This window comes from Pseudomonas sp. LB3P58, assembly GCF_054897895.1.
Genome location: NZ_JBUBVE010000001.1, coordinates 3,292,288 through 3,348,401 on the forward strand (window position 1 = coordinate 3,292,288; position 56,114 = coordinate 3,348,401).

The 56,114-nt window shown below is 61.4% G+C and carries 55 protein-coding genes and 1 pseudogene (2 of these 56 only partly in view); 42 read left to right on the forward strand and 14 right to left on the reverse strand.

The features are described 5' to 3' along the window. Both kdpD and kdpE read left to right on the forward strand, forming a co-directional pair. A protein-coding gene (gene kdpD, locus ACYZTZ_RS15205; RefSeq protein ID WP_461998808.1) for a two-component system sensor histidine kinase KdpD crosses the window boundary here: on the forward strand, positions 1-719 show its 3' end. Its footprint begins 1,981 nt before the window's first position; only the last 719 of its 2,700 coding nucleotides appear in the window; its start codon lies off the left edge, out of view; it ends in the stop codon at positions 717-719. Beyond that, positions 716-1,405: a two-component system response regulator KdpE gene (gene kdpE, locus ACYZTZ_RS15210; protein WP_461998809.1), complete on the forward strand. Its 690-nt coding sequence runs from the start codon at positions 716-718 to the stop codon at positions 1,403-1,405. Before kdpD ends, kdpE begins: the two co-directional genes overlap by 4 nt. A gap of 35 nt (positions 1,406-1,440) precedes the next feature. On the opposite strand, the gene ACYZTZ_RS15215 is transcribed toward kdpE, so the two are convergent. Further along, entirely contained in the window at positions 1,441-3,342 is a 1,902-nt protein-coding gene (locus ACYZTZ_RS15215) for a potassium transporter Kup (protein WP_461998811.1), read from the reverse strand. Positions 3,343-3,751: 409 nt separating this feature from the next. On the opposite strand from ACYZTZ_RS15215, the gene ACYZTZ_RS15220 reads away from it, so the two are divergent. Further along, positions 3,752-5,089, forward strand: a complete 1,338-nt coding sequence (locus ACYZTZ_RS15220; RefSeq protein WP_461998812.1) for a M15 family metallopeptidase — start codon at positions 3,752-3,754, stop codon at positions 5,087-5,089. A gap of 217 nt (positions 5,090-5,306) precedes the next feature. After that, positions 5,307-6,050 carry a hypothetical protein gene (locus ACYZTZ_RS15225; protein ID WP_461998813.1) on the forward strand — a complete coding sequence of 248 codons (744 nt, stop codon included), beginning with the start codon at positions 5,307-5,309 and terminating at the stop codon, positions 6,048-6,050. Between the two features lie 41 nt (positions 6,051-6,091). On the opposite strand, the gene ACYZTZ_RS15230 is transcribed toward ACYZTZ_RS15225, so the two are convergent. Then, positions 6,092-6,895, reverse strand: a complete 804-nt coding sequence (locus tag ACYZTZ_RS15230) for a hypothetical protein (protein ID WP_462000679.1) — start codon at positions 6,893-6,895, stop codon at positions 6,092-6,094. A 200-nt stretch (positions 6,896-7,095) separates the two neighbouring features. Here ACYZTZ_RS15230 and ACYZTZ_RS15235 point away from each other — a divergent pair, with 200 nt between their 5' ends. The 15 genes from ACYZTZ_RS15235 to ACYZTZ_RS15305 all read left to right on the forward strand — a co-directional run bounded on the left by ACYZTZ_RS15235 (position 7,096) and on the right by ACYZTZ_RS15305 (position 22,553). After that, positions 7,096-7,767, forward strand: a complete 672-nt coding sequence (locus ACYZTZ_RS15235) for a GntR family transcriptional regulator (RefSeq protein WP_461998814.1) — start codon at positions 7,096-7,098, stop codon at positions 7,765-7,767. Positions 7,768-7,881: 114 nt separating this feature from the next. Then, complete coding sequence (locus ACYZTZ_RS15240; protein ID WP_461998815.1) at positions 7,882-8,814, forward strand: 4-hydroxyproline epimerase; 933 nt, start codon at positions 7,882-7,884, stop codon at positions 8,812-8,814. Continuing rightward, complete coding sequence (locus ACYZTZ_RS15245) at positions 8,811-9,926, forward strand: NAD(P)/FAD-dependent oxidoreductase (protein ID WP_461998816.1); 1,116 nt, start codon at positions 8,811-8,813, stop codon at positions 9,924-9,926. Before ACYZTZ_RS15240 ends, ACYZTZ_RS15245 begins: the two co-directional genes overlap by 4 nt. Continuing rightward, positions 9,919-10,155 (forward strand): (2Fe-2S)-binding protein, encoded by a 237-nt coding sequence (locus ACYZTZ_RS15250; RefSeq protein ID WP_056745267.1) that lies wholly within the window; start codon positions 9,919-9,921, stop codon positions 10,153-10,155. Before ACYZTZ_RS15245 ends, ACYZTZ_RS15250 begins: the two co-directional genes overlap by 8 nt. Next, positions 10,152-11,408 (forward strand): FAD-dependent oxidoreductase, encoded by a 1,257-nt coding sequence (locus tag ACYZTZ_RS15255; RefSeq protein WP_461998817.1) that lies wholly within the window; start codon positions 10,152-10,154, stop codon positions 11,406-11,408. The genes ACYZTZ_RS15250 and ACYZTZ_RS15255 overlap by 4 nt, the downstream gene beginning before the upstream one ends. A 74-nt stretch (positions 11,409-11,482) precedes the next feature. Next, positions 11,483-12,232 carry an AraC family transcriptional regulator gene (locus ACYZTZ_RS15260; RefSeq protein ID WP_461998818.1) on the forward strand — a complete coding sequence of 250 codons (750 nt, stop codon included), beginning with the start codon at positions 11,483-11,485 and terminating at the stop codon, positions 12,230-12,232. Positions 12,233-12,482: 250 nt separating this feature from the next. After that, positions 12,483-13,301, forward strand: a complete 819-nt coding sequence (locus ACYZTZ_RS15265; protein ID WP_008157204.1) for an ABC transporter substrate-binding protein — start codon at positions 12,483-12,485, stop codon at positions 13,299-13,301. A 10-nt stretch (positions 13,302-13,311) separates the two neighbouring features. Next, on the forward strand, positions 13,312-15,090 hold the full coding sequence (gene lhpI, locus ACYZTZ_RS15270) for a cis-3-hydroxy-L-proline dehydratase (protein WP_461998819.1): 1,779 nt from the start codon (positions 13,312-13,314) through the stop codon (positions 15,088-15,090). Further along, entirely contained in the window at positions 15,083-15,748 is a 666-nt protein-coding gene (locus ACYZTZ_RS15275; RefSeq protein WP_008157202.1) for an amino acid ABC transporter permease, read from the forward strand. The genes lhpI and ACYZTZ_RS15275 overlap by 8 nt, the downstream gene beginning before the upstream one ends. A gap of 10 nt (positions 15,749-15,758) precedes the next feature. Next, positions 15,759-16,409 (forward strand): amino acid ABC transporter permease, encoded by a 651-nt coding sequence (locus ACYZTZ_RS15280; protein WP_008157201.1) that lies wholly within the window; start codon positions 15,759-15,761, stop codon positions 16,407-16,409. Continuing rightward, positions 16,402-17,124, forward strand: a complete 723-nt coding sequence (locus ACYZTZ_RS15285; protein WP_008157200.1) for an amino acid ABC transporter ATP-binding protein — start codon at positions 16,402-16,404, stop codon at positions 17,122-17,124. Before ACYZTZ_RS15280 ends, ACYZTZ_RS15285 begins: the two co-directional genes overlap by 8 nt. A 126-nt stretch (positions 17,125-17,250) precedes the next feature. Continuing rightward, entirely contained in the window at positions 17,251-18,279 is a 1,029-nt protein-coding gene (locus tag ACYZTZ_RS15290; RefSeq protein WP_461998820.1) for a trans-3-hydroxy-L-proline dehydratase, read from the forward strand. Between the two features lie 138 nt (positions 18,280-18,417). Then, positions 18,418-19,335 (forward strand): dihydrodipicolinate synthase family protein, encoded by a 918-nt coding sequence (locus ACYZTZ_RS15295; RefSeq protein ID WP_056745283.1) that lies wholly within the window; start codon positions 18,418-18,420, stop codon positions 19,333-19,335. 73 nt (positions 19,336-19,408) lie between these two features. Then, on the forward strand, positions 19,409-20,806 hold the full coding sequence (abaF, locus tag ACYZTZ_RS15300) for a fosfomycin efflux MFS transporter AbaF (protein ID WP_461998821.1): 1,398 nt from the start codon (positions 19,409-19,411) through the stop codon (positions 20,804-20,806). Positions 20,807-20,972: 166 nt separating this feature from the next. Beyond that, positions 20,973-22,553 carry an aldehyde dehydrogenase (NADP(+)) gene (locus ACYZTZ_RS15305; RefSeq protein ID WP_461998822.1) on the forward strand — a complete coding sequence of 527 codons (1,581 nt, stop codon included), beginning with the start codon at positions 20,973-20,975 and terminating at the stop codon, positions 22,551-22,553. 138 nt (positions 22,554-22,691) lie between these two features. On the opposite strand, the gene ACYZTZ_RS15310 is transcribed toward ACYZTZ_RS15305, so the two are convergent. After that, positions 22,692-23,699 carry an Ldh family oxidoreductase gene (locus tag ACYZTZ_RS15310; RefSeq protein WP_461998823.1) on the reverse strand — a complete coding sequence of 336 codons (1,008 nt, stop codon included), beginning with the start codon at positions 23,697-23,699 and terminating at the stop codon, positions 22,692-22,694. Positions 23,700-23,934: 235 nt separating this feature from the next. Here ACYZTZ_RS15310 and ACYZTZ_RS15315 point away from each other — a divergent pair, with 235 nt between their 5' ends. The 4 genes and pseudogenes from ACYZTZ_RS15315 to ACYZTZ_RS15330 all read left to right on the forward strand — a co-directional run bounded on the left by ACYZTZ_RS15315 (position 23,935) and on the right by ACYZTZ_RS15330 (position 26,039). After that, the gene (locus ACYZTZ_RS15315; RefSeq protein ID WP_056745300.1) at positions 23,935-24,375 is read left to right on the forward strand and encodes an Ohr family peroxiredoxin; all 441 of its coding nucleotides are present in this window, start codon (positions 23,935-23,937) and stop codon (positions 24,373-24,375) included. Between the two features lie 76 nt (positions 24,376-24,451). Continuing rightward, a pseudogene (locus ACYZTZ_RS15320) lies at positions 24,452-24,894 on the forward strand (Ohr family peroxiredoxin). Positions 24,895-25,003: 109 nt separating this feature from the next. Next, complete coding sequence (locus tag ACYZTZ_RS15325) at positions 25,004-25,444, forward strand: Ohr family peroxiredoxin (protein ID WP_461998824.1); 441 nt, start codon at positions 25,004-25,006, stop codon at positions 25,442-25,444. A 133-nt stretch (positions 25,445-25,577) separates the two neighbouring features. Continuing rightward, a complete protein-coding gene (locus tag ACYZTZ_RS15330) occupies positions 25,578-26,039 on the forward strand; it encodes a MarR family winged helix-turn-helix transcriptional regulator (RefSeq protein ID WP_461998825.1) in 462 nt (153 codons plus the stop codon). 37 nt (positions 26,040-26,076) lie between these two features. Here the strand turns inward: ACYZTZ_RS15330 and ptrR are convergent, their stop codons facing one another. Further along, on the reverse strand, positions 26,077-26,961 hold the full coding sequence (ptrR, locus tag ACYZTZ_RS15335) for a putrescine utilization regulator PtrR (RefSeq protein WP_461998826.1): 885 nt from the start codon (positions 26,959-26,961) through the stop codon (positions 26,077-26,079). 100 nt (positions 26,962-27,061) lie between these two features. Between ptrR and ACYZTZ_RS15340 the strand changes: the two genes are divergently transcribed. After that, positions 27,062-28,453, forward strand: coding sequence for an aldehyde dehydrogenase family protein (locus ACYZTZ_RS15340; RefSeq protein ID WP_461998827.1), 1,392 nt, complete (start codon positions 27,062-27,064; stop codon positions 28,451-28,453). A gap of 44 nt (positions 28,454-28,497) precedes the next feature. Here the strand turns inward: ACYZTZ_RS15340 and ACYZTZ_RS15345 are convergent, their stop codons facing one another. Beyond that, complete coding sequence (locus ACYZTZ_RS15345; protein ID WP_056745311.1) at positions 28,498-28,869, reverse strand: nuclear transport factor 2 family protein; 372 nt, start codon at positions 28,867-28,869, stop codon at positions 28,498-28,500. Between the two features lie 148 nt (positions 28,870-29,017). Here ACYZTZ_RS15345 and ACYZTZ_RS15350 point away from each other — a divergent pair, with 148 nt between their 5' ends. Further along, positions 29,018-29,698, forward strand: a complete 681-nt coding sequence (locus ACYZTZ_RS15350; protein ID WP_461998828.1) for a glutathione S-transferase family protein — start codon at positions 29,018-29,020, stop codon at positions 29,696-29,698. A gap of 18 nt (positions 29,699-29,716) precedes the next feature. Here the strand turns inward: ACYZTZ_RS15350 and ACYZTZ_RS15355 are convergent, their stop codons facing one another. Beyond that, positions 29,717-30,661, reverse strand: coding sequence for an aldo/keto reductase (locus ACYZTZ_RS15355; RefSeq protein WP_461998829.1), 945 nt, complete (start codon positions 30,659-30,661; stop codon positions 29,717-29,719). 202 nt (positions 30,662-30,863) lie between these two features. On the opposite strand from ACYZTZ_RS15355, the gene ACYZTZ_RS15360 reads away from it, so the two are divergent. Further along, positions 30,864-31,652 (forward strand): alpha/beta hydrolase, encoded by a 789-nt coding sequence (locus tag ACYZTZ_RS15360; protein WP_461998830.1) that lies wholly within the window; start codon positions 30,864-30,866, stop codon positions 31,650-31,652. A gap of 14 nt (positions 31,653-31,666) precedes the next feature. Here the strand turns inward: ACYZTZ_RS15360 and ACYZTZ_RS15365 are convergent, their stop codons facing one another. From ACYZTZ_RS15365 to ACYZTZ_RS15375, 3 genes are all read right to left on the reverse strand, one after another. Then, complete coding sequence (locus ACYZTZ_RS15365) at positions 31,667-32,938, reverse strand: epoxide hydrolase family protein (RefSeq protein ID WP_461998831.1); 1,272 nt, start codon at positions 32,936-32,938, stop codon at positions 31,667-31,669. A gap of 1,043 nt (positions 32,939-33,981) precedes the next feature. Further along, positions 33,982-34,398: an organic hydroperoxide resistance protein gene (locus ACYZTZ_RS15370; protein ID WP_461998832.1), complete on the reverse strand. Its 417-nt coding sequence runs from the start codon at positions 34,396-34,398 to the stop codon at positions 33,982-33,984. A gap of 150 nt (positions 34,399-34,548) precedes the next feature. Continuing rightward, positions 34,549-35,880 (reverse strand): aminotransferase-like domain-containing protein, encoded by a 1,332-nt coding sequence (locus ACYZTZ_RS15375; RefSeq protein WP_461998833.1) that lies wholly within the window; start codon positions 35,878-35,880, stop codon positions 34,549-34,551. Positions 35,881-35,963: 83 nt separating this feature from the next. Here ACYZTZ_RS15375 and ACYZTZ_RS15380 point away from each other — a divergent pair, with 83 nt between their 5' ends. Then, positions 35,964-36,863: a DMT family transporter gene (locus ACYZTZ_RS15380; RefSeq protein WP_461998834.1), complete on the forward strand. Its 900-nt coding sequence runs from the start codon at positions 35,964-35,966 to the stop codon at positions 36,861-36,863. Here ACYZTZ_RS15380 and ACYZTZ_RS15385 read toward each other — a convergent pair. Beyond that, positions 36,811-37,218 (reverse strand): hypothetical protein, encoded by a 408-nt coding sequence (locus ACYZTZ_RS15385; protein ID WP_461998835.1) that lies wholly within the window; start codon positions 37,216-37,218, stop codon positions 36,811-36,813. The two genes, ACYZTZ_RS15380 and ACYZTZ_RS15385, sit on opposite strands and share 53 nt — an antisense overlap. Before the next feature lie 172 nt (positions 37,219-37,390). On the opposite strand from ACYZTZ_RS15385, the gene ACYZTZ_RS15390 reads away from it, so the two are divergent. After that, positions 37,391-38,251 carry a CAP domain-containing protein gene (locus tag ACYZTZ_RS15390; protein WP_461998836.1) on the forward strand — a complete coding sequence of 287 codons (861 nt, stop codon included), beginning with the start codon at positions 37,391-37,393 and terminating at the stop codon, positions 38,249-38,251. A gap of 16 nt (positions 38,252-38,267) precedes the next feature. On the opposite strand, the gene ACYZTZ_RS15395 is transcribed toward ACYZTZ_RS15390, so the two are convergent. The 4 genes from ACYZTZ_RS15395 to ACYZTZ_RS15410 all read right to left on the reverse strand — a co-directional run bounded on the left by ACYZTZ_RS15395 (position 38,268) and on the right by ACYZTZ_RS15410 (position 41,923). Next, positions 38,268-38,897, reverse strand: coding sequence for a Vgb family protein (locus ACYZTZ_RS15395; RefSeq protein WP_461998837.1), 630 nt, complete (start codon positions 38,895-38,897; stop codon positions 38,268-38,270). A 36-nt stretch (positions 38,898-38,933) separates the two neighbouring features. Then, positions 38,934-40,154, reverse strand: coding sequence for a helix-turn-helix domain-containing protein (locus ACYZTZ_RS15400; protein ID WP_461998838.1), 1,221 nt, complete (start codon positions 40,152-40,154; stop codon positions 38,934-38,936). 69 nt (positions 40,155-40,223) lie between these two features. Further along, on the reverse strand, positions 40,224-40,895 hold the full coding sequence (locus tag ACYZTZ_RS15405; RefSeq protein ID WP_461998839.1) for a DUF2238 domain-containing protein: 672 nt from the start codon (positions 40,893-40,895) through the stop codon (positions 40,224-40,226). A 110-nt stretch (positions 40,896-41,005) separates the two neighbouring features. Further along, a complete protein-coding gene (locus tag ACYZTZ_RS15410) occupies positions 41,006-41,923 on the reverse strand; it encodes a LysR substrate-binding domain-containing protein (RefSeq protein ID WP_461998840.1) in 918 nt (305 codons plus the stop codon). A 199-nt stretch (positions 41,924-42,122) separates the two neighbouring features. Here ACYZTZ_RS15410 and ACYZTZ_RS15415 point away from each other — a divergent pair, with 199 nt between their 5' ends. From ACYZTZ_RS15415 to ACYZTZ_RS15480, 14 genes are all read left to right on the forward strand, one after another. Then, entirely contained in the window at positions 42,123-43,415 is a 1,293-nt protein-coding gene (locus tag ACYZTZ_RS15415) for an MFS transporter (RefSeq protein WP_236713347.1), read from the forward strand. Between the two features lie 30 nt (positions 43,416-43,445). Next, entirely contained in the window at positions 43,446-44,672 is a 1,227-nt protein-coding gene (locus ACYZTZ_RS15420) for a CaiB/BaiF CoA transferase family protein (protein ID WP_461998841.1), read from the forward strand. Continuing rightward, positions 44,669-45,463, forward strand: coding sequence for a methylmalonyl-CoA decarboxylase (scpB, locus tag ACYZTZ_RS15425; RefSeq protein ID WP_461998842.1), 795 nt, complete (start codon positions 44,669-44,671; stop codon positions 45,461-45,463). Before ACYZTZ_RS15420 ends, scpB begins: the two co-directional genes overlap by 4 nt. A gap of 475 nt (positions 45,464-45,938) precedes the next feature. Then, the gene (locus ACYZTZ_RS15430) at positions 45,939-46,775 is read left to right on the forward strand and encodes an ABC transporter ATP-binding protein (RefSeq protein WP_056745453.1); all 837 of its coding nucleotides are present in this window, start codon (positions 45,939-45,941) and stop codon (positions 46,773-46,775) included. A 39-nt stretch (positions 46,776-46,814) separates the two neighbouring features. Next, a complete protein-coding gene (locus tag ACYZTZ_RS15435; RefSeq protein ID WP_461998843.1) occupies positions 46,815-47,816 on the forward strand; it encodes an ABC transporter substrate-binding protein in 1,002 nt (333 codons plus the stop codon). A gap of 28 nt (positions 47,817-47,844) precedes the next feature. Continuing rightward, positions 47,845-48,621: an ABC transporter permease gene (locus ACYZTZ_RS15440; RefSeq protein ID WP_056745353.1), complete on the forward strand. Its 777-nt coding sequence runs from the start codon at positions 47,845-47,847 to the stop codon at positions 48,619-48,621. Next, entirely contained in the window at positions 48,618-49,385 is a 768-nt protein-coding gene (locus ACYZTZ_RS15445) for an SDR family oxidoreductase (RefSeq protein WP_461998844.1), read from the forward strand. The genes ACYZTZ_RS15440 and ACYZTZ_RS15445 overlap by 4 nt, the downstream gene beginning before the upstream one ends. A gap of 14 nt (positions 49,386-49,399) precedes the next feature. Beyond that, the gene (locus ACYZTZ_RS15450) at positions 49,400-49,939 is read left to right on the forward strand and encodes a cupin domain-containing protein (RefSeq protein ID WP_461998845.1); all 540 of its coding nucleotides are present in this window, start codon (positions 49,400-49,402) and stop codon (positions 49,937-49,939) included. Positions 49,940-49,943: 4 nt separating this feature from the next. Then, the gene (locus tag ACYZTZ_RS15455) at positions 49,944-50,828 is read left to right on the forward strand and encodes an alpha/beta fold hydrolase (RefSeq protein WP_461998846.1); all 885 of its coding nucleotides are present in this window, start codon (positions 49,944-49,946) and stop codon (positions 50,826-50,828) included. Then, positions 50,825-51,661 (forward strand): IclR family transcriptional regulator, encoded by an 837-nt coding sequence (locus ACYZTZ_RS15460; RefSeq protein WP_080932644.1) that lies wholly within the window; start codon positions 50,825-50,827, stop codon positions 51,659-51,661. Before ACYZTZ_RS15455 ends, ACYZTZ_RS15460 begins: the two co-directional genes overlap by 4 nt. Before the next feature lies 1 nt (position 51,662). Further along, positions 51,663-52,460 (forward strand): SDR family oxidoreductase, encoded by a 798-nt coding sequence (locus tag ACYZTZ_RS15465; RefSeq protein ID WP_461998847.1) that lies wholly within the window; start codon positions 51,663-51,665, stop codon positions 52,458-52,460. Further along, positions 52,453-54,135 carry a thiamine pyrophosphate-binding protein gene (locus ACYZTZ_RS15470; protein ID WP_461998848.1) on the forward strand — a complete coding sequence of 561 codons (1,683 nt, stop codon included), beginning with the start codon at positions 52,453-52,455 and terminating at the stop codon, positions 54,133-54,135. Before ACYZTZ_RS15465 ends, ACYZTZ_RS15470 begins: the two co-directional genes overlap by 8 nt. A 10-nt stretch (positions 54,136-54,145) precedes the next feature. Beyond that, positions 54,146-54,949 (forward strand): aspartate dehydrogenase, encoded by an 804-nt coding sequence (locus ACYZTZ_RS15475; protein WP_123368849.1) that lies wholly within the window; start codon positions 54,146-54,148, stop codon positions 54,947-54,949. A gap of 10 nt (positions 54,950-54,959) precedes the next feature. Beyond that, positions 54,960-56,114, forward strand: the 5' portion of a protein-coding gene (locus tag ACYZTZ_RS15480) for an aldehyde dehydrogenase (protein ID WP_461998849.1). The gene runs 342 nt beyond the window's last position; only the first 1,155 of its 1,497 coding nucleotides appear in the window; the start codon lies at positions 54,960-54,962; its stop codon lies beyond the right edge, outside the window.

A 56,114-nucleotide genomic window follows, 5' to 3' on the forward strand; every position in this document is an offset into this window, starting at 1 on the left:
GGTTGCGCAACTCGTTGCTGTCGGCGATCTCCCACGACCTGCGAACCCCGCTTTCGGTCATGGTCGGGCTCGCCGAAGCGCTCAAACTGACCAGGCCTGCCCTGACCGGCGAAGCCGCCGAAATCGCCACGGCGATCGGTGAATCGGCGTTGCGCATGAATACGCTGGTCAACAATCTGCTGGACATGGCACGCCTCGAATCCGGGAAAGTGGTATTGAACCGGCAGTGGCAACCCATCGAAGACGTAGTGGGCAGCGCTCTGCGAGCGATCCAGCCGATTCTCGACAGGCGTTCGGTGCAAGTCACCCTAGAGGATGATTTGCCCCCCGTACGCATTGACGCGGTGCTGATCGAGCGCGTCCTCATCAACCTGATCGAGAACGCCGTCAAGTACACGCCGCAAGGCACGACCATCGGCGTGGGTGCCAGGACGGCGGCTGACAATATAGAACTGTGGGTCGCCGACGAAGGACCGGGATTGCCACAGGGTCACGAAGAGGCGCTCTTCAGCAAATTCATGCGTGGCAAGAAAGAAAGCTCGATACCTGGCGTCGGGCTGGGCCTCGCCATCTGCCGGGCCATCGCCCAGGCTCATGGAGGGACCATTCTGGGGTTCACCCGGTCAGAAGGCGGTGCTTGCTTCACCTTGCGCCTGCCCCGTGAAGCGCCTCCCATCATCGAACCTTTTGCCTCGCAGGCTGACGAGGAACAACCATGACCGACTCAGTACCGCATGTTCTGATCATTGAAGATGAGAAGGAAATACGCCGCTTCGTGCGGATGGCTTTGCAAGCTGAAGGCCTGGAAGTTCACGAAGCCGACACCTTTCACCGGGGCCTCATCGACGCGGGCACACGCCGGCCCGATCTGATCGTGCTCGACCTGGGACTTCCCGACGGCGACGGCATCGACCTGATCCGGGATGTCAGGAGCTGGTCGCCGGTGCCCATTATTGTGTTGTCTGCACGTGGCGCAGAGTCAGACAAAATCCTGGCACTGGACACCGGTGCCGACGACTATCTGGTGAAGCCCTTTGGCACCGGTGAACTGCTCGCCCGTGTGCGCGCGCTGTTACGCAGGCAGGCGAAAGAGGCCGAAAACAACTCGGTACTGTGCTTCGGTGACGTGCAAATCGATGTAGAACGGCGCGTCGTGGAACGTGCTGGCGCCCCCTTGCATTTGACGCCGCTGGAATACCGTTTGCTGGTTCATCTTTGCTCCAATCCAAATCGGGTCCTGACGCACTTGCAACTGCTCAAGGCCGTATGGGGGCCGGCGCACACCACCGATACCCCTTACCTTCGAGTTTTCATGGGCGGTTTGCGCAAGAAAGTAGAAACGGACCCGTCCCAGCCACGTCATCTGGTGACTGAAACGGGGGTTGGCTACCGTTTTATTCCTTGAGCCTATGGTGCTGGAGTCAGCAGCTTTGTTTACCGCTACATCTCGACCTGTGTGCCCAGCTCTATCACCCTGTTCAGTGGCAATTTGAAGTACTTCAGATTGCTGTTGGCGTTCTTGAGTAAAAAGGCAAATAGACTCTCTCGCCAACGAGCCATACCCATGCGTTTGGTCGCAATGACCGTTTCTCGGCTGAGGAAATAGGTCGTGCGCATCGGACTGAAATCCAGCTCAGCCAAGTGACAGAGACTCAACGCCAGGGGGACATCCGGCTCCTCGATAAAACCGAAGTGCAGACTGACCCGGAAGAAGCCTTCACCATAGGCTTCGACCTCAAATCGTCTGTCAGCACTTACGCGAGGGCTGTCTTCAGACACTACCGTGAGCAACACGACTTGTTCATGCAAAACCTGGTTATGCAACAGGTTGTGCAGCAACGCATGAGGGACGGCATCGGCCCTGGCCGTCAGAAACACCGCCGTGCCTTGTACGCGATGGGGAGGCTGCGTACGGATGCTGCCGATGAAGAGCGGTAGAGGAAGCGCCGTTTCATCCAGCCGCTCAACAACAATCTTCCTGCCCCGCTTCCAGGTCGTCATCAAAATGAACAGGCCGATGCCGGCAATCACCGGGAACGCACCGCCCTGAAAAATCTTCGGCGCGTTGGCCGCGAAATACAGACCGTCTACCAGCAAAAATCCGAGCAGCATCGGGATGGCCAACCAGCGCGGCGTTTTCCATAGGAGCAGGACGACAGCCGAAGACAAGATTGTTGTGATCAGCATGGTCCCCGTCACAGCGACGCCATAAGCTGCGGCCAAAGCACTGGACGACTCGAAACCAATCACCAACAACACGACACCGACCATCAACGCCCAGTTAACCGTACCGATGTAGATCTGCCCCTGCTCCTGGCTGGAGGTGTGCTGGATAAACATGCGAGGGACGTAACCCAGCTGGATGGCCTGGCGAGTCAGGGAGAAAGCACCGGAGATCACGGCTTGAGAAGCGATGATGGTAGCCAGTGTGGAGAGCGCGACCATCGGTAACAGTGCCCATTCAGGCGCCAGCAAATAGAACGGGTTGCGCACAGTCTCCGGGTTTCCCAGGATCAAGGCGCCTTGGCCAAAGTAGTTGAGCACCAAACCGGGCAACACGAGAATGAACCAGGCACGAGAAATCGGTTTGCGACCAAAGTGGCCCATGTCCGCATACAGTGCTTCAGCACCGGTCAATGACAATACGACGGCACCCAGGATGGCCACACCGATTCCCGGATGAGCGATAAAAAAATGCGCTCCCCAGTATGGATTGAGCGCTTGCAGTACTTCCGGGCGCTGCAAAATCCCATAGATCCCCAGCGCACCTAACACTACAAACCACAGCACCATCACTGGGCCGAACAGGATACCGATGCGAGCCGTGCCGTGCTTTTGGATCAGGAACAGCGCCACCAGCACGATCACTGACAAGGGCACAACCCAGTGCTCTATTCCGTCAAACGCCAGCTGAAGTCCTTCAACCGCAGAGAGCACCGAAATAGCCGGGGTGATCATGCTGTCCCCGTAAAAAAGTGCCGCACCGAACAGGCCGAGCAGGACCAGTACCTTGCTCATGCGCGGATAAGGTGCTGCCGCGCGGCGGGCTAAAGCCGTCAACGCCATAATGCCGCCTTCGCCCTGGTTGTTGGCGCGAAGGATGAACAGCACGTACTTGATTGAGACCACCCAGATCAGTGACCAGAAGATCAACGACAGAATGCCTAGCACTCCGTCGTGATTTACCTGAACTCCGTAGTGACCGGAAAATACTTCTTTCAACGTGTAGAGGGGGCTGGTGCCAATGTCCCCGTAAACCACGCCGACAGCGGCGACGAGCAAGCCTGCAGCTGACGTTTTGGCTTGAGAATTTTCATGTGCAACGGTCGTTGTTTCGCTCACGGTAGACTCTCTGAATGAAGGGGGAGAAAGTGCATGCCATCCTTGAGCGAGACGGCTCCCCGAGGCCGTTTGAGATAGGCGGCCGTAAAGAGGCATTGATTCAAACGGTTATTAATGACATTGGTCCACACGTCGCTAAGCCAAGAGGTGAAGTGCTATACGTATCGACGTTAAAAAACGCGGCCAGTATCGTGTCGGACGAAAATGACCACTGTAAAGAAAGCGTAAAAAATCATACGAGAGGCGAGCCTTGGACATTCGATCGTCTAAAACCCTGACGGGCAGATCAAACCACCATCGTTGCGCAATGGATCAGCAAAACAGGCTCACGCGAACCTGTCTGCGATGGATCCTGTGCCTGAGCATTGTCGCGCCCGGCATGGCCGGTGCAGAGACACGACCCGAGAACATGGTTTATCTGCGTACGATTGATCCGGGCATCGAGCAAGACATTCGCTATGCCAGCGCTCACAACTTCACCGGGCACCCACTCGACGGTTACGCCGCTGCACAGTGCCTGTTATCGCTGGACGCCGCCAAGGCCCTCGCTCGGGTACAAACAGCATTGCGGGCGCAGGGCTACGGTTTGAAGGTGTTTGACTGTTATCGACCCAGCCGTGCCGTTGCCGATATGGGGCGTTTCGCGACGGAACCAGGCGACCCACGCAAGGCCGAGTTCTATCCGCGTGTGGACAAGCAGGACTTCTGGCGCCTGGGTTACGTGGCCCGGGTGTCGAACCACTCCAAAGGCTCAACCGTGGACCTGACACTGACCGGGCCCGATGCCCTGCCCGCCGATAGCTGGACGCCTTCAGCCGGGCAAGTCGATTGCACGGCCCCTTATGGCCAGCGTTGGCGCGACGGCGCACTCGACATGGGCACCGGTTTCGATTGCTTCGATGAGCGCGCGCATACCGACAACCCGACGATCAGCGCTGCCGCCAGGGACAATCGCCAGAAGCTCAGCAGGGCCATGGAGAAAGAAGGGTTTACCGGGTACTCGAAGGAATGGTGGCACTTCACCTATAGCGGCGAAGGTTCGCCGAAGAACATCATGGACTTCCCCATCACGCCGCTGGGTACACGCGACGCTCTCGACACCGCCAATCAGCTGATTGTGGTCACCACAAAAAACTGGACTGACATCCAGGGCACGGCCCAGCGCTATGAACGCCAAGGGAACACCTTTCGAAAATACGAAGGGTCATTTCCGGTGGTGGTCGGCAGGAGCGGGCTGGCGTGGGGCAAGGGCCTGAGCAGCGTTGAGCAACGCGAAGGTCCGGTCAAACGTGAAGGCGATGGCAAAGCACCTGCCGGGGTATTCAAACTGGGAACGACGTTTGGCTACGACCGCACTTCCGAGACAAAACTGCCTTACCTGGCGCTGACCCCGACCATCGAATGCGTGGATGACAGCCACTCCGCCCGCTACAACGAGCTTGTCGACGGAGCGACAATTTCGAAAGACTGGAATAGCTCCGAACGTATGCGTCGCGATGACGACATGTATAGAAAAGGCATTTTCATCGAGCACAATACGCCGGCGTCCCCCGCCTCGGGCTCGTGCATTTTCTTCCATATCTGGCGCGGCCCCACCTCGCCGACGCTGGGCTGCACCGCCATGGACCCAGCGGATATTTCTCATTTGTTCGATTGGCTGGATCCTCGCCAGTCCCCTCTGCTGGTTCAAATGCCCGAGGCGGAATATGAGCAAATCCGCGAAAGCTGGAACCTCCCCGAACGTTGATACAACTCCGTTACGCCGGCTGTTACTTCCTGATCTGCACCGGCGCCAATGACCCTTCTGACTGTAACGCCAAGACACTTCGCCGCACTGCACGACCCGCCTACCGTAAAGCCGTCAATGTGCTTACAGGGTCGTGACACATCATCGGCACCGTCCGCCGGATTCGAAGCCCGCTGCCCATTGATTGCCCAACACTCAACCAAGGAAGAGGGAAACCATGAGTCAGTCAAACGCAGTCAGCAAACAAAGCCAGCAACTGCACAAAGACGTGCAAGAGGCTTTCAAGTCGTTCCAGAGCGTCGCCCCAACGGCCCTGAAAACCACCGACTACAGCAAGGTACTGACGTCGACCCTGGCGGCCACCCAAAAGTCGGTCAAGATCCAGATCGCCGCCGCTGATCTGACCCTGCTCAAACAATCAGGCTACAAGCTGTGCTTTGCCAAGAAGGTCGGCAATGAAGCCTACAACGTGGTCTGGCAGTCTTACGTCCAGTACCTGAGCAACAGCACTTTCAGCTGGACGCCCCAGTATCAGTTGTTCGGCGCCAACTCTTTCCAGGCCAACGTGCAGGTAGATGTGTCGACCAACCTCGTCAATATCGGCCTGGGCCAACAGTCGATACTCGACAATGCCGGCCTGCTGGGTTCGGCGACGAGCGGTGGCCCCGACACCTCCATCACCCTGGTGAACAACTACGGTGCGATCCACCCCGGCCTCAGTCAACTGTCCACGGGCATCGATGGCAGGCAGATCAGCACGCCCATCTACGTGGCCTCGGCACAAGTAGTCACCGGCCAGACCGTGCTAACCCCCGTCGAGACCATTCTGGTGTGGTTCGAACAGAACGTGCAGACCAGCACCATGTTCAGCACCTCACGCTCGCAATCCATCGAAATCGATTTGACCTTCGATAACAGTGCGACCCGCCTCTACTCTGGCGGTAGCTGGACTGTCGTGTAACGCAGCATCCAGGGGCAACCTTGTGGTTGCCCCTCTGTTCATCAATCGTCACTGCCACCCCGGGCGAAATAGCCCGTCAACGACCGACAAATGGACTCGGCCAGATCTTCCTGAGTGGCAATGCCATAGGGATGATCGCGATCGAACTGCTCTGACCAGCGAATACGCCCCTGAGCGACATCAATCAAACGTACCGAGGTCCGGACGCGGGCCGGTTCCACCCGCACGCTGCCCTCCAGCGAATAGCTGCCGCGCCTGACCCGCCCCAGGTCCGGTGCTTTTACGCTACTTCGTGGCACCTTCATCAGCACATGGTTCGCCGGCGTTTGCGTCTGTTCAAACGACTCGAACAGCCTGCAACTCAACTCTTCGCACAAACCCTGGGTAAAGTCGTCGCCGTCGCGGGTGATGCAGGTAAACGGCTGGAGTTGCAGGACAGGATGGCGAATAGCGATGCCTTTGAGCCTGAGTCGCTGATACGCCAGCCGATAACAACCGGCCGGAATGCTCAGACGCACCGGATCCTGTTGGCCAAACGTGGCGTAATGACTGGCGAGCTTGCGCCGCAACCGGCCTACCTGAACCCGCACCACGGGATCATCGCCGGTGCAGTAGACCGCCGGATCACGGCGAAACACCGCGATGCCGATGGCGTGCTCGGTAAGGGGAGTGTCCGAAAACTGGAGGTCGTGCTCGACCAGAAAGCGCAACAGGCTGCCCATCCGCCGTGACTTGGCGAACAACGGGCTGGCCAATAACAGCGCGAGCACCCGCTCCACCTCTTCCCGAGCGAGAGGCTCGGGAACGATGTCTGCACTTGCATTGCCAATGGGCTTGATCACCACAGCCTGCCTCCTTGCAGGTAACCGCCTGTCGCCCGCCACCTCGATGGCCATGAACGACTCGAGCGCTGCCAGAACGTAGCGTAGCAGTTGCATTCGGATCGGGAAGATATTGCAGTGGCGGAGGTCCTGGTCATCGACGCAGGAACACCCAGAGAAAATTCGTATACCATATCTGCAATTCCATCCTAACGATCACGACCGTGGCCCTGACAAAACTCAACGCTCCCGACCTTGGCAATTCGCCTTCGACGTCGGAAATCATCACCCGTCATCTGCGTGACGCCATCGTCGCCGGGCATTTCGCCGAGGACGAGCCGATTCGCCAGGACGATATCGCCCGCCAGTTCAACGTCAGCAAGATTCCGGTGCGCGAAGCCCTCAAGCGCCTGGAGGCCGAAGGCCTGGTGATGTTCCAGCGTAATCGCGGGGCGATGGTCACCCGGGTTTCCGATGCAGAACTGGCGCAGATGTTCGAAGTGCGCATGCTGCTCGAAGACAAGGTGCTGCGCCTGGCCATTCCCAACATGACCGAAGACACCTTCGCCCGCGCCGAACGCATCTGCCAGGAGTTCATCGGCGAAGATGACGTCGGGCGCTGGGCCGAGCTCAACTGGGAACTTCACGCTTGCCTTTACGAACCGGCGCAACGACCGTTTCTGGTCGGCCTGATCCGCTCGGTCAACGACAAACTGGAGCGCTACCTGCGCATGCAGATGAGCCTGTCGGCCGGCAAGGAGCGCGCCGATCACGAACACCGGGAAATCCTTGCGGCCTGCCGCGCCGGTGACGTTGACCTGGCGGTGAAGTTGCTCGACGAGCACATTGCCGGGGTCTGCAAAACCCTGTTCGAGCACCTGCCTCACAGCCACTAACCCTTCGCCGCACTGTGCCGATTTCGTCATCGGCTCTGGATAAAACCATCAAGCCGGCAAGCCCCCGCACAGGCCACTCTTTCGTTCACTCATCTGAACGGACGTGGCCATCCCATGAAACGCATTACCGTGATCGACTCCCACACCGGCGGCGAACCGACCCGCCTGGTGACCGCCGGTTTTCCTGACCTGGGCAACGGCAGCATGGCCGAACGTCGACAGCGGCTGGCCGAACAGCATGATCAATGGCGCGCCGCTTGCGTGCTCGAACCACGGGGCAGTGACGTGCTGGTCGGCGCCCTGTTCTGTGAGCCGGTGGACCCGAGCGCGTGTGCCGGTGTGATTTTCTTCAACAACAGCGGTTACCTCGGAATGTGCGGCCACGGCACCATCGGCCTGGTGGCCTCGCTGGCGCATCTGGGCAAGATCGGCCCCGGGGTGCACAGCATCGAAACCCCGGTGGGCACGGTGCAGGCAACGCTGCACGAAGACCATTCGGTGAGCGTGCGCAACGTGCCTGCCTACCGTTACCGCAAAGCGCTGTCGCTGCAGGTGCCGGGGATCGGCCAAGTGACCGGCGATGTTGCCTGGGGTGGAAACTGGTTTTTCCTGATTGCCGAGCATGGTCTGCGCATTGCCGGCGATAACCTCGACACGTTGACCGCCTACACCTACGCCGTGCAGCAAGCACTGGAGGTTCAAGGCATTCGCGGCGAAGACGGCGGCTTGATCGACCATGTCGAGCTGTTCGCCGATGACGAGCAGGCCGACAGCCGCAACTTCGTCCTGTGCCCTGGCAAAGCCTACGACCGCTCGCCCTGCGGCACCGGCACCAGCGCCAAACTGGCGTGCCTGGCGGCCGACGACAAATTGCAGCCGGGACAAATCTGGCGTCAGGCCAGCGTCATCGGCAGCGAATTCGAGGGTTCCTACGAACTTCAGGGCGAGCGCATCGTGCCGACCATTCGCGGTCGCGCCTTTATCAGCGCCGAAGCCAGCCTGATCATCGAACAGGACGACCCGTTCGCCTGGGGCATTCGCCCGTGAACGAGGGCCTGGTGGCCGATGTGATCGTGATCGGCGCCGGCATCATCGGCGCCGCTTGTGCCCAGGCGCTGGCGGGTCGCGGCTTGCGCGTGCTGGTGCTGGACGCCGGCCTGCCCGGCGCTACGGCGGCGGGCATGGGCCACTTGCTGGTCCTCGACGACAACCCGGCCGAACTGGCCCTCAGTCAATATTCCCTGCAACGCTGGCGCGAACTGGCGCCAGCCCTGCCCGACGGCTGCGCCTACCGTTGCAATGGCACGCTCTGGCTGGCGGCCAATGCTGAAGAGATGGCCGTCGCCCACAGCAAATACCTGAACTTGCAGGCCCAAGGCGTGGCTTGCGAATTGATCTCCCGCGGTGCCTTGCACCAACGCGAACCGGAACTGCGCGAGGGCCTGGAAGGCGGCCTGCTGATCAATGGCGACGGCATTCTCTATGCGCCGGCGACGGCTAATTGGATGCTGGACACACCGAACATCAGCCAACGCCGGGCGCGGGTTAGCGAAGTCGACGGCAACCGTGTGCGACTCGACAACGGCCAATGGCTAAGCGCCGAAGCGGTGATTCTGGCCAACGGCGTCCAGGCCAACGAGCTCTGCCCGGAGTTGCCGATCGAGCCGAAGAAAGGCCACTTGCTGATCACTGACCGCTACCCCGGCAAGGTCACCCACACCCTGGTGGAACTCGGTTACGTCACCAGTGCCCACAACGCCACTGGCCCATCGACGGCGTGCAATATTCAACCGCGGCCAACCGGACAATTGTTCATCGGTGCCTCGCGACAATTCGGCACCACCGACCCGCAAGTCGAGGGTTGGATGCTGGCGAAAATGCTCCGGCGTGCCACCGACTACATGCCGGGTCTGGCTCAGCTCAACGGCATCCGCGCCTGGACCGGTTTTCGCGCTGCCAGCCCCGACGGCTTGCCGCTGGTGGGTCAGCACCCGCAACGCAAAGGTTTATGGCTGGCGGTCGGTCACGAGGGCCTCGGCGTGACGACCGCCCCCGGCACCGCCGACCTGTTGGTCGCGCAGCTGTTCGACGAAACACCGCCACTGGTCGCGCAACCGTATCTGCCGCAACGTTTTCTCGGAGAGCCCGTTTATGCCTGAATTGATGCTGGACGGACGTGCCCTGCGGGTTGCCGAGGGCACCAGTGTCGCCGCTGCACTGGCGCTGAGCGGCGATGGCTGCACGCGCACATCGGTCAGTGGCCAACGTCGCGCACCGCTGTGCGGCATGGGCATTTGCCAGGAATGCCGGGTGACCATCGACGGTCGCCGGCGCCTGGCCTGCCAGACGCTGTGCTGTGACGGCATGCACGTGGAGACTCAAGCATGAACGAATACGCCGACCTGCTGATCATCGGTGCCGGTCCCGCCGGCATGGCAGCCGCGCTCGCTGCGGCGCCAAGCGCTGCGCGCATCGTCCTGCTCGATGACAATCCACTGCCGGGCGGACAAATCTGGCGCGACGGGCCTCAAGCCAAACTGCCGAACCCGGCGCGTCAGATGCGCCAGCGACTGGAGGCGTGCAGCAACATCCGCCGCCACTCCGGCACTCGGGTGATCGCCTGCGCCGGGCCAAAACAACTGCTGGTCGAAGACGCCGATCGAGGCTGGCTGATCGGTTACGACAAACTTATTCTGTGTACCGGCGCCCGCGAGTTGCTTCTGCCCTTCCCCGGCTGGACGCTGCCTGGAGTGACTGGCGCGGGTGGCCTTCAGGCATTGATCAAAAGCGGCCTGCCGGTGCAGGACCAACGCGTTGTGATTGCCGGTAGCGGACCGTTATTGCTGGCCAGCGCCGCCACCGCGAAACACAACGGCGCCCAGGTCCTACGTATCGCCGAGCAAGCCCGCGCGGCCGCCATCGCCAGTTTCGCCTCGCAACTGCCACGCTGGCCCAACAAGCTGATGCAGTCAGTCACGTTGTTCGACCGCCACTACCGCACCGGGACCCATGTACTGGCGGCCCTGGGCAATGAGCGGCTGGAAGGTGTGCGCCTGCAACAGCAAGGGAAAGTCGTCGAACTGGAATGTGATCGCCTGGCCTGTGGCTTCGGTCTGATACCCAACACCCAACTCGGCCAGGCCCTCGGCTGCGAACTTGAAGATCAGGCTATTGCCGTCGATGCCTGGCAGGCCACTCGCCGCGCCGATCACTACGCGGCAGGTGAATGCACCGGTTTCGGTGGCAGTGAACTGGCGTTGGTCGAAGGCGCAATCGCCGGTCACGCAGCCGTCGGTGACCTTGATTCGGCCCGAGCATTGTGGGCGCGTCGTGCGCGCTGGCAGGGCTTCGCCAACGCCCTCAACAAAGCATTCACCCTCGATCCGCAACTCAAGTCGCTGGCACAACCCGACACCCTGGTGTGCCGTTGCGAAGACGTGCCTTACATAGCGCTTGCCAGGCACACTGACTGGCGCGAGGCCAAACTGGCCAGTCGCTGCGGCATGGGCGCCTGCCAGGGCCGGGTGTGTGGCGGCGCGTTGCAGCACCTGTTCGGTTGGCAACCGTCGGCGCCACGCCCGCCCTTCGGTCCGGCGCGGATCGAGACCTTGCTGTGCCTGGACGACACCCCGCCCGCCTGAATACCGGCCCGGGGCTTTCGGGTCCGTCGCCGAGTCTTTATGATCCCGGGCATTGCCTCTAGACGCCCAGCGCCATGTATGCCTCGCTCACTACCTTCAAACCCTGCGACCTGCCCACTCTGCTGAGCAGTCTGCAGCCGATCGCGGCGTTGCTCGACACCCTGTCGGACGTGGTGTTTTTCATCAAGGACAGCGAGGCCCGCTACGCCTTCGTCAACCAGACCCTAGCCCGACGCTGTGGCTTCAAACACAGTGACGAGCTGCTCGGGCGCACCGCTGACATGGTCTTTCCCGAGCGCTTCGGCCCGCTGTACACCGAGCAGGATCGGCGGGTGCTGTCCACCGGCCGCGAACTGGCCGACCAACTCGAACTGCACCTGTATTACGGTAACCAACCGGTCTGGTGCCTGACCCACAAACTCGCACTGCGCGACCTGCAAGGTCAGATCGTCGGCCTGGCCGGCATCTCCCGCGACCTGCAAACGCCACAGTCCAGCCACCCGGCGTTCCAGAAACTCGCGGCGGTGGACGCGCATATCCGCAACCATTTCGCCCGCCCTATCAGCCTTGCCGAACTGACCGCGATCGCCGGGTTTTCCGTGGCGCAACTGGAGCGCCATTGCAAACGGGTGTTCCAGCTCACTCCACGGCAGATGATTCACAAGGCGCGCCTGGAAGAAGGCTCCCGACTGTTGCTGCACACCGACCTGCCCATCACCGAGATCGCCCTGCGCTGCGGTTACACCGATCACAGCGCCTTCAGCCGGCAGTTCCGTGCCTTGACCAGTCTGGCGCCGAGTCAGTATCGCGAAAGCCGTCGCTGAACCCGGGCGAGTGTTCCTTTAAGGGGCGCCCGGCGTTCCCACTGCTCCCTTCTGTAACACCGCCTGATACGGCCCGCCGAGGCGTTCTTCTCCTACGCCCTGCTCCCACAATCTTGTAAGACCTTTAACTCAAGGCTTGGCGATTAATTCTCGCCTCTGCTCGGAAACAGGCACGCTCATTGCTAATCACATATCGTATACGAAATTCACAATACGATATCCAACAACACTTTCCGACAACGAGGCCTCTATGAAAAACCCCGCATTTGCCGTAGCCCTCAGCGCTGTTCTCAGTACATCCTTTATCGCCACCGCCCAGGCCGACAAGCTCGACGACATTATTGGTTCGGGCAAGCTGCGCTGCGCCGTGACCCTGGACTTCCCACCCATGGGTTTTCGCGATGAAGGTAACAACCCGGCCGGTTTCGACGTGGACTACTGCCGCGACCTGGCGAAGATCCTCGGGGTCGACGCCGAAGTGGTTGAAACGCCCTTCCCGGATCGAATTCCGGCACTGGTCTCCGGGCGCGCAGACGTGATCGTCGCGTCCACGTCCGACACCCTCGAACGGGCCAAGACCGTCGGCCTCACCGTGCCGTACTTCGCCTTCCAGATGGTGGTGCTGACCCGCGATAACACCGGCATCAATAGCTTCGCCGATATCAAAGGCAAAGCCTTGGGCAACACCAGCGGCACCTATGAAGCCATCGCTCTGGAAAAAGATGTGAAGAACTGGGGCACCGGCACCTTCCGCGCCTATCAGTCGCAGAACGACACGCTGCTGGCGGTTGCTCAGGGCCACATCGACGCCACCGTAGTCACCAACACCGTGGCCGCCGCCACGATCAAGTCGGGCAAATACAAGAACCTGAAAATCGCCGGTAACGCGCCGTACACCATCGACTACGTGTCCCTGGGCGCCAAGCGCAACGAGTATGGCTTGCTCAACTACCTCAACCTGTTCGTCAATCAGCAGGTGCGCAGCGGCCGCTACAACGAGCTGTTCACCAAATGGGTCGGTACCGAGATTTCACCCACCGACCTGACCGTGCCCAAGGTCTATTACTGAGGTGTCCGGCATGCCTAGGTCAACCTCTCTGACCGGTCGCAGCCTGGTCGCCGGCGCCGCACAAGGCGCCCTGCTGTTTGCCGATGTCGGGCTGAGTTTCTGGGGTGGGGTCGATCCGTACAGCAGCGAGGTCATCGACCGTCACCACCCGCTCAGCGGCGAACATCTGGCCGGCCGGGTGCTGGCGATTCCCAGCGGCCGCGGTTCGTGCACCGGCAGCAGTGTTCTGATGGAACTGATCAGCAACGGTCATGCACCGGCCGCACTGGTGCTGGCCGAACCCGATGAGATCCTGACCCTGGGCGTGCTTGTGGCACAGACCATTTTCGAGCGTTCCCTGCCGGTGCTGTGCATCGGTCGGGAGGCCTTCGCCGCCTTGCGCGGCAAGGCCTTTGCTCGGGTCGAAGCATCAACGGTGACCGTGTTCGAACACCTGCCGGGCGATGCCTGGCAGGCACCCGACAGTCCGTTGCAGACAGCAGAAAAAAGCACCGCTATCGAACTCACCGAACACGATCAGGCGCTACTCGACGGCGAGCATGGCAAAGCCACGCAAGTGGCGATGCAGATCGTCCTGCGCATGGCTGAACTGCAAGGCGCCCGCAACCTGGTAGACGTCACCCAGGCACACATCGACGGCTGCATTTATACCGGACCTGCGAGCCTGCGATTTGCTGAACAACTGGTGCAGTGGGGAGCAAACGTACGGGTGCCGACCACCCTCAATTCGATTTCCGTCGACCAGCGCCGTTGGCGCGAGTTGGGCATTGATCCGGCACTCGGTGTGCCGGCCAGTGCTTTGGGCGATGCCTACATGGCGATGGGTGCACAGCTGAGTTTCACCTGCGCACCTTACCTGCTCGACAGCGCGCCGAAGGCCGGCGAGCAAATCGTCTGGGCCGAATCCAACGCCGTGGTCTATGCCAACAGCGTGCTCGGCGCACGCACCCTGAAATACCCGGACTACCTGGATATCTGCATCGCCCTGACCGGCCGCGCGCCCCTAATCGGCTGCCATCTGGACGCGCAGCGTAAAGCGAAACTGCAAATCGAATTACCGGTTTTGCGCGAGTTGGACGATGCCTTCTACCCGTTGCTCGGTTACCACATCGGTGCCCTGGCCGGCAGCCGGATTCCGCTGGTGCTGGGACTGGAACAGAGCAAGCCGAGCCTGAATGACCTGAAAGCCTTCGGCGCCGCTTTCGCCACCACCTCCGCCGCGCCGCTGTTCCATATCGCCGGGGTGACCCCGGAAGCACTCGACCCGACGCAGGTGCTGGAGGCGGATGCCGATGTGCCGGCGGAAAAAATCCGCCTGAAGGATTTGCTGCTCAGCTGGCGCAAGCTCAACAGCGCCCGCGACAACCGGGTGGATGTGGTCTCGCTGGGCAACCCGCATTTCTCTCTTAGCGAATTCGCGCATCTGGCGCGGCTGTGTCGGGGTCGGCACAAACACCCCGAGGTGGTGCTCGCCATCACCTGCGGTCGTGCGGTGCTGGAGCAGGCCCGCGAGGCCGGACATATCGCCGTGATCGAAGCCTTCGGCGCGACCCTGGTCACCGACACCTGCTGGTGCATGCTCGGCGAGCCGGTGATCCCGCTGGCCGCCAAAACCTTGATGACCAATTCGGGCAAGTACGCCCATTACGCACCCGGCCTGGTGGGCCGCAAGGTGCACTTCGCCAACCTCGCCGAATGTGTCGACGCCGCCTGCAGCGCCACGGCCAGTGGTCGTTTGCCGGCCTGGCTGCAATCGGCCGCCTCTCTGGAGAGCCACGCGCATGTTTGATTACACCTTCCAATGGCGCGCGACCCTGCGCGCCCTGCCGGACATGCTCGCCGGTGCCTGGGTCACCTTCGAGACCGCCGCGCTGTCGATGATCTTCGGCGTGCTGATCGCCCTGGCCCTGACGGTGATGCGTGAAACCAAACAACCGTTGTTGCGCGGCATCGGCAACGGCTGGGTGTCGATCGCCCGCAACACCCCGTCGCTGTTCCAGATCTACGTCCTCTACTTCGGCCTCGGCTCGCTGGATTTGCATGTCAGCTCATGGTTCGCACTGCTGGCCGGGATCACCTTCAACAACGCCGGCTACCTGGCGGAAAACTTTCGCGGTGGCCTCAAGGCTGTGCCGGGCACGCAAGTTCGCGCCGCGCGCTCGCTGGGCATGAGTGCCTTTCAGGCTTATCGGATGATCATCGTCCCGCAGCTGCTGCGGATCGTGTTCTACCCGTTGAGTAACCAGATGGTCTGGGCGGTCTTGATGACGTCGCTGGGGGTGATCGTCGGGCTGAACAATGACCTCACTGGCGTGACCCAGGACTACAACGTCAAGACGTTCCGCACCTTCGAATACTTCGCCATCGCAGCGGCGTTGTATTACCTGATTGCCAAGGCGATCGTCGCCGTCGCCCGGCTGATGGCCTGGCGGCTGTTCCGCTACTGAGGAGGTGACCATGTTGACTACCAGCTTTTCCTGGAATGACCTGTTGTTCTTGCTTGATGGCGCCTGGGTCACTCTGAAACTCACGTTCTGGTCGATCATCCTCGGCTCTTTCGCCGGGCTGTTGTTCGGCTTGCTGCGGGCGCTGTTGCCGCGTGCGAGCCTGCCGCTGGCGTGGGTGCTGGACGTGTTTCGCAGCGTGCCGTTGCTGATCCAGTTTGTGTTGTTCAACTCGCTGAAAAGCATCGTTGGTTTGAACATCAGCGCCTTCAGCGTTGGTTGCATTGTGCTCGGGGTCTACGCCGCCGCGTACTTCACCGAAATCGTGCGCAGCGGCGTGCTGTCGGTGCCGTTCACTGTGCGCCGGGCCAGTCGCTCGCTGGGCCTGAGTTTCCTGCAGGACCTGCGCTGGATCGTCCTGCCGATGGCCACGCGGGTAGCCTTTCCCGGCTGGCTGAACCTGGTGCTCAGCGTGATGAAAGACACCGCGCTGGTGATGTGGATCGGCATCGTCGAACTGCTGCGCGCCTCGCAAACCATCGTGACCCGCATTCAGGAACCGCTGCTGGTGCTGTGCATCGCGGGCCTCATCTACTACGTCATGAGCCTGGTGGTCGCTCGCCTCGGCGCTCGTCTGGAAAGAAGGTGGCAAGAAAATGATTGAGATCGACAACGTACACAAATCCTTCGGCAACCTCGAAGTGGTCAAGGGCGTCAACCTGACGGTGAACAAGGGCGAGGTGGTGTCGATCATCGGCGGCTCCGGCTCGGGCAAATCGACCCTGCTGATGTGCATCAACGGCCTGGAGCCGATCCAGAAAGGCAACATTCGGGTCGACGGTGTCGAGGTCCATCACAGCGCCACTGACCTCAACCGTCTGCGACAGAAGATCGGCATCGTCTTCCAGCAATGGAACGCGTTCCCGCACCTGACCGTGCTGGAAAACGTGATGCTGGCGCCGCGCAAAGTGCTGGGCAAGAGCAAGGCCGAAGCCGAGGAACTGGCGGTCAAGCAACTGACTCACGTCGGCCTGGGCGACAAGCTCAAGGCCTTTCCCGGCAAGCTCTCCGGCGGCCAGCAACAGCGCATGGCGATCGCCCGCGCCCTGGCCATGTCGCCGGACTACATGCTGTTCGACGAAGCCACTTCGGCCCTCGATCCGCAGTTGGTAGGCGAGGTGCTGGACACCATGCGCATGCTCGCTGAAGACGGCATGACCATGGTTCTGGTGACTCATGAAATCCGCTTTGCCCGCGATGTGTCCGACCGTGTGGCGTTCTTTCGCAATGGTTTGGTGCATGAGATTGGTTCGCCCGACCAAGTCATTGGCAACCCGGTGCATGCGGAAACTGCGGCCTTTCTGAAATCGGTGAAATAACTAATGGCCCCATCGCGAGCAGGCTCACTCCCACATTTGACCGAGTTCTTCCAGAAGAAATGCAATTGAATGTGGGAGTGAGCCTGCTCGCGATGAGGCCCTAACAGACTACACAAGGAGCAGACAATGCGTTCATCGAAAGTGATTCATGTAGTCAGCTGCCACGCCGAAGGCGAAGTCGGCGATGTGATCGTCGGCGGCGTCGCGCCACCGCCCGGGGCCACCGTGTGGGAACAGTCGCGCTGGATTGCCAAGGATCAGACCCTGCGCAACTTCGTGCTCAACGAGCCGCGCGGCGGCGTGTTCCGCCACGTCAACCTGCTGGTGCCGGCCAAGGATCCTCGGGCGCAGATGGCCTGGATCATCATGGAACCGGCCGACACACCGCCGATGTCCGGCTCCAACTCGCTGTGCGTGGCCACCGTGTTGCTCGACAGCGGCATCCTGCCGATGACCGAACCGCAAACCCGACTGGTGCTCGAAGCGCCGGGCGGGCTGATCGAGGCGGTGGCCGACTGCCGTGACGGCAAGGTCGAACGGGTGGAAATCAAGAACGTGCCCTCCTTCGCTGACCGCCTCGACGCCTGGATCGAAGTCGAAGGCGTCGGCTCATTGCAGGTCGACACCGCGTACGGCGGCGACAGTTTTGTGATCGCCGACGCCAAACGCCTGGGCTTTTCCATTCGTCCTGATGAAGCGGTGGAGCTGGTCGAGGTCGGGCTGAAAATCACCCGCGCGGCCAATGAGCAACTGGGATTTGTCCATCCGCTGAACCCCGAGTGGTCGCACATTTCCTTCTGCCAGATCGCGGCTCCCCTCGTCTATGAAAATGGCATCGCCACCGGCGCCAACGCGGTGGTGATTCAACCCGGCAAGATTGATCGTTCACCGACCGGCACCGGCTGCTCGGCGCGCATGGCCGTGTTGCAGGCCAAGGGATTGATGCAGGTCGGTGAGCGATTTATCGGCCGTTCGATCATCGGTTCCGAGTTCCACTGCCGCATCGATTCGCTGACGGAAGTGGCCGGACGCCCGGCAATTTACCCGTGCATTTCCGGCCGGGCCTGGATCACCGGCACTCATCAATTGCTGCTCGATCCAAGCGATCCGTGGCCACAAGGCTATCGACTGTCTGACACCTGGCCTGGGGCCTGAACACAGCCTTACAAACCCTCACCAAAAAACTCTGACAAACGGCTAGTAAAAAACCCCTCGTAACTGAAAAAAGCACTGGCCGAGTCTTTTCACATGCAATATCGTATACGAAATACAATAACTGAACCGGAGGCAACAATGAGCAAGCGCATTAACTGGAGTGGCGTCTTCCCCGCGGTGACCACTCAATTCAACGACGACTTCACCATCAACCTGGAAAAAACCCACCAGGTGATTTCCAACGTGATCCGTGACGGCGTGTCGGGCCTGGTGGTGTGCGGTTCGGTGGGGGAAAACACCTCGCTGACCGCCGAAGAAAAAATCGCCGTGACCGAAGTCGCGGTCGACGCTTCCCGCGGCCGCGTGCCGGTGATCTGCGGTGTGGCCGAATTCACCAGCATTCAAGCGGCCAAAGTCGCCAACGCCGTGCGCCGGGTGGGTGTCGACGGGGTCATGCTGATGCCGGCGCTGGTCTACGGCTCCAAGCCGTTCGAGACCGCCGAGCACTACCGCTACGTGGCCAAGAACGCCGACGTACCGTTGATGGTTTACAACAACCCACCGATCTACAAAAACGACGTCACCCCGGACATCCTGATTTCCCTGGCCGACTGCGACAACGTGGTGTGCTTCAAGGATTCCTCCGGCGACACCCGTCGTTTCATCGACGTGCGCAATGAAGTCGGCGACCGTTTTGTGCTGTTCGCCGGCCTCGATGACGTGGTGCTGGAAAGCATCGCCGTGGGTGCCGAAGGCTGGGTCTCGGGCATGTCCAACGTGTTCCCGAAAGAAGGCGAAACCATCTTCCGCCTGGCCAAGGCCGGTCGCTTCGCCGAAGCCATGCCGATCTACGAATGGCTGATGCCGATCCTGCACCTCGACGCCCGTGCCGACCTGGTGCAGTGCATCAAGCTGTGCGAAGCCATCGCCGGTCGCGGCAGCGCCCTGACCCGTCCGCCACGCCTGGCCCTGCCGGAAGCCGATCGGGTTTTCGTCGAGCAGATCATGGCCAAGGCCCTGGCCAACCGTCCGGAACTGCCAGACGTCGGTCTCTGAGTGATTGCCGGGCGGGTCCCTTGCGGCCCCGGCCCGGCTGCCTGCTTTTTGCGCCTCTACAGGAAACGTCAGCATGCCCAATCCTCACAGCACCGCCCGCGCGACCTCACCTTCGGGACTCAAGCGTGTCGTGGCCGCCGCCATGGCCGGCACCGTCGCCGAATGGTATGAATTTTTCCTCTACGGCACCGCTTCGGCACTGGTCTTCGGCCAGCTGTTTTTTCGCCAGACCGACAGCCCGATCGATGGCATCCTCGCCGCCTTCGCCCTGTATGCCGTCGGCTTCCTCGCCCGCCCATTGGGTGGTTTGGTGTTCGGTCACTACGGTGACAAGTTCGGCCGCAAACGCCTGCTGCAATTGAGCCTGGTGGTGGTCGGTATCACCACGTTCCTGATGGGTTGCCTGCCCGGTTTCGACCAGATCGGCTACGCCGCGCCCGTGTTACTGGTGCTGCTGCGGCTGATCCAGGGTTTCGCCTTCGGTGGTGAATGGGGCGGTGCGATTCTGCTGGTGTCCGAACACTGCCCGGACAATCGCCGAGGCTTCTGGGCCAGTTGGCCGCAAGCCGGCGTGCCGGCCGGTAACCTGGTGGCGACCGTCGCGTTGCTGCTGTTGTCGTCGAACCTGTCGGAGGAGCAATTTCTCGCGTGGGGCTGGCGTGTGGCGTTCTGGTTCTCGGCGGTGGTGGTGCTGATCGGCTACTGGATTCGCACCAGCGTCGATGACGCGCCGATCTTCAAGGAAGCCCAGGCCCGTCAGGCGCAAAACAAGCAACAACAGCTGGGCGTGGTCGAAGTGCTGCGTCATCACTGGCGTGCAGTGCTGGTCGGTATCGGCGCGCGGTTTGCCGAGAACATTCTCTACTACACCGTCGTAACCTTTTCGATTACCTACCTGAAACTGGTGGTGCACAAGGACACTTCAGAGATTCTGTTTCTGATGTTTGGCGCACACTTGCTGCATTTCTTCATGATCCCGCTGATGGGGTATCTGTCCGACCTGGTCGGGCGCAAACCGGTGTACCTGACGGGCGCAATCCTCACCGCGTTCTGGGGCTTCATCGGCTTCCCGATGATGGACACCGGCAACAACTGGCTGATCATCGGGGCAATCACCCTGGGCCTGGCGATCGAGTCGATGACCTACGCGCCTTACTCGGCGCTGATGGCCGAAATGTTCCCGACCCACGTGCGTTACACCGCGTTGTCCCTGTGCTACCAGGTGGCACCGATCTTCGCCGGCTCGTTGGCGCCGCTGATTGCCCTCACCCTGCTCAACAAGTACCACAGCTCGACACCGATCGCCTGGTACCTGGTCGGCGCTGCGCTGATCTCTATTGTCGCCGTCGGCCTGACTCGAGAAACCCGTGGTAAGTCGCTGCATATGGTGGACGCCGAATCCGCTGCGCGGATCGCTGCCTTGGGCACTGCCGAACCCGCCATCCCTCGCCGGAGCGATTCGTTGGCTTGAAGCCGCCAAAAGATCGCAGCCTGCGGCAGCTCCTACAGGGATCGCGCATATCCACGAATTATTGGGTGTACGCAGCTTGTGTAGGAGCTGCCGCAGGCTGCGATCTTGGCGATCCGGCAAACAGAAAAAGACTTGCCTGAGCCCCCTTTTCCGACAGGAGTTTTTCATGCCCCACATCATCGGCCACAACTACATCGGCGGTGCGCGCAGTGCCGCTGGCAACATCACCGTGCAAAGCCATGACGCCAGCACCGGTGAAGCGCTGCCCTACGAGTTCACGCAAGCCACTATTGAGGAAGTCGACGCCGCCGCCCAGGCAGCGGCTGCCGCCTACCCGACCTTTCGCAATCTGCCGGCGAGCCGTCGCGCGGAGTTTCTCGAGGCCATCGCCACGCAACTGGATGCGCTAGGCGATGAGTTCGTTGCCCTGGTCACCCGCGAGACGGCACTGCCGACCGGGCGTATTCAAGGTGAGCGCGGCCGTACCAGCGGCCAGATGCGCCTGTTCGCGCAGGTCCTGCGCCGTGGCGATTTCTATGGCGCGCGCATCGATCGCGCCTTGCCCGAGCGTCAGCCGCTGCCACGGGTGGATCTGCGTCAGTACCGGATTGGCGTCGGCCCGGTCGCGGTGTTCGGCGCGAGCAATTTCCCGTTGGCGTTCTCCACCGCCGGTGGCGACACCGCTGCCGCCCTGGCCGCCGGTTGCCCGGTGGTGTTCAAGGCCCACAGTGGGCATATGGCAACTGCCGAACTCGTGGCCGATGCAGTCCTCCGCGCCGCTGAGCAAACCGGCATGCCCAAAGGCGTGTTCAACATGATCTACGGCGCGGGTGTCGGCGAAGCACTGGTCAAGCATCCGGCGATCCAGGCGGTCGGCTTCACCGGTTCGCTCAAGGGTGGTCGCGCCCTCTGCGACATGGCTGCCGCACGGCCTCAGCCGATTCCGGTGTTCGCCGAAATGAGCAGCATCAATCCGGTACTGGTGTTGCCCGAAGCCCTGCAACTGCGCGGCGATAAAATCGCCAGCGAACTCGCCGCGTCAGTGGTGCTCGGCTGCGGCCAGTTCTGCACCAACCCGGGATTGGTGATAGGTATTCACTCCCCCGAGTTCAGCGCATTTGTTGAATCGCTCAGTGCGATCATGGCCGACCAGCCGGGGCAGACCATGCTCAACGCCGGCACGTTAGCCAGCTACGCCAAGGGCGTGCAGGCGCTGCACGCGCATCCGCACATCAGCCACTTGGCTGGCCGCGAACAACAGGGCAAGCAGGCCCAGCCGCAGCTGTTCAAGGCCGACGTCAGCCTGCTGCTCAACGGCGATCCTCTGTTGCAGGAAGAAGTTTTCGGCCCGACTACCGTGTTGGTGGAAGTGGCCGACAAGGCCGAACTGCAACGGGCGTTGCAGAGTTTGCACGGTCAACTCACGGCCACCCTGATTGCCGAAGCCGGTGATCTGCAAACCCATAGCGAACTGCTGCCGCTGCTCGAACAGAAAGTCGGCCGGGTACTGTTCAACGGTTACCCGACCGGCGTGGAAGTCTGTGATGCGATGGTGCATGGCGGTCCCTACCCGGCCACCTCCGATGCCCGTGGGACCTCGGTCGGCAGCCTGGCCATCGAGCGTTTCCTGCGCCCGGTGTGCTACCAGAACTGCCCGGATGCGCTCTTGCCCGAGGCGCTGAAAAACGCCAATCCGCTGGGCATCGCCCGTCTGGTCGATGGCAACAGCCACCGCGAACCGGTTTAAGAACACTCAATTGAGCAACGACCTCCTGTGGGAGCGGGCTTGCTCGCGAAAGCGGTGTAACAGTCGACAGAAATGTTGAATGTTATGGCCCCTTCGCGAGCAAGCCCGCTCCCACAGGGTTGGGCGCCCCCCGTTTCTTCAGCCCAGAAGTGCCTTCAAGTCGTTGTACAACGCTTCGGGAATCTGCACGCCCTCCACCAGACTGCGCGCTCGCGCCTCGTAACGCCGTTGCGACGGCAAGCGTGCGCCCTGCCCTTGTATGCTCTGGAACATGACTTCGGCACGGGCCAGGTGCTGCTCGGTGGCCTCGCCGAGAAAGCGCCGCGGATCGAGGGCGATGATCAACTCGCCGTGGTACGGCGACGACTTGCTGCCCGCGTCGTAGGCCAGCGATTCGGCACTGGTCAGGTCACCAATCAACGGCCCGGCGATTAACTCCACCATAGCGGCCAGCGCCGAGCCCTTGTGCCCGCCGAACGTCAGCATCGCGCCGGCATCGAGCACCACGTTCGCATCGGTACTCGGCTGCCCGTCTGCATCGACGCCCCAGCCTTCGGGAATCGCTTTTCCGGCGCGTCGATGCAACTCGATCTCGCCACGGGCAATCGCACTGGTGGCGAAGTCGAACACAAACGGATCCTTGCCCGAACGCGGCCAGCCGAATGCGATGGGATTGGTGCCGAACACTGGTTGACTGCCTCCCGCCGGTGCGACCCAGGCATGGCTGGGATTACAGGCCAGCGCCACCAGGCCGGCAGCGGTCAGTTGCTCGATCTCGACCCACAGGGCGGAAAAATGCACACAGCGATTGATCGCCAGAGCCGCAATCCCGTTTGCCCGGGTTTTCTCCTCCAGTAATGGCAGACCCGCCTGAAACGCCAACTGTGAAAAACCACCCGCCGCATCGACCCGCACGATCGAAGGTGCCTGGTCGATTACCCGTGGCCCGGCATCGGCTACCACCTTGCCGGCCCTAAGCGAATTTACGCACCCCAATACCCGATACAAACCGTGGGAGGCACAGCCATCGCGCTCGCCGGCAATCACCGTGGCGGCCACCGCCTGAGCGTGGGCAAGGTTGAAACCGTTGTGCAACAAGATCGATTCGGCCAGCTCGCGAGCTTCGGCCAGGGACAGTCGTTTCATCATCAACTCCTTGGACAGACTGCCCAGACTGGCCCATTCCCGAAGCCACGGCTTGATCGCTTTAGGCCCGGTCGACGACGAATTCGGCATATCCCGGCAGCCCGACCATTCGTCAGCTGGACGCCACACCACCCCTTGACACCGATTGAGCTCTGCGCGAGTATTATTTCAATCGCATACGATACAAACGTATACGATAGACAAGCCACCTATTGAAACGTTGAGGATTCATTCCATGAGCAAGATCGAAAAAGTACTGGTCACAGGCAAAACCCACACCACGTTCAGCGATGCGACCCGTGCCCACGGCAACCTCGACATCGAGCTGTCGTCGCCAGGTGACGCAAAACCGGCCCACGTGTTCGCCGCCACACAAGCGCACCCGACCGCCGAGCAACTGTTCGCCGGTGCATGGTCGGCCTGCTACATCTCCGCCATCGAACACATCGCCAAAGCGAAAAAAGTGGTGCTGCCGGCCGATGTGTCCGTCGACATCGAGGTCGATCTGGGCCAGACCGGTCAGGCTTACTTCCTTCAGGCTCGATTCTTTGTCCGCTTGCCGGGCGTGGCACACGACGTCGCAACGGCACTGGCGCACGCCGCACACGAACTCTGCCCGTACTCGAAAGCGACGCTGGGCAACATCGACGTGGCGGTGAACGTCCTGACGGCGTGAAGATCGCTTTAATCCATTAAATATGTCGTATGCGATATAAGCGCATACGAAAACAGTAGAAACTCAGGAAATCATCATGAGCAAGATCGAAAAAGTACTGGCCACCGGCAAAACCCACACCACCGTCAGCAACGCTGGCACTACCTCGCGCGGCCATGACGGCAGCCTCGACATCACCCTGGCAACGCCAAGCCAGCCCACGTATTTGCCGCCACCCAGCCGCACCCGACGGCCGAGCAACTGTTCGCCGGTGCATGGTCGGCCTGCTACACCGCCGCCGTCGGGCTGGTGGCCGGAGAAATGAACGTGGTGCTGCCGTCGGATCTGTCCGTCGACATCGAAGTGGATCTGGGTCAGACCGGTCCGGCCTACTTCCTTCAGGCTCGATTGACCCTGCGCGTGCCGGGTTTGTCCCACGACATCGCGACGACACTGGCGCACACCGCCGATCAAATCTGCCCGTACTCGAAAGCGACGCGGGGTAACATTGACGTGGCCCTGAACGTCCTCACGGCTTGACGCACCGCGCGGCGTTGCTATCGATCGGCATGGTCGATACGCCACATATATCGTATGCGCTTTAAGCGCATACGAATCACAAACCCAACAAAACGTTGAGGACTCAACCATGAACAAGATCGAAAAAGTCCTGGCCACAGGCAAAACCCACACGACGTTCAGCGACGGTGACAACTCTTCCCGCGGCCTCTCCATCCAGCTCTCGTCGCCTGGAAACCCTAGACTGGCACACGAGTTCGCAGCCATTGTGCCGCACCCAACGGCAGAGCAGTTTTTCGCCGGCGCATGGTCGGCCTGCTACACCGCTGCCGTCGAGCTGGCGGCGAAAAATATGAAGGTGACGCTGCCGCCCAATCTGGCCATTGATATTGAGGTCGATCTGGGCCAGACCGGTCCGGCCTACTTCCTCCAGGCCCGGCTGACTCTTCGCGTGCCAGGCTTGACGCAAGACGTCGCGAAGGAGCTGGCGCACGCCGCCGACCAAATCTGCCCGTACTCGAAGGCAACGCGCGGCAATATCGATGTGGTCATCAACGCCCTGACAGCGTGATGCACCGTACGACCGGTTCGACTTTCGCCGTCGAACCGGTCGCCACCGTCAGTTAGAGTCGTTCCGATACAATCGCATACGAGGTATATTTCGTTTTTTGCGAGCCATCCGTCTTTGGCCAACGAGGATGCACATGAAACCCACCGACAACGCCGTCCCCGCCGACCTGAAGCTCTCCGACTTTCTGTGTTTTGCGGTCTATTCCACCAACCTGGCCTTCGGCAAGGCTTACAAGCCGATACTCGAGCAGCTTGGGCTGACCTATACGCAATACATCACCATCGTTGCGCTGTGGGAGGAAGACAATCAGACCGTCGGCAGCCTGGGCGAGAAGCTGTTTCTGGAATCGAACACACTGACCCCGATCCTGAAGAAACTGGAAGCGATGGGCTTTTTGCAAAGGCAGCGCGATCCCGAGGACGAGCGCCAAGTGCGGATCTGCCTGACGAAGAACGGTCGACAGCTGCGCGAAAGCCAACCGGAAATGGGCCTCGCTGACGCAACGGGCCTGACGCTCGACGAGTTCACGATCCTGCAAAAAGCGGTCGTGAAACTGCGCAACAATCTCATCAAGTCGACGAAAGCCGGGGAATGAGCCGGCACACCGATCTGGACATTCTCAAGCGCGCGAACTAGCGCGCCACTTCATCCCGCACCACCCCGCGCTCCTCAAGCAAGCGCACAAACATGGTCAGACTTTGCGACACCGTTCCCCGGCGCCACACCAGCCAGGTGCGCAAATAGCGGAACGATTCCGATAACGGCCAGACGCTCACGGTGGTGCATCCGGGCATGCTGTTGAGCATGCTGCGGGGCATCAGCGCCAGGCCTGCACCGGCGCTGACACACGCCAGCATGCCGTGATAGGACTCCATTTCGAAAATCTTGCCGGGCACCGCCGCGTCCTTGGCGAACCAGCTTTCGAAGTGGTGGCGGTAGGAGCAATTGGAGCGGAAGGCATAGATGTTTTCGCCATTAACATCCCGCGCACGATGAATGGGGGAATGGTTGAGCGGTGCGATCACCACCATTTCTTCCTCAAACGCCGGCACGCCCTCCAATGCCGGGTGCAGCACCGGTCCATCGACAAACGCTGCCGCCAGTCGGCCAGACAACACCCCGTCGATCATGGTCCCCGAAGGTCCGGTGGACAGGTCCAGCTCGACCTTGGCGTGCTTCTGGTTATACGCGGCCAACAGCTCAGGGATGCGCACCGCAGCGGTGCTCTCCAGTGACCCAAGGGGAAACGATCCCTGCGGTTCTTCGCCCGCCACGGTGGCGCGAGCCTCCTGGACCAGGTCGAGGATGCGCCGGGCATAGTCGAGGAAACTCCAGCCGGCTGGCGACAGGCGCAGGCGGCTCTTCTCGCGGATAAACAGGTCCACGCCCAGATCCAGCTCCAGCTGCTTGATCCGCGTCGTCAGGTTCGACGGCACCCGGTGGATGTGCTGAGCCGCCGCGCTGATGCTGCCGTGTTCGGCGACGGCTTTGAAAATTTCCAGCTGAACCAGATCCAAGGCATTCTCCAAACGTGAACGATATGCTCAGTATTATTCAGTTTCCAGAAAACAAACGCCACCGTAACCTGAGCGCATCCCCACCTAGCAGGACGGTGCCATGACTCAAGTTTCCAGCCTCACCCATGCCATTTCGATCAACCCTGCCAATGGCGAGCAGATCGGCCACTACCCTTTCGAATCCGCATCGGCACTGGACGCCGCCCTTTCCCGTGCCGCTGCCGGGTTCCGCGCCTGGCGCAGCAAACCGGTTGATCAACGCTCGCAGTTGTTGATCGCCCTGGCGCAGGCATTGCGCAACAACGCCGCCGCGATGGCGAACATGATCACCCTGGAAATGGGCAAGCCTATCACTCAGGCGCGCGGCGAAATCGAAAAGTGCGCGCAGCTCTGCGAGTGGTACGCCGAACACGGCCCGGCGATGCTGAGCGCTGAGCCGACGCTGGTTGAAGGTGGAAAAGCGCGCATTGAATACCGCCCGATTGGCCCGATTCTCGCGGTAATGCCGTGGAACTTCCCGATCTGGCAGGTCCTGCGCGGCGCGGTCCCAACATTGATCGCCGGCAACACCTACGTCCTCAAACATGCGCCCAACGTGATGGGCAGCGCTTATCTGTTGCGGGAGGCCTTCAAGCAAGCCGACTTCCCCGAAGGTGTCTTCGAGGTCATCAACGTCACGCCGGACGGCGTCTCCACCGCAATCGCCGATCCCCGCATCGCGGCAGTCACCCTCACCGGCAGCGTGCGAGCCGGCATGGCCATCGGCGCTCAAGCCGGCGCGGCGCTGAAGAAGTGTGTACTGGAACTGGGCGGCTCCGACCCGTTCATCGTGCTCAACGATGCCGACCTCGACGAAGCGGTCAAAGCTGCCGTGATTGGCCGCTACCAGAACACCGGGCAAGTCTGCGCGGCGGCAAAACGCTTGATCGTCGAGCAAGGCATCGTCGAGGAATTCACGCGTAAGTTCGTCGAAGCCACGCAAAAACTGGTGGTCGGCGATCCACTGGCCGCCGACACTTACATCGGTCCGATGGCCCGCTTTGATCTGCGTGATGAACTGGATCAACAGGTGCGCGACACCCTGGAAGAAGGCGCGACGTTGCTGATGGGCGGCAAGAAGGCTGAAGGCGCCGGCAATTTTTACGAGCCCACGGTCTTCGGTGATGTCACCGACCAGATGACCTCGTTCAAACAGGAACTGTTTGGCCCGGTAGCCTCGATCATCACCGCGCGCGATGCAGCGCATGCTCTGGCACTGGCGAATGACAGTGAGTTTGGCCTCGCCTCCACCATTTACACACGCAACGTCGAGCTTGCCGAGCAGATGGCCGACGAACTGGAAACCGGTGGTGTGTTTATCAATGGCTATTGCGCCTCCGATCCGCGCGTCACCTTCGGCGGCGTGAAGAAAAGCGGGTTTGGCCGTGAGCTCTCGCATTTCGGCGTGCGCGAATTCTGCAATGCCCAGACGGTGTGGCTGGATCGGCACTGATCGAAGCACGATGCCTGGGAGCCGTTGGCTCCCAGGCTCACGCGCTATTCGTTCAGGTAATACAGCTTGTTCACAATCATCCAGCGGTAATTGATGTTCAGTAGCGACAGATAATCGGTAAATCGCATGCCGAGATAGTCATCAGTGACTTTTACCGCGGCGGCATCGCCCGTGACATCGATGCTGAGCACTTCCCAAAACGGTTTGACCTCTTTGGCTGCCGGCCCCTCGGCCTTGATCGCGCTGATAAATTCCTCCAGGGATGCCCATTCAAGCTTTTCTTCGTAATGGCCTATGATGCGGCAAGAAGGATGAAAGGCCTGTCGCAGCAAGGCTTCATCAGCGAACACCATGCCTTCTACATAATTGCGGACCACCACGTTGATGTGTTCTTTAGCCAGCAGTTGAGTCGTCATGTCATACCTCCAGCGTTCTCACCATCGCACCGCCGGATCAGGTTGTTCGATCATCCATCCCACCCTGAAAGTCTAGCACCGCGCGCTTAACAGTCCCGGACGGGCGACTATGATGATGGGGGTCACCTGCCTTTCGAGGAGCTGAGAGATGTCGCTGACTCTTTACTACCATCCACTGTCGTCGTTCTGCCACAAAGTGCTTATCGCGCTCTACGAAAACGCTGTCGAATTCGAGAAGCGGATCATCGATCTTTCGAACGATGCAGACAGAGCGGAGCTGCAAGCGCTATGGCCGCTCGGCAAGTTCCCGGTCATCCGCGACCACGCTCGCCAGCGCAACGTGGCGGAAACCACGATCATCATCGAATACCTGGACCGATTTTATCCGGGTGAACATCCGCTCGTTCCCAGCGATTGGGACACCGCGCTGGAAGTCCGTCTGTGGGACCGTGTCTGCGACCACTATCTACAGACGCCGCTGCAACAGATTGTGTTGGATCGCCTGCGCGACGCTCACGGCGATTTGACCCGAGAACGTTCCACACTGCAGACGGCGTACGGCATGCTCGACCGCCAGTTGGCCTCCAGAATCTGGTTGGCCAGTGCAGATTTCAGCCTGGCCGATTGCGCCGCGGCCCCGGCACTTTTCTATGCCAGCACGCTTGAGCCGTTCCCCGACGACTACGGTCACTTGAAAGCCTATTTCGACAGGCTGATGAACAGACCGTCCGTCCAGCGGGTCATTGACGAAGCCAGGCCCTGGTTTTCGTTTTATCCATTTGCGGAAGCCATCCCGGAGCGGTTTCGCCAGACGCCGGACAACACCTGACAGGCCTCGAACATTCGCCTACCCGACCACGTCGATCAACTGCTCGCGCTGCGCCCCCGTCAGCATCGGACCGAAACCGGCACCGGCATTTTCCGCCATGTAACGAGGGTTGCCGGTGCCGGGGATGACGCAGGTCACCGCCGAATGCGTCAGCAGGAACTTCAGCGCCAATTGCGCCCAGCTATTGACCCTCACATCCGCGGCCCAGCGCGGTAACGGTTTGTCCTTCAAGCGGGTGAGCAAATCACCGCCGCCGAAGGGCCGATTGCAGATCACCGCCACGCCCCGCTCGCGACACAGCGGCAGGATGCGTTTCTCGACGCCGCGATCGTCCAGGGCATAGTTGATCTGCAAAAAGTCCAACGGCTCAGCCTTGAGCACCGCTTCCACTTCGTCATACGCCGACGCCGTGTAATGGGTGATGCCGATGTAACGAATGCGCCCTTCTTCCTTCCATTTGCGCAGCGTAGGCAAATGGGTTTTCCAGTCCAGCAGGTTGTGAATCTGCATCAGGTCGATCCGGTCGGTCTGCAGCAGTTTGAAAGACTGTTCCATCTGCGCGATGCCTTCTTCGCGGCCACGGGTCCACACCTTGGTGGCCAGAAAGGCCGGCGAGCGCGGTTCATGAATCGACAGCAATTCACCGGTCGTCTGTTCGGCGCGACCGTACATCGGCGAACTGTCGATCACCTTCCCGCCCTTCTCGAACAACGCGCGCAATACAGTAGGCAGCTGCTTGTAGGCGGGGCTTGAAGGCTCGACATCAAAACCGCGATACGTGCCCAGCCCAACGATCGGTAGTAGTTCGGCGCTGGATGGAATGGCCCGGGTCAGCATGTTCTTGCCTCCTGTTTCGCTCGACGGCGTGGATGCTGCAAAAGCCGGATCGAAGGTGAAAACCGCCGAAGCACCGGCAGCCAGCGTGAGTATTTTTCGACGCGTGTACCCATCAGTGTGGCTCATGGAATTGCCCTTCCACATTTTTGCTGTCAGCCACGGTCCACCGCACTTCTCGCGTCGGACGCACGAGGCTGGCCACATCAGCATAGCTACCGGCGACCATTCGCCCCTGTTCCACCTACAACAAGCACCGCAGCGTCGCGCCATCGGTCTACTACACTCTGACAGCGATCAAGCGATAGCCGTCTTCAGGCCAGAACCGTCAATGCCGCCCACTAAAGCTAGCCGAATGCCACGCATCCTGGGGTCAATCGTCGTCATCATCGCCGTTGTGTATCTGGCGCTCTGCGCTGCGCTGTTCGTGTTTCAGCGCGCCCTCATCTACTTCCCGCAACCCCGCGCTGTCGGTACATCGGCAACACTGATCACGCTGTCGGTCGACGACGCACAGGTGCTGGTATCCGTCAGACCGCACGAGGGGCCGAATGCGTTGATCTATTTCGGTGGAAATGCCGAGGACGTCTCCCGGAGCCTGCCTTCGTTTTCCGAAGCCTTTGCCGATCACGCCCTCTACTTGATGCACTACAGAGGCTACGGTGGCAGTTCCGGATCGCCTTCCGAGGAGATGATTTCGCGCGACGCCATGACTTTGTTTGACCTGGTCTACGCCACACATCCACACATTACCGTGGTCGGTCGCAGCCTGGGCTCGGGCGTCGCCGTGCGCCTCGCCAGCCAACGTCCGGCGGCGCGTCTGGTGCTGATCACGCCCTACAACAGTGTTGAAGAACTCGCCGCCCGGCAGTTCCCCATCTTCCCGGTGAAGTGGTTACTCAAGGACACCTTTGAATCCTGGAAGTACGCCGCCCACATCACGGTGCCGACGCTGTTGATCGCCGCTGAGCACGACGAAGTGATACCGCGTTCCAGCACCGAGCGGCTCTTCACGCATTTCGCCGACGGGGTGGCGTCGCTGAAGGTCATACCGGGTACAGGGCACAACTCGATATCCGAGAGTCCCGAGTACCTCAAGGTGTTGGGCGATGGTTTGTAAGTGGCAGTGTTCGACTAGCGCAGCGACCGGAACGCCGTGCGAAGCTCCTCGGTAAAAAGCTGCGGCTGTTCCCAGGCCGCGAAGTGGCCGCCCTTGTCGGCCTGGTGGAAGTAGATCAGGTTGCTATAAGCGCGCCTTGCCCATGTTTCTGGCGGGCAGTAGACATCCTCTGGAAACACCGTGACGGCCACCGGCAGCGAAATCTCGGTGGTCTTCTGTGCCGCCGAAGAAAGAGGGCTTCGCCCCATGTTCTCCCAATAGAGCCTTGCTGCCGAAGCGGCGCTATTCGTCAGCCAGTAGAGGGTGATGTCGTCCAGCACTTCATCCTTGGTCGGCGACTGTTGGGGGTCGGCGCCGTATGTCCACCGGGCAAAGCCTGGATGCACGAGCATGAGCGCGGCGAGGAAGGCCGGTGAATCCGTCGCGCCGTAACCGATCATCTGCGGTCGCGCGGCCATCATCGTGCTGTACGCCAGGTTCCCCTGTTTGACGAGCGTGGCGACGGCGTCATAGGTCGCGCGTTCCTTCTCGGAAAATCCCGCTGGCGCCGGTCCGCCGACAGCAAGCGCCGCGCTCGCTTCCGCCGGTATCGTGGCGGGCAGGTTAAGGTGAATACCGCGCAACCCGGCCGGCGCCTGACGCGCCATCGCGCTGGTAATGGGGGCGCCCCAGTCGCCACCCTGGGCGACGTAGTGAGTGTATTCAAGGCGCTGCATCAGCTGCGCCCAGACCCGCGCGATGTGGTCCGGATCCCAACCGATACCACTCGGCTTGCCGGAGAAGCCGTAGCCAGGAATGGACGGAATCACCACATCGAAAGCATCTGCCGCATTGCCCCCGTGTGCAGGCGGATCGGTGAGCGGACCGACGACCTTGATGAACTCGAACACGGAACCTGGCCAACCGTGGGTCATGATCATCGGCAAAGCGTTCGGGTGGGGGGAGCGCACCCAGATAAAGTGGATATTGACCCCGTCGAGGGTGGTCACGTACTGCGCCAGAGTATTGAGCTGCGCTTCGGCCTTGCGCCAGTCGTAGCTCGTGCCCCAGTAGCGAACCAGTTCCTGTAATTGTTCCAGCTGTGCGCCCTGTGATTGATCGGAAACGGTCTCTTTGTCCGGCCAGCGGGTCGCTGCTATACGGTTGCGCAGATCGGTGAGGTCCTTGTCCGCAACATTGACGTGGAAGGGTCGAATGTCCTTGGGATCGGCGGCGGGAGCGGCGCTGGCGAGGGCCGAGACGCAAAGCGCGAGGGCCGCTATAGCGACCGCGAATGTGTGCTTCATCTTCATACCTCAGCTGAGGGATACGATGAGTCCGTCCATGGTGAGAATAGCGTGGGCGGAGGTCGGGCGGTGCAAGGCGCCCTTTACGATCTCGACGTCAGAAGGTTAGTCAATCCCGGACGTTTTCACACAACCTGACACCGGTCATTCATGTTTGAACGCTGAACGCTTGCCGCGTTCCAGACAGCAAAACGCCCTTCCGGCTGGGCGCAGGGAGGGCGATCGGTGACGATGTCGACTCAGGCGCGGGCTTTGCTGAGGCGCGTGAACAGTTCCTTGGGTGCTTCCTTGCCATTGGCTGCGTAACAGGTCCGGCTCAGACCATTATGCTGTTCACTTAAGGTTGGGGTACATATCCGTTTCTGCGGTAACGGCGGCTAGCGGTTTCGCTTTTACAGCGAGTCACTTTCGAAAAGCGCGAAAGTAACCAAAGCGCTCATGCCCCTGTCGTTCGGTGCCTCGCCTAGGCTCGGCATGCCCTCGCTCCGGTCCTGCTCCGTGGGCCCGCCGCCATCGGCCATCCATGGCCGGGGGCGGCTAACCCGGCATCCATGCCGGGTTGCCCACTGCGCAGAACCTCCGCTCGGCCTCTCGAGGGCGCGGTGCATCAAGATCAAAAGCTGCAGGCGAGCTAACGCTCGGCCTGTTGATTGGTGAGGAGCGTGCGTACACCCTTCCCCCCGGTAGGAGCTGTCGAGTGAAACGAGGCTGCGATCTTTTGATCTCGCTGTGGCTGTGGTCGTGGCTTTTGATTTTGATCTGTTGCCCCTTTCCCAGAGGCCGAACGCAGGCGTTGCGCAGGGGGCACCGCGGCAAGGATGCCGCGGTAGCCGCCCCCGGCCATGGATGGCCGATGGCGGCGGGCCCCCGGAGCAATGCCGGAGTGTGGGTATGCCGAGCCTAGGCGAGGCACCGAATGGCGGGGCAAGAGCCCTTGGTTACTTGGGGCTTTTCCAAGTGACTCGCTGTAAAAGCGAAACCGTAATCAGCCATCACCGCAGAAACGGATATGTACCCCACCCCAAAGTGAACAGCATTACGGCTCACACCAGATTGATTTCGACGTTGATGTTGCCCCGCGTAGCTTTTGAGTAAGGACACAGTTTGTGCCCTTCATCCACCAGCCCCCGGGCGGTTTCGCGGTCCATTCCCGGCAGGCTGATGTTGAGGCGAGCCTGCAGGAGATAACCACCTGCGTTGGTGCCCAAATCAACTTCGGCGTCAATGGCCAGGTCAGGCGGGAGCGTGATCTTCATTTTGCCGGCAGCGACCTGCATCGCACCGATGAAGCAGGCTGACCACCCCGTGGCGAACAACTGTTCCGGATTGGTGCCATCGCCCTTGGTGCCGGGGGACGAAAGCTTGACTTCGAGACGTCCATCATCACTGCGTGATGCGCCGTCCCGCCCACCCGTGGTGTGGACTTTGGCGGTGTACAGTACTTTTTCGATCTGGGTCATGATGAGCTCCTGATTGAAAATGCTGGATGGAAAAGATTGCCCTCTGTGGACCAGTCCTTCTTGCTTGATGGATTCGCCACTCGTCAGGGCGCTTGCATCACCTGTAGCGGACTGGACCTTTCAATATAGATGGCGGTGGGCGACTTCAAGCTATGAATAAGCACCAATCACCCACTTAACTTTTTCCAGCGCCTCACGCAGTGCACCCATCTCCGCAGACCCCAGCGCCAAGCGAATCGCATGCGGTACATGAGCAGAAGTCGCAAAAGGCTCAGCGGTTGAAACCGCCACTTTTTCACGCAGCAGCGCCGCGGCGATCTGGTCTGCCCTCGCATCTTCAGACAAGGGCAGCCAAAGAAAATAGGACGACGGGTGGCGAATGCACGGAAGGCCCGCCAGCACTTCGGCGGCCATGGTCTGCCTGGCCTGCGCATCCCGACGTTTGTCAGCTTCCAGTTGCATGACGGTGCCATCGTCGAGCCACGTGCTCGCGATTGCCGTCAGCACGCCCGGGGTATTCCAGGTGGTCGCCCTGATCGTTCGCTCCAGCGCGGGCACTTTTTCGGTCGGAGCAGCGACGAAACCTACGCGCAATCCGGTGGCCACACTCTTGGAGAGCCCTGAAACGTAAACGGTCCGCTCGGGGGCGAGTTGCGCTATCGGTGCCGGTGGGTTCTCGGCAAGGAAGGCATACGCGGCATCCTCGATGATGAGCAAGTCATGCCTGCGCGCAATGGTCACCAGCGAATCGCGCTGATCGGCACTCATCACCCACCCCAGCGGATTGTGCAGCGTCGGCATCGAGTACACCGCCCGCACGCGGCGACTCCGGCACAGACGGTCAAGCGTCTCCAGATCAGGTCCGTGTTCGGTCACGGGAATGGGCACGATTTCAAGGTGCAAGGCTTCGGCCAGCACGATGAATCCTGAATAGGTCAGCGCATCCGCTGCAATCACATCACCGGGTTGTAGCAGCGCCATCATCGTCACCGCTAGCCCATGCTGGGCACCACTGACCATCAGCACTTGCTCGGCATCCACTGTCAGCCCTCGGGCGAGCAAATGACGCGCCACCGAGGCGCGCTCATGCAGACGCCCGGCGTGTGGCTGATAGCGCAACAGGGATTCCAGATCACCGCCCGAGGCGAGTTGGCGCAGCGCATTTCGCAACAGTTCTGCCTGCCCTGGCAGCGAGGGATAGTTGAAGTTGAGGTCGGTCATTCCCACGGCAACGTTTTTCTGGTCGATACCCAAGCCCGGCGGCAACGACGTCTCCCGCACGAACGTGCCTCGCCCCGTCTCGCCGCTGACCAGGCCCATGGCTTCGAGCTCTGCATAGACCCGACTGGCGGTCACCAGCGCCAGCCCTTCTGTTGCCGCCAGTTGGCGATGTGTCGGCAAGCGCGTGCCCGGCAGCAATCGGCCTGACCGGATGTCAGCCGCCAAAGCATCCACTAATGACTTGTACCGTGAACGAGGCATGTCGAGATGTATCCATGACAATTTTTTGATTGTAGTGATCGTCGATCATACGATGGAACTCTGCAAATTGAGAGTGCCCTCAGATGGAACGGACCCTGCAAAACCCAACGACGGAAAAGACCGCGAGCGGCTGGCTCAACGGATTTATCGGTGTGCTGATTTTCAGCGGCTCGCTTCCAGCCACACGGTTGGCCGTGCTGGAATTCGACCCGGTGTTCCTGACCGTTGCCCGAGCGGCGATTGCCGGGCTCCTGGCGCTGTGCATGCTGGTGCTGTTTAAAGAAAAACGTCCCGCCAAGCATCAGCTTATGCCTTTGGCGATCGTGGCAATGGGCGTTGTAGTAGGGTTTCCGCTGCTGACGGCGCTGGCGCTGCAGTACGTAACGTCGGCGCATTCCATCGTCTTCGTTGGCCTGTTGCCACTCGCCACCGCGGTGTTCGGCGTGTTGCGCGGCGGGGAGCGTCCCCGGCCGGTGTTCTGGTTCTTCTCGGTGCTGGGCAGCGCGTTGGTCGTGGGGTTTGCCGTCTCGCAAGGCCTGACCGCTTCGCCGACCGGCGACATTCTCATGCTGCTGGCCATCCTCGCCTGCGGGCTGGGTTACGCAGAAGGCGCAAAGCTTTCAAGAACACTGGGTGGCTGGCAGGTGATCTCTTGGGCGTTGCTGCTGTCGCTGCTGTCGCTGCCCGTCATGGTCCCGTTGACCTGGTTCATGGCCCCGGCTTCGTTCTCGGGAATCACCTCATCCGCGTGGATCAGCCTGGCCTACGTGTCGATCTTCAGCATGCTGATCGGTTTCGTATTCTGGTACCGCGGGCTGGCCCAAGGGGGGATTGCCGCCGTCGGCCAGTTGCAACTGCTGCAGCCGTTTTTTGGCTTGGCGCTGGCGGCCACGCTGCTTCACGAGCAGGTCAGCATCGGCATGCTGGGGGTTACCGTCGCGGTGATCCTTTGCGTGGCCGGGGCGCGAAAGTTTTCGAAGTGAGTGGGCGTGACAAGCGCTGCTGCCAGTTTCCGCCATCGGCGCGCTGACATTCTTCTTCAGAATCGAACTGCACATGGGCCGATACCGGGCTGACGAGAACATCCGCTTCGCCTAACGCAATGGCCGTCAACTCAAGCATGCGCTCGCCCTGCCCACCGGCCAGCGCCTGATCCTTGTTGGCCTGCGTATCGAAGACCCAGATGACCCGCAGACTGGAGGGGAACAGGTCGTAATCGATCTCGTGGGTCAGCCAACAGAACCCGACGACTTCCGCTTTGGCCGTCTCACACGCCTCAGTCAGGGTGGCCACCAGGCGTCGCTCAATGTTCGCCTGATCGCGTTTGCTTAACGGCATGGTTGGGTCCTTGTGACGGGTAAAAAAAGCCATCATACGACACCTCCCTATCCTCTTTGGCGGACGCACTGCACCCAGCGCAAATATGTCTCTTTCGCCCGTGAACCTTGTGTTGAAGCGCCAGTCATAGCCGAGCCGTGAATTCCACTTGCCCGCTCAGAGCTATTCATCCATGCGCCAAACCCTCCTGTCCGTTCGCGTAGCCTCGCTCTGTTTCATTCCTCTGTTTTCCCTGTTCGCCAACCCCGCCCACGCCGGTGCCGAAAGGCAGTTGGTGGAAGCCATCAACGACTACCGCGCTCACCCCAATCGCTGCTCGGGGCGCGCGGGTCAAGCGTTATCGCCGCTGGCGTTGAAGTCGAACCTGGCCTTGCCGATCGGCTATGGCGGCGGTTTGCGCGATCGATTGAAAGCGTCCGGCTATCAAGCGGTGAGCGTGCGCACGATTCGCGTGGTCGGTGCGCAGGATGCCGATGAGGCCTTCGACATGCTCCAGAGCGATTACTGCGGGGCGTTGCTTGATACCCAATATGCCGACATTGGCGTCAGTCGCGCCCGGAGTGAGTGGCAGGTGGTGCTGGCGCAGCCCGTGCTGGACGGTCGGGTGGGTGATACGCGAGCTGTCAGCAAAGCGTTGCTGGCACAGGTCAATGCGGCACGCTCGAAGCCGCGCCTCTGCGGTCGTCAGCGCTTCGCCGCCGCACGGCCATTGGCCTGGAACGCAGCCCTGGGCGCTGCGGCGCAAGGGCACAGCAAAGCGATGGCCTACGGCAACTACTTCGCACACCAGGACCCCGACGGTGACATGCCCGCGGACCGGGCCAGAGCCGCTGGTTTCCGTGGCCGGCAGATCGGCGAGAACATCGCTGCCGGCCAGGGCTCACCTAACAAGGCCATGTCGGGCTGGCTGGCCAGCCCGGGGCATTGCGCCAACCTGATGAACCCGATGTTTACTCAGGTGGGTGCGGCCTATGCGGCGGACGCACGTAGTGATGAAGGCGTTTATTGGACGATGTTGTTTGGCGCGCCGTGAGTGATTGAGCGGCGCCTTATTTGGGGCGCCGCACCGCCCTCACCTTTCCACTGCCACCGCCGCCGCAGAAAAACTGATCGCCACCGTCCGATTCAAGCCCCGACACCCCGACGCCGGCCGGCAGCTTCACGCTCTCCAGCACCTCGCCGGTGGTCGAATCGATATGGCGTAACTCACTCTCGTTTTCTTCCCAAGTTCCATGCCACAGCTGTCCCTCGACCCAGGTCACCCCGGTGACAAAGCGGTTGGATTCAAGGGTGCGCAGAATCGCGCCGGTCTCGGGGTCGATCTGATGAATCTTACGATCCCGATACTCACCGACCCACAGCGTCCCTTCCGCCCACGTCAGCCCTGAGTCACTGCCGCCAGGCGCTGGAATAGTCGCGAGTACACGGCCGGTCTGCGGGTCAATTTTCTGGATGCGGTCCTCGGCGATCTGGAACAGGTGCTGGCCATCGAAGGCGGTGCCAGCATGGGCGGCGACATCGATTGAACGCAGTGTCTTGCCACTTTCAGGGTCCAGGGCGTTGAGTTTGTCACCGGTGGCAAACCACACGTGCTGACCGTCCCAGGTGACGCCATGCACTTTGTCGACACCGGCAAAGGGTCCATATTCACGAAGGATTTTAGCTGCTGACTGTTTCATGTTGGCATTCCTCGTTACGGGTGGGTGACGTTCATCCTAGTCACCCGGCAGTGGCACCGGGAGTAACAAGGTCGTCGCGAAACCCGGCACCGGCGGGGTCATCCAGCGACGTGCCCGACCGCGACCGAACGACTGCACCTTGCCCGCGCGGGCCAGTTCATCGAGTGCCCGTTGCACCGTGCGTTGGCTGGCACCGAGGGCCAGTGCCAGGGCCGAGCTCGACCACGACTCACCGTCGACGAGAAAAGCGAACACCGACCCGTGCTTCTCTTCGACGTGCTGCGCCAGCACCACAACGTCAGAGGCAACCAGCGCCACCAGCGCAAAACCACGTGGGGTTGCAGTGACGCCGGCCAAGGGTTTCAGCGCCGCGCGCAGTCGCCCGATTTCGACTCGTAACCGCGCGCGAAGGGACTCATCGGCGTGCTTCAAACGAAAGGCCCGGGCAATCAGCGTTTCCCTCGACACGTCGGCCGGCCACGCTTCGGCCAGTGCCCGTGCGAGGGCGAACAAGACCGGGCGTGTAGCGAGGGGAACCGACATGCCGGCGCCACGCACCACGTAGCGACACGCGTCCACGACCAGCGACGTGGACGCGAGCAACGCTTCAACCTCATCCAGCAACAGAGGCCGTTCTTCGCCATAGGCAATCAAACGCGCGACGGGCGTGTCCAGGACAAGGGCAGCGTTTTCCACCTCGGCCGTCAGCGCAGGAATATCGGCGTCGTGCGCGGCGTGCTCGGCTCTTGTGAGTGCAGACCGCGCCTTGTTCGTCTCGAGTCGTCGCATCGCGATTCCCGCCACGACCAGTTCGTGGGCGGCGCGCAATGCCGGCGGTAAGGGCGCGGGGTCAAGCTCGGCGAGCAGCACGTCGGCCTCTTCGAGATGCCCGATCAGCAGCAAACGCCGAATCTGCAGGTACCGCGCATGAGCAGCGTTCACTCGATCGCCGTGCGCCTCAAGCGTTACCCGCGCCGACTCGAGTGCCTTCACCGGCCAGCCCAACTCCCGGGAAGCCAGCGCGATCTCGGCCTCGGCGACCACACACCGCGCCCGAGCCAAGGCCTCCTTCGGCCCGAAGGCCCGCGCCGCCCTCTGCACCAGCGCCTTGGCTCGCACCAGATCGCCGAGTTGCGCCATCGCAATCCCGCGCAATGCCAGCGCCGGCGCATCGTCGCGCAACGCGACCCGGTTCAGCGCGCCGAGCGGATCACCCGCCGCCAGCGCCTGCGCTGCGGCCGTGATCAGCGAGTCCATCGCAATCCCGCCACTGTTGTCACTCCCACCGTTGGATGTTCGCAGTTGAGTCTATCTCACGACGACCCATCACGAAGGAGGCCGCCCGACATTCGAATGTTGGGCCTGAGGAACGGCGCGCTTTTGCTTGCACAGCAAAGCCACACACTCGCTGACGAAGGCGCCGGCCACCGCCAACGCCATGTCTTTCTGTGAATCCCAGGGATCGTTCTGCGCGCCGACGAAGGCACGCGAGGTGTCGTCGCCCAGGTAGGCGCCACCAATCCATTCCACCAGTTCGTAAATGGCCGACGTCGACAGAATGATATTCAACGCCATAAACACCAGCCAGAAACCCCGCAACGGTGTGAGTCGCACCAGCACTTCTCGAATGGGGTAAGCCATCAGCAGCCCGTAACTCAAATGGACCAGCCGATCAAAATGATTGCGATGCAGCCCCAGCGCTTTATCGAGGCTGACCCCGGTCAAGGCTGAACACCATTGGTCGTATGGCACCTTGGCATAGGTGTAGTGAGAACCCAGTTCGTGAATGCACAGGAAAACGAATACCAGGCTGATGGAAACAGCCGACAGGCGAAACCGGCCGGAGACAGCCACCAGCGCGCCCACCAGTAACAACACCAGCAGATTTTCCAGTGCCCAATCCACTCGGCTGCGGGGTGAATAACCCGACACCACGACGATCAACACAAACAGCATCAGCAGCGTCAGGTCGTATCGCAGGTGTGCCTTGGGCTGCATGGTTTGAGTTCCTCAATCGGAGAATGACGACAGCTCCTGAGTCCTTCTACATGGATCAACCGATTGCGAGTCCGGTTCAGGCACACCGACAAAAGGCGGCCCTCACAACGTCATCGCCCAGCCGCCCACCCCGGCTGCCGCCCGAAGTCTTTGAACAGTTCAAAAATGGTCGCTTTGACCTTTTGCACCGCGTTGCTCTCGACGACCGTGTCATGCCAGCACAGCGAAAGATCACGGGTGAACAGTCGATGATCGATCCTGGCCAGCTTGAGCCTGTGCTGCTCAAGTTCAACATGGGCGGCCGCCCACGGCAGGATCGTCACGCCCAGTTTGGCCAGGACCGCCGAGAACAGCAGGTCCGTGGAGTTGGCCTCGAACTCAACCTCGCAATGCAGACCCGCCTCTTGGAAGGCCGACTCGACCCGGCTGCGAATCGTGTTCGGCGCACAGGGCAGCACCAGCGGCATCTTCGCCAATGCCTCGATCGACAGCGGTCCATCCGGTAACGAAAACTCGGGCCACGCCACCAGGTACAGCGTTTCGGTGAACAGCCGCTGCATGGCCATGCCACGGGTTTCGACCGCATCGACATTCACCGCCAGCGCCACCCGCCCCACCGTGATCAGGCGTCCAAGGTCGGCGCTCGGGGCATCGATCAACTCCAGCTTGATGCCCGGATAGCGACTGCGAATCGTGCGTGCAAGCGGAATCGCCAACATGCGTGCGGTACTCGACGGCATGCCGACCGACACTTTGCCTTGCGGGAATTCGGCGTCCTGACGCAGCAGTTCCTGGGTGCCGTCAGCCTGGCGCAGTAGCTCGATGGCATGCCGATACAGCGTTTGCCCGGCCGCCGTAGGCACCACGCCATGCACGCTGCGCTCGAGCAGTTGCATGTCCATGTCCAGTTCCAGATTGCGCATCTGCTGGCTGATCGCGGGCTGCGCGATGTGCAGCGCTTCGCTGGCCCGAGTGATGTTGCCGCACTCGACCACTTTGATGAAATACCGCAACTGCCGCAGGTCCATGCATCCCTCCAAAGCCATATAACTTTCCGATGGAAGCAGAGGAATATCATATTTGAAGCTTATGAGATACGACGCCTAGACTCGTCTCACAACAAACGAAGCGCCAACGGCCGCCACCGGCCAGCAGCGCTTCTATAGGCCTGATAAGGGTCAATGGGAGATCTCAATGTCTAGAGTGTTAACAGCATCAGCAACGAGCGTGAAACCCATCAAGACGCCCCTGACCCGCGAGCAGATTCGCGGCTTCTGGACGGTCTACGTGGGATGGGTTCTGGATGGCGTGGATTCGGTGATCTTCGCACTGGTTCTGATTCCCGCCCTGACCGAGCTGCTGCCCGCCTCGGGCATTGAGCCCACCGCCACCAACATCGCCATGTACGGGTCGATCACGTTCGGGTTGTTTCTGATCGGCTGGGGGATGTCGTTCATCTGGGGGCCGCTCGCCGACCGCTTTGGCCGGGTGAAGATGCTGGCCGCCAGCATCCTGGTCTATTCACTGTTTACCGGCGCGGCGGCGTTCTCGGAGAACATCTGGCAGTTGGCGGCATTCCGGCTGATCGCCGGGATTGGCGTCGGCGGTGAGTGGGCACTCGCCGGCACCTACGTGGCCGAGAGCTGGCCGGAAGACCGGCGCAAGATGGGCGCGGGTTATCTGCAAACCGGCTACTACTTCGGCTTCTTCATTGCCGCGTTGCTGAACTACACCGTCGGCGCCACTTACGGCTGGCGCGTGATGTTTCTCTGCGGCCTGTTCCCGGCGTTCATTGCGATCTATACCGCGTTGAAAGTGAAAGAGCCGGGCCAGGTGCGCAACGCTGCGCTCAACCTCAAAACGCCCGCGTTGAAGCCTGCAACCCGCGCGTCGTGGTGGGAAATCTTTGCCCCGGCCTTTCGGCGCCGCACGCTGACCAGCTCTTTATTGGTCGGGGTCGCCATCGTCGGCTTGTGGGCCGGTTCGGTGTATGAAGCGACGGCCGTCGTCACGCTGGCCACCCAAGCGGGTATCGATCACGTCGGCGCGGTGCACCTCGCCTCCATCGGTGCGGCGGTGCTGTCGCTCAGCACGATTCTCGGTTGCCTCGTGGCGCCCTGGCTGGCCGAACGACTGGGCCGGCGGGTAGCGCTGGGCATCTATTTCGCCGGCATGGCGGCATCGATCATCGTCGCGTTCGGCTGGGTGTTCTACATGGACGATGGCCTTCATCTGTTCATGGTGTCGCTGGTGTTCCTCGGCTTCTTCGGCGGCAACTTCGCGATTTTCTCCCTCTGGCTGCCCGAGCAGTATCCGACCCGCATCCGCGCCACGGCCTTCGCCTTCAATGCCTCGGTCGGCCGCTTCATCGGCGCCGGCGTCAACTTCCTGCTGGCCGCTGCGATCCACTGGTACGGCTCGCTGGGCGCGCCCATCGCCTGGACGGCCGCGGCATTTGTGGTCGGCATTCTGATCCTGCCGTTTGCCGTCGAAACCCGTGACCAGACCTTGCCGCAATAACACGCACCTGAATATTCACTGGAGAATCCTATGCAAGCTTTGCAAGGCGTGAAGATTGTTGATCTGAGTCGTGCGCTGTCGGGGCCGTTCTGCACCATGGTGCTGGCAGACCTCGGTGCCGATGTGATCAAGGTCGAGCCCGGCCCGACCGGCGACATGAGCCGCACCTGGGGCCCGTTCGACCGGGGCGTGAGCACTTACTACCTGTCGTGCAACCGCAACAAGCGCGGCCTGTGCATCGACTTCCGCAATCCCCAGGGATTGGCCACGATCCAGCGGCTGATCGATGATGCCGACGTCGTCATCGAGAACTTCAAACCCGGCACGCTGGAGAGTATGGGGCTCGGTTATGACGTGCTCAGCGCCCGTAATCCGCGACTGATCATGGGCAGCATCAACGCCTTTGGCGCGGACGGGCCAATGAGCAGTTGGCCGGGTTTCGACCAGATTGCACAGGGTTATTCGGGGTTGATGAGCCTGACCGGTTTCGTCGATGGCGACCCGACGCGTACCGGCACCGCCATCGGCGATTTGACCTCGGGCATGTGGCTGGTGACGGCGGTACTGGCGGCCCTGCTGGAGCGCTCGACGACCGGGCAAGGCCAACACGTCAGCACCTCGTTGCTGGCCAGTTTGGTCGGGCTGTTGAGTGTGCACGGTCAACGTTATCTCAGCCTGGGTGATGTGCCGCGTCGTACCGGCAATGCGCATTCGGTGATTGCGCCTTATGGCGTGTTCCAGACGCTGGACGGCCCGCTGAATCTGGCGCCGATCACCTCGGCCATGTGGGGGCGTTTGTGCGTGCTACTCGATTTACCAAAGTTGCCGGATGACCCGCGATTTGCCACCAACGAAGCGCGAGTCGAACGGCGTGACGAGTTACGGGAGATTCTGGAAAGCCGCTTGAAAACCCGCAGCAAACTCGAATGGACCACGCTGTTCGTCGAGGCAGGATTACCCGCCGGTCCGATCAACACGCTCGACGAAGTATTCGACGACCCGCAAGTGCTGCACAGCCGACTGACCGAGACACTCACGCACCCGACATTGGGCGCATTGCGTCAGGTGGTGACACCGGTGTTCAGCGCCACCGACGGCGCCGCCAGCCGTCCGCCGCCGCTCCTGGGTGAACACACCATCGAAGTCCTGCGCGAAGCCGGTTTCGATGCCGCATCGATCAACGCACTGCTCGCCGCCAAGGTCGTATTCCAGGACGCCGACGATTCGCCCGCACACTCAACAGGAACCGCCCAATGAACCCAACCTCCTCTGCCACCGTGACCGTCAACATCGTCGATGAACGCATCGCGCGGGTGGTGTTCAGCAACCCCACCCACCGCAACGCCCTCAGCGCGCAGTTGCTGGCATCCCTCGACGAAAGCCTCGCCGCCCTCACCTCACAACGCATCCCTGTGGTGATACTCGGCAGCGAAGTGGGTCAACCGGTGTGGAGCGCCGGCCATGACATACGCGAACTGCAACACGACCGCGACCCGATTGCCTACGGCAAACCCCTCGAACAAGTATTGCGCCGCATCCGCGCCTACCCCGGCGTGGTGATCGCCCTGATTTCCGGCTCGGTATGGGGCGGCGCGGTCGACCTGGCCATGAGCTGCGACCTGGTCGTTGCCGATCACAGCGCCAGCTTCGCAATGACCCCGGCCAATATCGGCTTGCCCTACACCACCAGCGGGTTGCTGCGGTTCTTCAACAACTTGCCGATTCATGTGTTGAAGGAAATGTTCTTCACCGCGCAGAAACTGGATGCCGAACGGGCAGAACGGTTCGGCGTGATCAATAGACGGGTCGACAGCGACGTGCTGGAAGCAACTGCGCTCGACATGGCCCAAGGCATCGCCGCCAAGGCGCCGCTGGCCATTGCGGCGGTGAAGGAGCAATTGCGGATTCTGGAAGACCTGCAACCGATGCCCGTGCAGGCGATGGAGCAGATTGCCGAACTGCGGCGACAGGCCTGCGAAAGCGCCGATTTCACTGAAGGGCTGGCGGCCTTCACCGAGCGCAGGCCGGCGGTGTTTAGCGGGCGATAGAACACAGATCTGAAAGCTTTTTTGTTTGTGAGGGCCTCATCGTCGGATCGCCGCCCGGAGCAAGCTCGCTCCCACAGGGTTTTGTGTCGACGCCGATCAACTGTGGGAGCGAGCTTGCTCGCGATGAGGCCCGAACAAACAACAATAATCCCGACCCAGAATACAAATAGCCGCCCCCCTCGTTTCATATGTAAAACAAAACCCTCTATTTCTCCCCGCTTCGCGTTACCTCAACAACCCCTTCTTTCTCGCCGTTTCCCATGGCCTGCACATTCGATGTGAAATTTTGTGCCATACCGGAAACCACGTTTCGTATATGAAACAGACCAAAAACCTCAAAAACTTCGCAACTTATTAATAAACAACGGTTTTTTAACAAAAACCCAACCTGGCATTGGGGTGGCATTGTTCATGCAATAAACACCGTATCACCTATAAAACAGACCAGAGACCCTTCCCAATGGCTGTGAACGAGATGTACGCCATCGCCCCTCAATGGAATAAACCCGCTCCCAAGGAAGACCTGGAGCCCATCGAAATTGAATTTCGCAATGTCGGCAAATGTTTCCCGGCCAAAGGAAAATCCGAAGCGCCGTTTGCCATTCGCGAAGTCAATTTCAAGATTCGCCGCGGTGAAGTGGTGTCGATCATCGGCCCGTCCGGTTGCGGCAAAAGCACCATCCTCAACATGGGCTCCGGCCTGTATCGACCTTCTGAAGGCGAAGTGTTCGTCGGCGGTGAAGCGGTAACAGGTCCGGTTCGCCAAGTCGCTTTCATGTTGCAAAAAGACCTGCTGATGCCATGGCGCAGCATTCGTCGCAATGTCGAACTGGGCCTGGAAATTCAAGGTGTACCGGCCGCCAAGCGTCAGGCCGTGGCCAAAGATCTGCTCGATCGTTGCCACCTGCAAGGCTTTGCCGACCACTACCCGTTCCAGCTGTCGGGCGGCATGCGGCAGCGTGCAGCCCTGGCTCGTACCTTGGCCATCGACCCGCAAGTGCTGTTCCTCGACGAGCCGTTCTCGGCCCTGGATGCGCAGACCAAGATGATCCTGCAGCAGGACATGGCGCGGATGCTGTTCGATGAAAAGAAAACCGCCCTGTTCATTACCCATGACCTGATCGAAGCCATCGCCATGTCCGATCGGCTGCTGGTCATGAGTGCCCGCCCGGGCACCATCATCGAAGAAATCAACGTCGACCTGCCGTTTCGCGACAACCCGCTGGAGCGCCGCAAGCTGCCGGAGATCGGCCCGCTGGCCGGTCGCCTGATGGAATTGCTGAAAGTCGGCGAAGACACCGAACTGCATTGATCAACGCCCTTGCGGCCATCAACCGATTCAGGAGTACGCATGTTCAAGTCTCTGTTTCAACGCTTCAGCCAGGCCACCGGCATTGCGCTCGGCCTGGGCATGGCCTTTGCCGCGCAGGCACAGCCAACCGACGTGACCTACTTGTTGCCGGCGCCGCCGAACTCGCCGGCGTTCGCCCCGTGGATCATCGCCCAGCAAAAGGGTTACTACGCTGCCCAGAACCTGAACATGACCTTCATCGCGGCCAAGGGAGGTGTGGACGTGGCGAAGCAGATCGGTGCCGGTAACGCCATGCTCGGCGGTGCCCTCGGTGATACCCCGATTGTGGTGCGGGCCAACGGTATTCCGGTGCGCGCCGTCGCCGTGCTGGGCGCTGGCGGTGTGACCATGATTGCCACCAATGCCGCCGAAAATATCAACTCGATCACCGACCTCAAGGGCAAGACCATGACGGTGATGTCCTACTCGGACACCACCTACTACGCCTTGCTCGCCTCCCTTCGCAAAGCAGGCCTGAGCAAAACCGACGTGAACATCCAGGCTGCCGGCCCGTCGGGCGTCTGGCAGTTGTTCTCGGCTGACAAAGCCCAGGCGATGGCGGGCGTACCGGACTGGGTGGTCAACGCCGAAGAAGCCGGTGTGAAGATCAAACTGATCCCGCAATCGCAAATTTTCGAAAGCATGGCCCAGGCGATTCTCGCGTCGGACGACGCCATCAAGAAGCACCCGGAGATTGTCCGCGGCGTGGTCCAGGCCACCCTGCAAGGCATGCGCGACATCATCCAGGACCCGCGCGCCGCTGCGGTCACCTTCGCCAAAGCCGTTCCCGCCTACGCCGGCAAAGAAGATTCGCTGGAGAAGGTCTTCAAGCTTTACGTCGAACACGTCTACGCCAACCAAACCGTACTGGGTCGCATCGATCCGGCGCGACTGGAAGCGGTCCGCACGTTCTATGTCAGCGAAGGCATCGTCACCCAGGAACCGAAGCTCGACGACCTGTACACCAACCAGTTCATCGACACCCAAACAGCTGCGCAATAACGGCGAGTGACAACAAGGTAACGACACGATGAAAAACCTCAATAACTCCATGCTCGGCAGCGTTGCCCTGCTGATCCTGTTCCTGGTGCTCTGGCAATGGGGCCCGGGAATGCTCGGCATGCCTGAATTCGTCATGCCGCACCTGAGCCGCGTGGCCCAGGAAAGTGTGGTGATGTGGCAAACCGGCGGCCTGCTGCAACATACCTTGATCACCGCATTCGAGATCATCGTCGGCTTCGGTCTGGGCGCTCTGCTCGGCGTGGCAATCGGTGTTTCGCTCGGGCTCTCGCCCGCTGCCGAAGCCATGCTGTCGCCTTACATTCTGGCCCTGCAAATCGCCCCGAAAGTGGCCTTCGCTCCGCTGTTCGTGATGTGGCTGGGCTACACGATCTACCCGAAGATCCTGATCGCGATCCTGATTGTGTTCTTCCCGGTGATGATCAACGTGCTGTCGGCCATCCGCACCGTTGACCCGGACATGATCAACCTCGTCCGGACGATGAACGCCAGCCGCTGGCAGATCTTCCGCCTGGTGGAGTTCCCATCGGCCATGGCCGCGCTGTTCTCGGGCTTGCGCATTGCCTCGACCCTGGCGGTGATCGGCGTCACCGTCGGTGAGCTGGTCGGCGGCAACCAGGGCCTGGGTTTCCTGCTGGTCGATGCTGAAGGTCAGGGCAACACCGCGGGCGTATTCGTCGCGATTGTGATGCTCACGCTGATCGGTGTGCTCTCTTACGGCGCGGTGGTCTGGGCCGAGAAACGCGTTCTGCATTACATGCCCAAAGCCATGCTGAGTACGCAATGATGACGGCCCTCAATCGTTTGCTCGAAGGCCGCCGGATCCTGGTCACCGGGGGCGCCCGCGGATTGGGTTATGCCTTTGCACAGGCCATCGGCCGCGCCGGTGCCCACGTAGTGATCGCTGACATTCTTGCCGAGCGCGTCCAGCAATCGGCCACTGAACTCGTCGCCGAAGGCCTGACCGTGCATGGCGTGTCGGTTGATCTGGCGCAACCCGATTCGATCGATGCCTGCGTGGCTGAAGCCACCCGCTTGCTCGGCGGCCTCGACGGTCTGGTGAACAACGCGTCAATCACCAATTCCGGCGGCAAGACCTGCGAAGAGCTGAGCCTCGATACCTGGGATCAGGTCATGCAAGTCAACGTGCGCGGCACCTGGCTGATGACCAAGGCGTGTCTGCCGGCCCTGCGCGCCAGTGGTCATGGCGCCATCGTCAACCTGGCGTCGGACACGCCGCTGTGGGGTGCGCCCAACCTGCTGGCCTATGTCGCCAGCAAGGGCGCAATCATTGCGATGACCCGCAGCCTGGCCCGCGAACTGGGCACCGACAACATCACGGTCAACGCCATCGCACCGGGACTGGTGCTGGTCGAAGCCACCGCCTACGTGCCCGAAGCACGTCACCGTTTTTACAACGACCACCGGGCCATCCAACGCCCGCAACTTCCCGAAGACGTCAGCGGCGCCGTGCTGTTCGCGCTGTCCGACCTCGCCCGCTTCATCACTGGACAAACCTTGCCGGTCAACGGCGGGTTCGTCATGCCTTGAATCTGGAGACTGCCATGACCGATTTATCAGCACAGCAAGACACCCCGAAAAGCTGGGAACAGCCGGCCGGCAGCGATCTCGAAAGCTGGATGAAAACCCGCATCGCCCGCTACGACACGCGCAAGTACGACTGGAACGCGCTGAAGTTCCAGGCCGACTACGACCCGAAATTCCGTCGTGCGCAGATGCGCTACATCGGCACCGGCGGCACCGGCGTGAGCACCGACATGAACACCATCCCGTCGGAGAACTTCACGTTCTCCACCATGGTGATTCCGGCCGGTCACGAAGGCCCGCCGCACCTGCACACCGACGTTGAAGAAGTGTTCTTTGTGCTGCGCGGCAAACTCAAAGTGGTGATCGAGAAGGACGGCGAGCGTTTCGAAACCATCCTCACCGACCGCGACGTGATTTCCGTGCCGCCCGGCGTGTACCGCGAAGAGATCAACATCGGCGATGAAGACGCGCTGATGTGCGTGATGCTCGGCGCGAAAAAACCGCTGACCCCGACCTACCCGCCAGAACACCCTCTGGCCTCGATCAAGCGCGGATAAACCCATGTCGTACGCCATCGATAATCTCGTCCCGCCGCTCACGGCTGACCTCCAGGCACAACTGGCCCTGAACTTTCCGGTGCGCACGCTGGAGATCGCCGGCGGTCGCCAGGCCTTTCGCGAATGCGGGGCCGGGCCGGCCATTGTGTTGTTGCACGGGATCGGCTCGGGCTCGGCGTCGTGGTTAGAGGTGGCGCAGGAGCTTGGCCAGAGCGCCCGGGTGATTGCCTGGGACGCACCCGGCTACGGTGATTCCACGCCGCTGAGATCGCTGGCCCCCGACGCTTCGGACTACGCCGAACGACTGCTGCAACTGCTCGACGCACTGGGCATCCAGCGCTGTGTGCTGGTGGGTCATTCCCTGGGCGCGATTACGGCCACGGCGTTCGCCAGCGGCGTGCAGCAGCAACGGATCAGCCGGCTGGTCTTGATCAGTCCTGCCCAAGGCTATGGCCATCCATCACGCGCGTTGCTGCGTCAGGAAGTACGCAGCAAACGCCTGCGTGCCCTCGAACAACTGAGCATTCAGCAGATGGCCGAGCAACGCAGTGCCTACATGCTGTCACCCGCCGCCAGCCCGAAAGCCCTGGCCTGGGTGCGGTGGAACATGGCGCGGCTCAATCCCGATGGCTATCGCCAGGCCATTGAACTGCTGTGCAGCGATGACCTGCTGCGGCACCCACCGCTGTCGATGCCTTGCGAAGTGCATTGCGGCGAAGCCGACGGCATCACGGCGCCCGAAAGCTGCCTGACCCTGGCCAAGGCGTTGGGCGCCACGTTCAACCTGATAGCCGATGCCGGGCATGCCAGCCCTATCGAACAACCTTATGTCGTGGCGGGCCGTCTGGCCTTTGCCATTAAAGAATCCCTGACAGGTGCATCTCTATGAACGATTCAGATCTGCTGAAGGACGCTCAGGACAAATACATCGTGCCGGGCCTGGAGCGCGGCCTGCTGCTGCTCTGCGAATTCAGCCGGCGCAATCGCACGCTGACCGCGCCGGAACTGGCCCGGCGTCTGGCACTGCCACGCTCGACCATATTCCGTCTGCTGACGACCCTGGAAACCATGGGCTTCGTCACCCGCAGCGGCAATGAATACCGCCTGGGCATGTCGGTGCTGCGCCTGGGCTTTGAATACCTGGCTTCACTGGAGCTGACCGAACTGGGTCAGCCGCTGCTGGCTCGTTTGTGCGACCGCCTCAACTACCCGAGCAACCTGGTGGTGCGCGATGGTCGTTCGATTGTCTATGTCGCCAAAGTGTCGCCGCCGTCGGTGTTCTCCAGCGCGGTCAACGTCGGCACTCGCCTGCCCGCCCACGCCACTGTCCTCGGGCGAATTCTGCTCGAAGACCTGTCGCTGGCCGAGTTGCGTGAGCTGTACCCGGAAGAACACCTGGAGCAGTTCTCGCCGTGCACGCCGAAAACCGTGATGGAACTGTTCGACCTGGTTCAGGCCGACCGCCAGCGCGGTTTCGTCAGCAGCGAAGGCTTCTTCGAATCAACGATCTCGACCGTCGCCGCCCCGGTGCGCGATGAGACGAGCAGGATCGTCGCGGCGCTGGGCGTCACGATCCCGACCGCACAGATCGCTCACGTCAACTTCAACGAGTTGCTCCTGCAAGTGCGTCGTAGCGCCGACGAACTGTCGCGGCTGCTCAACTACAACAGCGCTGCTGCCCATGACGGTCAGAACCGCGTCACTGCATTGATGAGGGATTGAAATGAGCCTTTATCAACTGCAAGACAGCACCGCGATTGTCACCGGAGGCTCTTCGGGCATTGGCCTGGCCTGCGTCGAGTTGTTGCTCGAAGCCGGCGCTGCCGTGGCCTTTTGCGGTCGGGACGAAAACCGGCTGCGCAGCGCCGAAGCCGAGTTGCGTCAACGCTTCCCCGAAGCACGGCTGCTCGCCCATGTTTGCAACGTGCTCGATGCGGACTCGGTCAAGGCGTTTGCCGCTGCCAGCCTGGCCGCATTGGGCCCGGCCAGCGTGCTGATCAACAACGCCGGTCAAGGTCGGGTGTCGACCTTCGCCGACACCACCGACAGCGCCTGGACCGAAGAGTTGAACCTGAAGTTCTTCTCGGTGATCAACCCGGTCCACGCCTTCATGGCACAGCTGCAACGCCAGCCGAACGCGGCCATCGTCTGCGTCAACTCGCTGCTGGCCAGCCAGCCGGAACCGCACATGGTCGCCACCTCGGCCGCTCGCGCCGGGGTTATGAACCTGGTGCGTTCAATGGCCACCGAATTTGCCGGTCAGGGCATTCGGGTCAACGGCATCCTCATTGGCCTGGTTGAGTCCGGGCAATGGCGCCGACGTTTCGAGGCCCGCGAAGAGCGGGATCTGGACTGGACCCAATGGACCGCCCGGCTTGCGCAACAAAAACACATTCCCTTAGGGCGTCTGGGCCTGCCGATTGAAGCGGCCCGCGCGATCCTGTTTCTGGCCTCGCCTCTGTCGGCTTACACCACAGGCAGCCATATCGATGTTTCTGGAGGCCTGTCCCGCCATGCGTAATGAAAATACTGTCACCGTTGGCGCTGCCATCACCGCGTTTCTCGAGCAATGCGACGTCAAGGCCGCGTTCGGCGTGATCTCGATCCACAACATGCCGATCCTCGATGCCTTCGCCGTTCGCGGAAACATCCGCTTCGTCATGGCGCGCGGTGAAGCCGGCGCCACCAACATGGCCGACGCTTATGCCCGCACCACGGGCGGCCTCGGTGTCTGCCTGACGTCCACCGGCACCGCAGCCGGCAACGCCGCGGGCGCCATGGTCGAAGCGTTGACCGCCGGCACACCGCTGCTGCACATCACCGGGCAGATCGAAACACCGTACCTGGACCAGGAATTCGCCTACATCCACGAAGCCCGCGACCAACTGACCATGCTCAAGGCTGTATCGAAGGCTGCATTCCGTGTACGCAGCGTCGAAACCGCGATCAGCACCCTGAAACTGGCCGTGCAAACCGCCCTGACCGCTCCTACCGGACCGGTCAGCGTGGAAATCCCGATCGACATCCAGTCGACCTTTATCACGATGCCGACCGACCTCTCGCCGCTGCCAATCCCAGTGGCCGTCCCCGCACCCGAAGCGCTGGACCTGGTAGCCGAGCGTCTGGCCACGGCCACCCGTCCATTGCTGTGGCTCGGCGGCGGCGCACGGCATGCCGGGCCTCAAGTCAAACGCCTGCTGGACATGGGCGTCGGCGTGATCACCTCGACCCAGGGTCGCGGTGTGGTCAACGAAGATGACGAACGCTGCCTCGGCGCGTTCTCGCAAAACAAACGGGTCGAGCAGTTCCTGCAAAGCTGCGATGCCTTGCTGATCGCCGGCTCCCGTCTGCGCAGCAACGAAACCTTCAAGTACGCGTTGAAATTGCCACGCAACACTTTGCGCATCGACGCCAACCCGGCCATCGAAGGTCGCAGCTATAACAGCGAACTGTTCATCTGTGGCGACTCGGCGCTGGCCCTTGAAGGCCTGGCGGATCGTCTCGAAGGTCGCCTGCAGATCGACCCGACATTCCTCGCCGAACTCAAGGACGTCCGCGAAAAATCCCGCACCCAATTGATCGCCGACCTCGGCCCGTACTCGGCCATGGTCGAACAGCTGCAAGCCATCACCGGGCGCAATTTCTCCTGGGTGCGCGACGTCACGCTGTCCAACAGCATCTGGGGCAACCGCCTGCTGACCCTGTTCCACCCGCGCGCCGGCGTGCATGCCCTCGGCGGCGGCATTGGCCAGGGCCTGTCGATGGGTATCGGCGCTGCCGTGGCCGCCGCTGAAACGGCGCCTGAGCGCAAGGTCTTCGCCCTGGCCGGTGACGGCGGTTTTATCCTCAACCTCGGCGAACTGGCGACGCTGGTGCAAGAAAAAGCCAACGTGGTGATTCTGCTGATGAACGACCAGCGCTACGGCGTGATCCGCAACATTCAGGACGCGGTCTACGGCAGCCGTCACTGCTACGTCGACCTGCACACGCCGGATTATTCCAAGCTGGCGGAATCCCTGAACCTGCGCCACGGCCTGGTCACCGACCTGAAGGATTTCGGCCGCGTGGTCGACGGCGCACTGGCTCAACCCGGCCCGTTCCTGCTGGAAGTCGACATGCTCGCCGTCGGCAGCTTCGCCACCCAGTTCGCCGGTCCGCCCAACAGCGAAACCAAAGCGCAAAAAGCCACGGCCTGAGGACTTCGTCATGTTGCATATCACCATGATCGGCTGCGGCGCCATTGGCGTCGGCGTGCTCGAACTGTTGGAGAAGGATCCGCAGCTGTGCGTTGATTACGTCATCGCTTCGGCCGGGTCTGAAGAACTGGTCCGCCAGCGGCTGGCCAGTTTCAAGCAACCGCCGCAGGTGCTGACGGCGTTGCCAGCCGACGCCCGCCCGGACCTGTTGGTCGAGTGCGCCGGCCACCGCGCCATCGAAGAACATGTGTTGCCCGCGCTGGAACGTGGCATCGCCTGCCTGATCGTCTCGGTCGGCGCGCTGTCCGAAGTCGGCCTGGTTGAACGCCTGGAAGCGGCAGCCGAACGCGGCCAGACCCGCATCGAGTTGCTGCCCGGCGCCATCGGCGGCATCGACGCCTTGTCGGCGGCCAAAGTCGGCGGGCTGGATTCGGTCAATTACACCGGCCGCAAACCGGCTAAAGCCTGGAAAAACACCCCCGCTGAACAGGCCTGTGACCTGGACAGCATTACCGAAGCCACGGTGATTTTTCAGGGCAGCGCCCGGGAAGCGGCACGGCTCTATCCAAAAAACGCCAACGTTGCGGCGACCTTGTCGCTGGCCGGGCTCGGCCTGGACCGCACCCACGTGACACTGATCGCCGACCCGCTGAGCGAGGAGAACGTCCATCACTTCGAAGCCCGCGGCGCTTTTGGCGGTTTCGAACTGAGCTTGCGTGGCAAACCGCTGCTGGCCAACCCGAAGACTTCGGCGCTGACCGTTTACAGCGTTGTCCGCGCCTTGGGCAACCACGCCCATGCGATTTCGATTTAGGGGACCGTCGATGACTCTCGAACAGACTTTACCGATCTGCATTGCCGGCGACTGGCGCCTGGGTCGCGGCGAGCGTTATGCCACGTGCTACCCCGCCACGGGCGAAGCCGTCGCCTGGCTGAATGCCGCCAGTGTCGGCGACGTTGAAGACGCCGTGCAAGGCGCCCATCAGGCGTTTTTGCACAGCGGCTGGGCGCAGCGCAAACCTCACGAGCGGGCCAGCGTGCTGTACCGCATCGCCGATCTGATCCGTGAGCGCAGCGAAGAACTGGCGCAATTGCAGCGCCAGGACAATGGCAAACCGATCAACGAAACCCGTGCCCTGGTGGCCAGCGCCGCCGGCACGTTCCAGTTTTTCGCCTCGGCCTGCGAAACCCTCGAAGAAACCATCACGCCATCGCGTGGTGATTTCGTCAGCATGAGTGTGTACGAACCGATGGGCGTGATCGCCGCGATCACCCCGTGGAACTCGCCGATTGCCAGCGAAGCGCAGAAGGTCGCTCCGGCGCTGGCGGCGGGCAACGCGGTGGTGATCAAACCGGCGGAAATCACCCCGTTGATGGCTTTGCAACTGGCACGCATCTGCGAGGACGCCGGGCTGCCGAAAGGCCTGCTCAGTGTGCTGCCAGGCAAGGGTTCGCTGCTCGGTGATGCGCTGACGCGTCACCCGCTGGTCAAGCGCGTGTCGTTCACCGGCGGCACCAAAACCGGCAAGCACATTGCCCACATCGCCGCCGACAAGATGATGCCGGTGTCGCTGGAACTGGGCGGAAAATCGCCAACCATCGTTCTTGATGACGCCGACCTCGATCACGCGGTGGCCGGTGTGCTGTACGGCATCTTCAGCTCTTCGGGTGAAGCCTGCATTGCCGGCTCGCGGCTGTTCGTCGCCCGCGCGTTGTATGAGCCGTTCATGTCGCGCCTGGTGGCCGCTGCGGCCGAACTGCGCGTCGGTGATCCGGCCGATGAACGTACCCAAATGGGCCCGTTGATCAGCGCCGGCCACCGCGAGTCGGTGGAGCGTTATGTTGCTCTAGGGCTGGCCGAAGGTGGGCGCCTGCTGCTCGGTGGAAAACGTCCGAGCGGCGGCGTGTACGACCAGGGTTATTACTACCCGCCGACCATCCTCGAAGGCTTGAACAACAGCCAACAGGTCTGTCAGGAA

Excerpts from the sequence above, each read along its gene's own strand:
- ACYZTZ_RS15255 (WP_461998817.1), top strand. The coding sequence starts at position 10,152 with ATGAACGAATACGCCGACCTGCTGATCATCGGTGCCGGTCCCGCCGGC.
- ACYZTZ_RS15345 (WP_056745311.1), bottom strand. The coding sequence starts at position 28,869 with ATGACGACTCAACTGCTGGCTAAAGAACACATCAACGTGGTGGTCCGC.
- ACYZTZ_RS15390 (WP_461998836.1), top strand. The coding sequence starts at position 37,391 with ATGCGCCAAACCCTCCTGTCCGTTCGCGTAGCCTCGCTCTGTTTCATT.
- ACYZTZ_RS15290 (WP_461998820.1), top strand. The coding sequence starts at position 17,251 with ATGCGTTCATCGAAAGTGATTCATGTAGTCAGCTGCCACGCCGAAGGC.
- ACYZTZ_RS15470 (WP_461998848.1), top strand. The coding sequence starts at position 52,453 with ATGCGTAATGAAAATACTGTCACCGTTGGCGCTGCCATCACCGCGTTT.
- ACYZTZ_RS15240 (WP_461998815.1), top strand. The coding sequence starts at position 7,882 with ATGAAACGCATTACCGTGATCGACTCCCACACCGGCGGCGAACCGACC.
- ACYZTZ_RS15450 (WP_461998845.1), top strand. The coding sequence starts at position 49,400 with ATGACCGATTTATCAGCACAGCAAGACACCCCGAAAAGCTGGGAACAG.
- ACYZTZ_RS15360 (WP_461998830.1), top strand. The coding sequence starts at position 30,864 with ATGCCGCCCACTAAAGCTAGCCGAATGCCACGCATCCTGGGGTCAATC.
- ACYZTZ_RS15400 (WP_461998838.1), bottom strand. The coding sequence starts at position 40,154 with ATGGACTCGCTGATCACGGCCGCAGCGCAGGCGCTGGCGGCGGGTGAT.
- ACYZTZ_RS15325 (WP_461998824.1), top strand. The coding sequence starts at position 25,004 with ATGAACAAGATCGAAAAAGTCCTGGCCACAGGCAAAACCCACACGACG.
- ACYZTZ_RS15305 (WP_461998822.1), top strand. The coding sequence starts at position 20,973 with ATGCCCCACATCATCGGCCACAACTACATCGGCGGTGCGCGCAGTGCC.
- ACYZTZ_RS15275 (WP_008157202.1), top strand. The coding sequence starts at position 15,083 with ATGTTTGATTACACCTTCCAATGGCGCGCGACCCTGCGCGCCCTGCCG.
- scpB (WP_461998842.1), top strand. The coding sequence starts at position 44,669 with ATGAACCCAACCTCCTCTGCCACCGTGACCGTCAACATCGTCGATGAA.
- ACYZTZ_RS15475 (WP_123368849.1), top strand. The coding sequence starts at position 54,146 with ATGTTGCATATCACCATGATCGGCTGCGGCGCCATTGGCGTCGGCGTG.
- ACYZTZ_RS15420 (WP_461998841.1), top strand. The coding sequence starts at position 43,446 with ATGCAAGCTTTGCAAGGCGTGAAGATTGTTGATCTGAGTCGTGCGCTG.
- ACYZTZ_RS15445 (WP_461998844.1), top strand. The coding sequence starts at position 48,618 with ATGATGACGGCCCTCAATCGTTTGCTCGAAGGCCGCCGGATCCTGGTC.
- ACYZTZ_RS15435 (WP_461998843.1), top strand. The coding sequence starts at position 46,815 with ATGTTCAAGTCTCTGTTTCAACGCTTCAGCCAGGCCACCGGCATTGCG.
- ACYZTZ_RS15225 (WP_461998813.1), top strand. The coding sequence starts at position 5,307 with ATGAGTCAGTCAAACGCAGTCAGCAAACAAAGCCAGCAACTGCACAAA.
- ACYZTZ_RS15340 (WP_461998827.1), top strand. The coding sequence starts at position 27,062 with ATGACTCAAGTTTCCAGCCTCACCCATGCCATTTCGATCAACCCTGCC.
- ACYZTZ_RS15370 (WP_461998832.1), bottom strand. The coding sequence starts at position 34,398 with ATGACCCAGATCGAAAAAGTACTGTACACCGCCAAAGTCCACACCACG.
- ACYZTZ_RS15330 (WP_461998825.1), top strand. The coding sequence starts at position 25,578 with ATGAAACCCACCGACAACGCCGTCCCCGCCGACCTGAAGCTCTCCGAC.
- abaF (WP_461998821.1), top strand. The coding sequence starts at position 19,409 with ATGCCCAATCCTCACAGCACCGCCCGCGCGACCTCACCTTCGGGACTC.
- ACYZTZ_RS15280 (WP_008157201.1), top strand. The coding sequence starts at position 15,759 with ATGTTGACTACCAGCTTTTCCTGGAATGACCTGTTGTTCTTGCTTGAT.
- ACYZTZ_RS15430 (WP_056745453.1), top strand. The coding sequence starts at position 45,939 with ATGTACGCCATCGCCCCTCAATGGAATAAACCCGCTCCCAAGGAAGAC.
- ACYZTZ_RS15380 (WP_461998834.1), top strand. The coding sequence starts at position 35,964 with ATGGAACGGACCCTGCAAAACCCAACGACGGAAAAGACCGCGAGCGGC.
- ACYZTZ_RS15440 (WP_056745353.1), top strand. The coding sequence starts at position 47,845 with ATGAAAAACCTCAATAACTCCATGCTCGGCAGCGTTGCCCTGCTGATC.
- ACYZTZ_RS15315 (WP_056745300.1), top strand. The coding sequence starts at position 23,935 with ATGAGCAAGATCGAAAAAGTACTGGTCACAGGCAAAACCCACACCACG.
- ACYZTZ_RS15350 (WP_461998828.1), top strand. The coding sequence starts at position 29,018 with ATGTCGCTGACTCTTTACTACCATCCACTGTCGTCGTTCTGCCACAAA.
- kdpE (WP_461998809.1), top strand. The coding sequence starts at position 716 with ATGACCGACTCAGTACCGCATGTTCTGATCATTGAAGATGAGAAGGAA.
- ACYZTZ_RS15410 (WP_461998840.1), bottom strand. The coding sequence starts at position 41,923 with ATGGACCTGCGGCAGTTGCGGTATTTCATCAAAGTGGTCGAGTGCGGC.
- ACYZTZ_RS15265 (WP_008157204.1), top strand. The coding sequence starts at position 12,483 with ATGAAAAACCCCGCATTTGCCGTAGCCCTCAGCGCTGTTCTCAGTACA.
- ACYZTZ_RS15375 (WP_461998833.1), bottom strand. The coding sequence starts at position 35,880 with ATGCCTCGTTCACGGTACAAGTCATTAGTGGATGCTTTGGCGGCTGAC.
- ACYZTZ_RS15455 (WP_461998846.1), top strand. The coding sequence starts at position 49,944 with ATGTCGTACGCCATCGATAATCTCGTCCCGCCGCTCACGGCTGACCTC.
- ACYZTZ_RS15385 (WP_461998835.1), bottom strand. The coding sequence starts at position 37,218 with ATGCCGTTAAGCAAACGCGATCAGGCGAACATTGAGCGACGCCTGGTG.
- ACYZTZ_RS15365 (WP_461998831.1), bottom strand. The coding sequence starts at position 32,938 with ATGAAGCACACATTCGCGGTCGCTATAGCGGCCCTCGCGCTTTGCGTC.
- ACYZTZ_RS15310 (WP_461998823.1), bottom strand. The coding sequence starts at position 23,699 with ATGAAACGACTGTCCCTGGCCGAAGCTCGCGAGCTGGCCGAATCGATC.
- ACYZTZ_RS15295 (WP_056745283.1), top strand. The coding sequence starts at position 18,418 with ATGAGCAAGCGCATTAACTGGAGTGGCGTCTTCCCCGCGGTGACCACT.
- ACYZTZ_RS15405 (WP_461998839.1), bottom strand. The coding sequence starts at position 40,895 with ATGCAGCCCAAGGCACACCTGCGATACGACCTGACGCTGCTGATGCTG.
- ACYZTZ_RS15250 (WP_056745267.1), top strand. The coding sequence starts at position 9,919 with ATGCCTGAATTGATGCTGGACGGACGTGCCCTGCGGGTTGCCGAGGGC.
- ACYZTZ_RS15355 (WP_461998829.1), bottom strand. The coding sequence starts at position 30,661 with ATGAGCCACACTGATGGGTACACGCGTCGAAAAATACTCACGCTGGCT.
- ACYZTZ_RS15395 (WP_461998837.1), bottom strand. The coding sequence starts at position 38,897 with ATGAAACAGTCAGCAGCTAAAATCCTTCGTGAATATGGACCCTTTGCC.
- ACYZTZ_RS15220 (WP_461998812.1), top strand. The coding sequence starts at position 3,752 with ATGGTTTATCTGCGTACGATTGATCCGGGCATCGAGCAAGACATTCGC.
- ACYZTZ_RS15285 (WP_008157200.1), top strand. The coding sequence starts at position 16,402 with ATGATTGAGATCGACAACGTACACAAATCCTTCGGCAACCTCGAAGTG.
- lhpI (WP_461998819.1), top strand. The coding sequence starts at position 13,312 with ATGCCTAGGTCAACCTCTCTGACCGGTCGCAGCCTGGTCGCCGGCGCC.
- ACYZTZ_RS15460 (WP_080932644.1), top strand. The coding sequence starts at position 50,825 with ATGAACGATTCAGATCTGCTGAAGGACGCTCAGGACAAATACATCGTG.
- ACYZTZ_RS15465 (WP_461998847.1), top strand. The coding sequence starts at position 51,663 with ATGAGCCTTTATCAACTGCAAGACAGCACCGCGATTGTCACCGGAGGC.
- ACYZTZ_RS15260 (WP_461998818.1), top strand. The coding sequence starts at position 11,483 with ATGTATGCCTCGCTCACTACCTTCAAACCCTGCGACCTGCCCACTCTG.